This window comes from Sediminibacterium ginsengisoli (assembly GCF_900167075.1).
GTDB lineage: Bacteria > Bacteroidota > Bacteroidia > Chitinophagales > Chitinophagaceae > Sediminibacterium > Sediminibacterium ginsengisoli.
The window spans coordinates 461,374-519,044 of sequence record NZ_FUWH01000001.1; the positions used below are offsets into that span (position 1 = coordinate 461,374).

Below are 57,671 nucleotides of genomic sequence, written 5' to 3' on the forward strand. Positions count from 1 at the left end.
GGTCCGCGTCGTGATGGTCACTGGTTTATTCCCGACCTGTATGAAAGAGGCGTGCGGGCTTTCGTTGTAGAGAGAGGCTGGAGCGCTCCCGGTACTGAAGATGCAGTTTTCCTGGAAGTTCCGGATGTATTGCGGGCACTGCAGCAACTGGCTGCTTTTCACCGCCGCCATTTCAATATTCCCGTGATCGGTATTACCGGCAGTAATGGTAAGACGATGGTGAAAGAATGGCTGTACCGTTTGCTGTACCAGGACCAGGTGATCTGTCGCAGTCCGCGCAGCTATAATTCCCAGATCGGGGTGCCGTTAAGCGTATGGCAGCTCAAAGAAGAAGACACGCTGGGGATTTTTGAAGCGGGGATATCCACCCGCAATGAAATGGAGCATATTGCAGGCATTATACAACCTACATTAGGCATATTTACCAATATCGCGGAAGCACACCGGGAAGGCTTTGATAACGACAGGCAGAAAGCGGTGGAAAAAGCGAAACTGTTCAGCAATGTGAAACAGCTGGTCTTCTGCCGCGAAGCACTTGCACCAGCCCTATATCCGGATGGAACCGACGCTGGTTATTTCCCGCCTGATACACGTTTTTTCTCCTGGAGCAGGATAACCGAAGCCACGTTGTTTATTGTGCAGGAGCAGCACGTAGGGCAGACTACATTGCTGAAAGCTTTGTACGAAGGTCAGACACTCCTGCTGAAACTGCCTTTTACAGCCCGCATTGCCATCGATAATGCCATCACCTGCTGGTGCGTGATGCTGCTCGATGGTTATCCGATGGATACCATACAGCAACGCATGCTGGAACTGGAACCGGTGGACATGCGTATGCAGCTGAAGAAAGGACGGAATAATTGTTATATCCTCAACGACAGTTACAGTAACGATACCGCATCATTGCTGCTGGCACTGGATTACCTGAAACAGCAATCCGGGAATAATCCTGCTACAGTTATTTTATCCGATATTCTCGAATCAGGGCAGCCGCCCGGACAATTGTATCATACCGTGCTGATGGAATTACTGCACCGTGGTATATCAAAGATCATCGGCATCGGACCAGCCATTTCACATTATCTCGCGGCGGCAGGTAAAGATGTATTACCCGGAAAAGAGATCCTGTATTTTCCTTCAACCGAAGTATTCCTGGAACAGGCTGCTGCCTTACAGTTCAGGGACGAATATATTTTGCTGAAAGGAGCAAGGGTTTTTGCATTTGAACGGATCGGCAACTGGCTGGAGCAGCAGGTGCACCAGACGGTGATGGAGATCGATCTGACCGCCATGGCGCATAACCTGAAAATATACCAGTCTGTTCTTCACCCGGACACAAAACTCATGGCCATGGTAAAAGCATTCAGCTATGGCAGCGGAAGCGCGGAAGTGGCAAGGGTATTGCAGTTTCAGAAAGTAGATTACCTGGCAGTTGCGTATGCAGATGAAGGTGTGGAATTGCGTAAGGCAGGTATCAGTCTGCCTGTGATGGTGATGAATGCCGATGAAGCAACCTTCGAATCGCTGGTTACGTATCACTTGGAACCGGAGATCTATTCATTCGGTATACTGGAGGCGTTTCATGCTTATCTCGGCCAGCAGGGCATAACACAATTTCCCGTACACATCAAATTCAATACCGGTATGAACAGGCTGGGATTTGAACCGGAAGAAGCAAAAATGCTGGCAAACCTGCTGCAGCAGCAGAACGCTATGGTGGTGCGTTCGGCTTTCAGTCACCTGGTCAGCAGCGAACTCAGTGACCACGACGGGTTTACAGCACACCAGGCAACGATCTTCAATGAAGCCTGCGATCAGCTGGAAAAAATCCTTAATTATCCTTTCCTCAGGCATATTGCCAATACAGCTGCCATTTTCAGGCATCCGCGTTACCAGCTCGATATGGTAAGGCTGGGTATTGGTCTTTACGGTGTGGACAGCACAACGGGTGACCAACTGCCCTTGCAGGTAGTAGCTACATTACAAACAACCATCGCACAGCTGAGGAAGGTAAAAGCCGGGAAATCTGTTGGTTATAACCGGAAAGGCATACTTCAGCGCGATAGTCTGATTGCTACGGTAAGGATCGGTTATGCAGACGGCTACCGGCGGACGCTGGGAAACGGAGTTGGTAAAATGTATCTCCGCGGCTGCCTGGCGCCGGTGGTCGGCAATGTCTGTATGGACATGACCATGCTGGATGTAACGGACATCCCGGGTGTAGCGGAAGGCGACCTGGTGGAAGTCTTCGGCAGCAACCTCCCGGTACAGGATGTAGCCGCCTGGAGCGGTACAATAGCTTATGAAGTGATGACCGGTATCGGGCATCGTGTTAAAAGAATCTATATTCAGGCCTAGAGGTATCTTTTTAGACAGTGCCAAAGCCTATCTTTGTTCATCTGACAACATAAATATCATTTAACAGATCATCAGTGAAAGCAAGACAAGTCATTTTTATTATCCTTGGGGTCATTTTTATCGATCAGGCATTTAAGTTCTACATCAAGCTGAACTATTATGCCGGTGAGGAACACCGGGTGCTGGGCAGTTGGTTCAGGCTGCATTTTGTAGAAAATGAAGGAATGGCCTGGGGCTGGAAATTCGGTGGCGGGTTCGGTAAGATCGCTCTTACACTGTTCAGGCTGGTAGCTGTGATCTGGGGTACGTTCCTGCTGCGCGACTTTATCCGCAAACAATACCATAAAGGATTTATAGCCTGTGCCGCCCTGATCTATGCAGGCGCGCTGGGTAACCTGATAGATAGTATTTTCTATGGAGTGATATTCGAGAACAGCAGCCCGTTCTCCCAGAATGTAGCAAAGCTGTTCCCGGCTGCAGGCGGTTACGCAGGTCTTTTTCACGGTAAAGTGGTGGATATGCTTTACTTCCCGATCGTTACCAATGCCCATTTCCCATCCTGGGTACCATTCTGGGGCGGGGAAGAATTTGAATTCTTCAGGCCGGTATTCAATATTGCAGATGCAGCTATCTCAGCAGGTGTGATCGCTATCCTTGTTTTTCAGAACCGCTTCTTTAAAAAAGAAACCACTGCCAAGCATCCCACAGTAGAAACAGGAACGGTGGTTGACGATAATACACAGGTTTCCTGATGAGTGCGGGCTAATATAAAAGATAAAAGAAACCCTGCGATGATTAATCGCAGGGTTTCTTTTATCTGAGAACTTACTTGCTGTATTTTCTATTTAATGGTCCAGCTTTGCGCCTGAACATGCTGCGGGGTTGAGGTATTCCCGATTTCCTGGTCTACGAGGCCGATGCCTTTAGCATAGTAATTGTAACCTTCGAGTATTTTAGTATAAGCGCTGGCGCCTGTGGCCTGGAAGAACATTTCTCTTTTCACCTTGATCACATCTGTGAGTGCTTGTCCGCCTACTGTATAGGAGAGGTTTTTCTTATCGATGGTGAATGTGATCTTTGTTTTTCCCTTCTGACCATTATAGGTAACATCGGGGAACTCAGGGCTGTCCCAGGTAGTGGTTTCCGGTACATTATCTTTCAGGAAGATATAGGAAACGCCTGTTTGGGGAGCATCCGTGAACACAGAGATATAATCGAAATCGCTGGTCGTACTCATGGAATAATAATTACCGTTGGCATCTTTTGCATAATAGGCGAACCCGCCATAATCTGTTTCAAATTCAAAATAAGTGAGGTTATTGTCGATCTGGGTATTACCGTTAACGGTAGAAGTAAAGAACTCTTCACCACTAGGTAATTTTGGTACAAACCGGTAATTCCAGACAGAACCGCTTGTGGTAGGGAAATAATCGTTGCTGGTTCCCTGGCTGGCGCCATCGATGACTGCAATGGCGAACCCGCAGAAACTGCTGCCCATGGTTACCACAAAATCTGAAGTAATGGGCAGGATCGGCGTTCCGTAGCCTTTCATCTTCACAACTGCTGGCCCTATCGTTTGCACATAACCGGAATCGATGAACCACATACCGTTCACCGTATCGGTATAGATCTTGTACTTGCCTGGCTTGGTAATGACTACATTCATCAGCACATAGTTACTGTCGTTAAGGATGGTATCCTTAATATAATTGCCATTGATAGTAGGATCGAAGCAATTGCCGGCAGTATTGGTAAGCGTACCTTCAGCCGGACCGCTGAAGCCGGATTCGTAACTGAATTCTTTTTTACAGGCTGTAAACAGCAGGCTGCTGCAACAGAGAATAAGTAAAAGGTTCAGGATATTTTTCATAACATCTTTTTTTACCGTCGGATGAATAATACCAAGACTAAAATTATACCAATAATGCAGCCTGAGTATCCAATTTACCGTTTTTTATCAGCTGCTGTACATTATTTAAGGTTGTAATAGCGATCTGAGACAGTGCTTCTGCTGTGAAAAAGGCCTGGTGGGCTGTAATCAGCACGTTTGGAAAGCTCATGAGACGCTGTATATCATCATCTGTAATAATACTGCCCGACAGGTCGCGGAAAAACAATTTTTCCTCCTGTTCGTATACGTCGATACCCAGGTAAGACAGTTGCCCGGTTTTCAGGGCGCCGATTACGGCACGGGTATCGATAAGTCCGCCGCGGCTGGTATTGATCAGCATGGTGCCCTTCTTCATCATATCCAGTGTGTAAGCATTGATCAGGTGATGTGTTTGCTCATTCAGCGGGCAGTGGAGGGAAATGATATCGGCTTTCAGCACTTCTATCAGCGGCAGGTATTCAACGCCCAGGGCTTCCATTTCTTTATTCGCAACAAGATCGAACGCAACCACGCGGCAGCCGAATCCAAGCATAATGCGGCAGAATGCCTTCCCGATATTGCCGGTACCTACAACGCCAATGGTCTTGCCATGGAGGTTGAAACCCATCAGCCCGTTTAATGAGAAATTCTGCTCCCTGACGCGGCTGTATGCCTTATGGGTTTTACGGTTCAGCGTGAGGATCATGGCTACCGCATGTTCTGCCACTGCTTCCGGGGAGTAGGAGGGAACCCGGCAGACCTGGATGCCTGCATTTTTCGCGGCTTCAATATTTACATTGTTGAAACCCGCACATCGTAAGGCAATGATCTTTACACCTTTTTCTGCAAGTACCGCGATCACTTTATCCGAGATCTTATCGTTCACGAAAACGCAAACGGCATCCGTACCAGGCCGGATCAGCTGTGCGGTCTGCTCATCCAGCGGCATATCGTTATACACCAGCTCAAAACCGTAAGCGGCATTCGTATGATCGAATGAGGTTTTGTCGTAAAGCTGTGTAGAAAAGAAGGCGATTTTCATATGGGAAAGATACTTTGTTTTTATGGCATCTCATCCTGTTACAGACCGCTTCCTTATACCACTGATCACAATATTTCTTCCAGGCTTGCTTTGGCTGCAGCTACTGTGGCATCCAGGTCGGCGGTTGTTAATGCGTTATTGAGGAACCAGCTTTCAAATGCGGAAGGCGGCAGGTAAATACCACGTTTCAGCATGGCGTGGAAGAATTTGTTGAACAGACCGTTATCGGCTGCTGCAGCAGTTGCGAAATCTGTTACCGGTGTTTCACTGAAATGCACGCTGATCATAGAACCCAGCCTGTTGATCACGTAAGGTGTTCCAGAGGCGCTGAACACTTTATCCAGTTCCTGGTGCAGGTAAGCGGTTTTCTGTTCCAGTTCGGTAAAAATGGCCGGCTGTGTGCTGAGTGTATGCAGCATCGTGTAACCGGCGATCATGGCAATCGGGTTGCCGCTTAAAGTGCCTGCCTGGTATACATTGCCCAGCGGCGCTACTTTTTCCATGATCTCTCTTTTGCCGCCGAATGCTCCTACCGGCATACCGCCGCCGATCACTTTGCCGTAAGTGACCAGGTCTGCATTTACTTTCAGCAGCTCCTGTGCGCCACCCGGTGCAAGACGGAAACCCGTCATTACCTCATCAAAAATCAACACAATACCCTCACGGTCACAAACACTACGAAGTCCTTCAAGGAAACCAGGTTCCGGAAGGATACAACCCATATTACCCGCAACAGGTTCTACAATGATGGCGGCTATCTCCCCTTTGTATTGCGCAGCCAGTGCTTCTACTGCCGCGAGGTCATTATAGGAACAGGTAAGCGTATCATTGGATGCGCCGGCTGTTACACCCGGAACAGTCTGGATATTGAATGTTGCAAGTCCGCTGCCGGCTTTTACGAGAAAGGGATCTGCATGCCCGTGATAACAGCCTTCGAACTTGATGAATTTATTTTTGCCTGTATACCCTCTTGCCAGCCGCAACGCACTCATGCAGGCTTCCGTACCACTGCTTACCATACGTACCATGTCCACATTCGGCGCCATGCTCCTGATCAGTTCTGCCATCCGGATTTCAAGCTCGGTCGGCGCTCCATAAGAAGTTGACCATTCGGCTTTTTCCTGAATGGCCTTTACCACCGGTCCGTATGCATGCCCGAGGATCATCGGTCCCCAGGACGCGATATAATCGATATATCGGTTGCCGTCAGCATCGTACAGGTAAGCGCCTTCCGCTTTCTCAATAAAAACAGGCGTTCCGCCCACGCTCCTGAATGCCCTTACCGGTGAATTCACTCCGCCGGGAATACTTTCCTGTGCGCGTTGAAAAAGTTGCTGGCTCCTGGTATACATCTGCTTATGATTTATCGTTGTTGAAAATGAAATTAAATTATGAGATCAGCTTCACAGCTTCTTTTGCAAAGTAAGTGGCTATCAGGTCTGCACCGGCTCTTTTAATTGATCCGAGACTTTCCAGTATTGCTTTTTCTTCGTTCAGCCAGCCCATGCTCGCTGCTGCCTTGATCATGGCATATTCACCACTTACGTGATAGGCGCTTACCGGTACGTCTACCTGGTTGCGGATATCCCTGATGATATCGAGATATGCCATTGCGGGTTTTACCATTACGATATCGGCGCCCTCTTCAATGTCCATCAGCGTTTCCCTTATGGCTTCCGTACGATTGGCCGGATCCATCTGGTAAGTTTTTTTATCGCCGAAGCCCGGTGCACTGTCGAGCGCATCGCGGAACGGGCCATAAAAACAGGATGCATATTTGGCACTGTAACTCATGATACCGGTGCGGGTATAGCCATTCTCTTCGAGGCCCGTTCTGATGGCTCCGATCCTTCCATCCATCATATCGCTGGGCGCTACCATATCGGCTCCCGCTGCTGCATGACTGATGCTCATTTTCACCAGGGCTTCCACTGTTTCATCGTTCACGATCTCGCCGTCTTTCACAATGCCGTCATGCCCGTAAGAAGAATAGGGATCCAGCGCCACATCTGTCATCACCACCATATCCGGCACCGCATTTTTGATGGCTTTGATGCTGCGTTGCATCAGGCCGTCAGGATTCCATGCTTCCAGGCCGGTATTGTCTTTCAATGCATCGCTGCATTTGATAAAGAGCAGCACGGCCCTGATTCCCATATTGTATAGTTCCTTCACTTCTGCCACCGTAAGATCTAACGAACGCCTGTAATAACCCGGCATCGACGCGATCGGCGTTGCAGTCTGCTCACCTTCATCAATAAAGAGCGGAGCTATAAAATCTGCAGGCGAGAGCCTGGTTTCTGCTACGAGCTGGCGCATGGCAGAACTCTGTCTCAATATGCGGTTTCTTCTCTGTAAAAACATAAGTCAAATGTTTTAATGCGATGATGTATTCATTGTTCCTTAAGCCCACTGAACAGGATGCAGGCAGGCTTGTAATAATTTATCTTCAGGACTTCCGGTCTCAGGCTGATGATCGTAGATCCACTGCGCACGCGGCGGGAGGCTCATCAGGATGCTTTCTGTCCGTCCATTTGTTTTCAGCCCGAAAAGTGTGCCGCGGTCGTGCACGAGATTGAACTCTGCATAACGGCCGCGCCTGATCTCCTGCCATTGTATTTCGCGTTCGCCGTAAGGCATATCCTTTCGTTTTTCTACAATCGGCAGATAAGATGAAAGAAAGTTGTTGCCGTTGGCGCGCTGAAAATCAAACAGTCTTTCCGCATCGGTATCATCCGCCGGTCGCAGGTGATCATAAAATACACCACCGATACCCCGCATTTCATTATTACGATGCGTATTAGTGAAATAAACATCGCAACGTTTTTTATAATCGGGGTACAGGTCTGTTCCAAAATGATCCTGTGCATTTTTTATGGTCTGATGAAAATGTTTTGCATCTTCTTCAAACAGGTAATAAGGTGTGAGATCGCTGCCGCCACCGAACCAGCGGTCTTTCACATTGTCGTTTTCGTCGTATAATTCAAAATAACGCCAGTTGGCATGTGTGGTGGGTACATAAGGATTCAGCGGATGCAGTACGAGCGATAATCCGCAGGCGAACCATTTGCTGCCGTCGATCTGCAGCTGACTGCGCATTTTGTCGGTCACTTTGCCGTATACAACCGAAGTATTTACGCCGGCTTTTTCAAAAACATTTCCCTTTTCCATTACACGTGTTCTGCCACCGCCGCCACGACCTTCTGCCCTTTCCCATTCGTCCTGTCTGAAGCGTGCTTTCCCGTCTGTGTTTTCAAGCGCAGCGCAGATGGTGTCCTGCAGGTCGTGGATATAATCGATCCACCTGCCGCGGAATTCCCTGGTTTCTGTTTTGTATACTGACATGTTCCCTGGTTTTATTAACCCTTATAACGATATTCCTTCACGGTGTCTACAAATGCTTTTGCATGCGCTACCGGAACATTCGGTAAAATACCATGACCGAGATTCGCAATATGCCTGCCCGGGCCAAACGCATCCAGCATTGCGGTTACTTCTTTTTTGATCACCGGGATCGGGCCTAACAGTTTTGCAGGATCGAAATTGCCCTGTAATGTTACATTGCTGCCGGCAAACTGCCTCGCGCGCTGTGGCTGTATACACCAGTCGATGCCAAGTCCGTGTGCGCCGGTTGCTGCCATTTCCTCAAGGCTATGCCATGCGCCTTTTGCAAAGAGGATGGTGGGGGCTTTGTCTTTCACTGCAGTTACGATCTGCCGCATGTACTGCAATGAAAGTATTTCAAAATCTGCCGGTCCGAGCAGGCCTCCCCAGCTGTCGAAGAGCTGTACTGTATCGGCACCTGCTTCGATCTGCGCGCTGAGATAAGCAATGGTGGTATCTGTGATCATCTGCAGCAGCTGGTGTGCAAGTTCGGGTTGTGTATAACAAAAAGCTTTTGCCTCATCGAAGGTTTTCGAACCTTTGCCCTGTACCATGTAGCAAAGGATTGTCCATGGTGCTCCCGCAAACCCGATCAGCGGTACGCGGCCATTCAGTTCTTTTTTGATCAGCCTGATCGCATCCATCACGTAGCCCAGTGTTTCACTGATCTCCGGCACGCGGATGCGGTTCATGTCTGCTGCCGTTTTGACCGGATCGGGAAGGAGCGGACCTTTACTTTCTACCAGTTGTACCTCAAGCCCCATTGCCTGCGGAACCACCAGGATATCCGAGAACAGGATAGCTGCGTCCACACCCACAATATCTATCGGCTGCAGGGTGATCTCGCATGCCAGCTCAGGTGTCTGGCATCTTTCAAAAAAGCCGTATTTCTCCCTTAATACCATGTATTCGGGCAGGTATCTTCCGGCTTGCCGCATCATCCATACCGGTGGTCTTTCTGTTTGTTCTCCGCGAAGTGTTCTGAGTAAAAGATCGTTTTGTATCATGTGAATTCTGTTATTAAAAATAAGCGATGGCTTGTTCTATCAATTCTTTTTTCGATGGCGAAGCTGCTGTGATGATCGTATTGCTGCAGTATCTGCGTACGGCATTTGCAGTAGAACTTCCGATGGCAAAAACAATGGTTTGTGCCGGTAATGTATTCTGCCGGAAAAAGCTGTTCACTGCACTCGGACTAAAAAACAATATTGCATCGTAAATCTTGTCTACACGATGCTGCAATTCACGTGTCTGGTAAACGATGATTTCCTGAACGTCGATCCCTGCCCCGCGTAATGCCAGCGGAAGTTCGTCGCGGCGCTGGTTGCCGCAGAAGAAGATCACTTCATCGGTTGCTTCTTCTTCTATGATCAGTTCGGCCAGGCCGGCAGCATCGTCTGCAGTGCCGCTGATCGATTGCTCGCCGAAATAAGCTTCTACCTGTTGCCTGGTGGCATGACCGATGCAATAGATATTCCAGTCCGGTATCTGGCCGTTGAGCAGGTAGGTAACAGCATCCACGCCATTCATACTGGTAAAAGCGATGGTAGCGTATTGCAGCGCTGTTTGTTCAATCTCCTGCTGTACGTCGATGGTGTCGATCAGCTCCGTTTCAATAAAAGGGAGCGCATCGAGCTGCACGCCTTTGCTGTTTGCCAGTGCCTGCAATGAAGCCGTTACCGGTCTTGTAGATAATATGTGTTTATCAGCTGTTCTCATTCCTGATTGCCGCCACGATCCTGTCTGCTCCGCGGTCGATAAGTTCCTGTGCCGCTTTTTCGCCCAGGCCTTTGCTCTCACTTACAGGGATATGGTATTCGGCTTCTAATTTTTCTGTGCCATCCGGCGAAAGTATGTTACACCTGAAATGTAACATGTGATTGCTGATCTCTGCCAGCGCACTGATCGGTGTTGTACAGCCTCCGAACAGTTTGCGCAGAAATGCTTTTTCAATGGCGGTACAATGTGCGGTTTCTGCGTCGTTCAGTAAAGAGCAGGCCTGCTGTATCGCGGTATCTTCCTTGCGGCATACGATCATGATCGCACCCTGGGAAGGAGCTGGCAGCATCCAGTCTAGTTCAATGGCATTTTCCGGGCGCAGGTTAATACGCTCCAGTCCTGCCGCTGCAAAAATGGCGCCGTCCCAGTTGCTTTCAGCTACTTTCTTCAGACGCGTATTTACATTGCCGCGCAGGTTTTCAATGCGGTGATGCGGATATCTGTTCAGCCATTGCGCCCTCCGCCTCGTGCTGCTGGTTGCAATGAGGAGATCTCCTGAAGCAATTGCTTCAATATCCGTGATCTCGTTCCGCGGAACGAGAATGTCTTTATAGGAAGCCCGCGGCAATACTGCTGCGGCTATGATACCGGCGGCAGGTTGCGTGGGAACATCTTTCATGGAGTGAACCGCAATATCGATGCGGTTGTTTAACAGTGCGGCATCCAGTGTTTTGGTGAAAATACCCTGCACGCCGATTTCATAGAGTGGCGTTACGAGATCGATATCGCCTTCGCTCTTCATATACACCAGTTCGCTTTCAATGCCATGACTGCGTAACTGTTCCTGTACCAATGTGGCCTGCCAGACAGCCAGTTGACTGTCGCGGGTGCCGATCCTTATTACTGTGTTCATGTTTAATTGATGCCGATGGTCATGAAATCGTTAATCGCCTCAATATAGTGACATCCCGGCTGATTGCGGTCGCGCATTTTCAAAGCCACATTGTTCACCACTTTCTGGATGGCGGCTTTGTCGACGGTATCCATTGTATTCGATGACTGGTAAGAGGAAAGGTAAAGGCCGCAGGACTGCATGTCGTGCAGTTTCTGCTTAACGGCTTTCAGCACAGGCGCGTGTTTGCGGAGGCTATGCCATTCCAGGAATTCGCCCAGGTATGCTGCGATAACCACCAGCGCTTTGGGAACTTCCGCCTTGCGCATATTCAGGGTGTCGTCGTTGATCCGGGACAGATCGTCTACATTGGCCAGTGTGATATGAGGCAATGCTGCGGCTGCCGGATCAATATTATTGGGGATGGACAGGTCTACCAGTACTTTCGGACTGCTTAGCAGGAGCTGTTCGCACATGATAACGGGTGTGCTGGCATTGGTGGCAACGATGATGATATCGGCTGCCTGCACCTGGTCGTTCAGCTGGCTGTAAGGTGCGGTCTGAAGACCGAGTTCTTCTGCCAGTTCAGTTGCTTTTTCTTCTGTTCTGTTGATGAGGGTGATCTGTTTTGTATGCAGATAGTCCACCAGGTTGCGGCAGGTATTGCGGCCGATCTTGCCTGTGCCCAGAACGAGGATGTTTTTACCGGTCTGACCGGCAAGTTTTTCCCTGATGAACTGGATGGCGGCAAAAGCTACAGAGATGGTACCGCCGCTCAGGCCGGTTTCGTTCTTGATTACTTTGGAAGCCTGCAGCACGGTATTGAAAAGGCGTTCGGTAAAAGCGCCGATCATATCCTGCTCCTTGGCAGTTCTGACGGCAAGTTTCATCTGGCCAACGATCTCATAGTCGCCGAGGATCTGGGAATCGAGGCCTGCTGCCACGGAAAATATATGGTGGATCGCATTACGACCTTCCTTGATATAACAAAGACTGTTGAAAGTAGCCTGACTGCCGGCTGTTTCGCTGCAAAGCAGGTTGGTTAAATGGTCGGCAGAAGGTGCAATGCCGTAGATTTCGGTCCGGTTGCAGGTACTGAGTACAAATACTTCCTGCAGACCATACTGGCGGGCTTTTTGTAAAATGGAAAGATATTGTTCCGGCCCGATGGCAAATTGCCCTCTGACGGCTGCATCTGTTTTTTTATAGTTGATTCCTGCTACAAAAAATTGGTCAATTTCCATGCTGTTCTCTTTCGCTTCTAATGACAGTGCAAATGTACCTTTTAAGCCCCGGCGAAGACACATTTGTTCCGTCATTACATTGTCATTTCTGGGTAAAAATCTGCGTTGTCATTGCATTGTAAGGCATAATGGCCGGTCAGATATTTACTATGTTTAATATTTGGTGGCGAACCTTTTCAGTAGTAAAAATGTTATTCTACCTTTGAACGCTGAAATTGAATTATGCCAGAAACTGCCCGCAAAGCCCTAATACTGATGAATCTCGGCTCGCCAGATTCTACTGAGGTTAAAGATGTAAGAAGATACCTGAATGAATTCCTGATGGATGAACGCGTGATCGACATCGCCTGGCTGTTGCGGGTTTTGCTGGTTAGAGGACTGATTGTGCCTTCCCGTGCTCCGAAATCCGCAGAAGCTTATCGTACCATCTGGACCGGCGAAGGTTCCCCGCTGGTGGTGTTCACACGTCAGCTCCGGGATGCATTACAGCAGATCGTGAGTGAGCCTGTTGCTATTGCCATGCGTTACGGCAATCCAACGCCGGCTTTTGCCTATGATCAGCTGTTGAAAGATCATCCCGACCTGGAAGAAGTGATCGTTCTGCCTTTGTACCCGCATTATGCCATGAGCAGCTATGAAACCGCCGTGGTACATGCAAAAAAACAGTACGAAACGGGTAAATATCCGTTTAAACTCAGTTTTATCAAGCCTTTTTACAACGAAGCGGATTATATCGATGCATTGGCTGAAAATATCCGCCCCTGGCTCAACCGGCCGCACGACCATATCCTGTTCAGTTACCACGGGATACCCGGACGTCATCTTAAAAAATCAGATCCCACCGGCTGCCATTGCCTGCAAACTGCAGACTGCTGCAACGTAGCTTCTCCGGCTCACAATACCTGTTATCGTCACCAGGTGATCGTTACCACAAAGCTCGTAACGGAAAAACTCGGCATTCCTGCAGATAAATACAGCATATCATTTCAGTCGCGGCTCGGTAAGGGCTGGCTGGAACCGTTCACAGACGTCAGGCTGGAACAGATGCCTGCAGAAGGGATCCGTAACCTGCTGATCCTTTGCCCTGCATTTGTGAGCGATTGTCTTGAAACACTGGAAGAGATCGAAGAGCGTGGTAAGGAAAGTTTCATGCATGCAGGCGGCGAATCCTACACAATGATCCCCTGTCTGAATACGCATCCCAAATGGGTAGAGACCATTGCGGGCTGGCTGGAAGCGTACAAGCAGGGCAGTAATGAAATGATATTCAAGGGCACGGCCCATCACAGCACTTTATAAAGCGATCCCGGATCATGTACCTGTACCTGAAAGCGCTACATATCATTTTTGTCGTTACCTGGTTTGCGGGGATGTTCTATATGCCGCGCCTGTTCATTTATGCAACGGAAGCCGGCGAAAAAAGCGCGGATGAGCAGCGGATATTACGTACACAGTTCGCGATCATGATGAAACGTTTGTGGTTTGGCATTACCTGGCCATCGGCTATACTAACAGCTGTATTCGGACCTGTAGTTTTATTCACGGGTAAATGGGATCGCATCCTGCTCCAGGCGGAAGGCCGCTGGCTGCTGGTTAAACTGCTGTTTGTGGTATTGCTTTACATCTATCACTTTTCAATTCACCGTATTTACAAACAACAGGCCGCGGGTGTTTACAGGTATACCTCTCAACAGTTGAGGATATGGAATGAAGTGGCTACCATTTTTCTCATCGCTATCGTTATGCTGGCAGTGGTTAAACAAAGTGTAAGCTTTTTATGGGGACTAGCCGGTCTGGTATTGTTCATCATCCTGCTCATGTCTGCCATCCGCATATACAAACTGCTCCGTAACCGCTCCTGAGCATTTCCCTTTGCGTAAAACAGATTTCCGCGTTGTTAACCGGCTGCTGGTACGATGCCCACAGCTGTTTGGAAGAATTCAATAAATCTACCAGTCTTACCGGGACAACTTTGGGGGTTCAGGCGGAAGCAGTAAAATCGCTGGGATCAACTGACAACCTAAAGACCATACCAGTCTTTGCAGAGGCGCCTCTTTGGGTTCGGTACCCAGCGCAAGCGTAGGTAATCGAAATGATGCGAAGCTCATTTCGATAGGGGCCAAAGAAGCGCTGGCGCAAAGAAGAGGCCCAGCGGCCTGAGCGACAAATGCCGGTACCCGCCTGAAAGTTGGGATTGATAAGCATCTTTAAAAATAGCAAGTACGTGCTGCGCTGAGTCCCCTGCGGGAGACATCAGCGGAGACGAGGCCGCAGGCAATGAATTTGAAGAAGCATAGAGAATCGGACTGTTTTCCGAACAGCAGTGCGTGGTACGATGTACAGCTTTGTACCAAACAAAACAGACCACCATGTGCCGTTATTATACCTTTTTTCACAACGATAACCAGGGCGAACTGCTCCGTAACCGCTCCTGAGCATTTCCCTTTTGCGTAAAACAGATTTCCGCGTTGCGCTAACCGGCTGTTGGTACGATGCCCAACTTTGCCTGGAACAAAATCAGACCACCATGTGCCGTTACCATACCTGCTTTCACAATGATGCATATGGCGTTGTTGTTGTATGCCTGTGCTGCCAGACGGTGCAGGTAAGCTTCGGTATGTTGCTGCTGACTTTCAGCGAGCGTGATTTCCAGAACTTCAGGTCTTATGTGCAGATGAAAGCGGGACATTATCATCCTGCTGAAAATAAATGTGAGAAAAACATTATCATCAGCACACCCTGTGATGGACTGAACCTGCTGTTCTCCTATAATGAACTGCTGGATCTGAATTATATGCTCGACGAGTCCGATACCGAAATCAAAACTTTCCGGATGCTGCAACTTTTCAAAACAGATGGTGCAGGAAAGGAAAAAGAATAAAACACTGATATTTTTATTTGTTGTTCTGGCTGATACGTTAAACAGATATGTCACAGGCCGCTGTAGTCTTACAGCGGCATTTTTCTTAAAATGATATAACCTGTTCTGCCCGATAATTCCGTTTTGTGTAAATATGATTTCCCGATTCGGCATACACATCGATCCTGTCCTGCACAATTTTGCAACACTAAAAAACAGCTATGAAAAAAAAGATACTGATAGGAATGTTTGCCTTGCTTGCCATCCATGCAGGTGCACAGACAAAACAGGAGCAGAATGCCGTTAAAAGCCTCTGCGGCTGCTATGAAGTAGAGTTTATGTACGCAGAAACATTCGCTCCGACTCCCTTGTATAAAAATGCTAAACCTTACAATGCTCATGGTATAGAATGGGTTGTTGCAGAAGAAGCATTGGATAAAAAATTTGTATTGCAGCACCTGCTGGTGATCAGCGATACTATGGTGATCAAACACTGGCGTGAAGACTGGGAATATTCAAAGAAAGGACTGTGGAAGTTTGACCATGATGCTGCCTGGAAATACGATCCCGCTGCAAAAGCAGACGCCGGCAGCTGGACACAGACTGTCTGGGAAACAGACGATGCGCCTCGTTATCAGGGTACCAGCAAATGGATGATGAACAACGGAAAGCTGTTCTGGGAAAACACAACCGATGCGCCGCTGCCAAGAAGAGAATACAGCACACGTTCAGACTATAACGTACTTGAACGCGGCAACAAACTGATCATTACAGACACAGGCTGGGTACATGAACAGGACAACAGAAAAATCAAACGTACAGACGGCCAGGCAGATTTCTGGATTGCTTCTGAAAAAGGATTCAATATCTACACCAGGGTAGACGATAAGCAATGTGCTGTTGCCGCAAAATGGTGGAACGAGCATAAAAATTTCTGGAATACAGTGCGTACCTCATGGGATGAGCTGCTGAAAGGCAAAAGCAATATCCGCCTCATACAGAAAAGCGAAGGCCAGACCTTGTCGCAGCAGTTCGGTAAACTGGAAGCCGAGAAAAATGAAGGCGCTGCGCTGAAAGAAAAAGTAAAAATCATCTTAGGCAAGTTCACAGAAACGAAAGAAGCGGCAGCAACAGCAGCCAACTAAGATTTTCATAAAAAATACTGATACCGGCAGGCATAACAGCCTGTTCATGCATGAGTAATTGTGCAAACGCCAGTTGCATGCCTGTCGGTGCAGTGCCAAAATATGACCCATGAATTATCGCAGCAGCATTTTATTACCGGTAGCGCTGTTCCTGGCTGGTTCAGCTCTTGCACAGCAGCCCGCGCCGGATACCGCACAATTGTCCGGCAGTTCGGATGATGTGGTTGTAACCGGTCAATACCTGCCGCAGTCGCTGCGCAAATCCGTGTACCAGGTACGTACCATTACCAGCGAGCGCATCAAACTTCGCGGTGCTGTCAACATACAGCAGGTACTGAATAGTGAGCTGGGTTTCAGGTTCAGCAATGATCTTACGCTGAGCACTACAGATATACAGCTGATGGGCATGTCTGGCCGCAATGTTAAAATACTGCTCGACGGCGTTCCCATGGTAGACCGCGGAGATACCAGGGAGAGCCTGAACCAGATCGATATCAACCTGGTTGAACGCATTGAAATTGTAGAAGGGCCAATGTCTGTTTCCTACGGTTCAGATGCGCTGGCAGGTGTGGTCAATATCATCACCATTAAGAACCGCAAGGATTTGCTTGCAGTCACTGCAAGAATTCAGGAAGAAACGGCAGGCGGCGAATATGAACCATTTACAGGAAAAGGCGTTCACAACCAGCATGTGGGTGTAACACATAAAAGCCGGTTGTGGAATTTCGGTGGTTCCATTACACATAATGAATCCGGTGGCTGGGTCGGGAATAAACAGGGACGTGAACAGGAATGGAAACCAAAAGAGCAATGGCTGGCAAGCGGAGTGATCGGTTACCGGAAAGGCAGCCTGTCAGCCTGGTACCGCCTGGACGCACTTACGGAAGATATCGTTTCAAAAGGGGCGATGGGGGCTACGTATAAAGCAACGGACCAGGTCTATGCAACTACCCGTTTCACTCACCAGGCCCAGCTCGAATGGCAGGTGAACAACAGGCTGCAGCTTGCATCTGTACTGGCTTATACCGATTACAAACGTAAAACGGAAACCACTATTGTCGATTTTACAACAGGTGCACGAACACCGGGCACTGCGGCGGGCCAGCAGGATGAATCTATTTTCCGTTCAGGGGTATTCCGCACTACAGCACAATACCGGGTCTCAGGAAAACTTTCGCTGCAGCCCGGTATCGACATCAATCTCGACCATGCAAGCGGTGCACGTATTGAGGGCTCACCTTCGATCAGTGATTATGCATTCTTTGTTTCTTCTGAATGGAAACCGCTTGACGGGATCAATATCAGGCCTGGATTCAGGTTCATCAAAAATTCCATTTACGACGCACCACCGGTAATCCCTTCATTGAATACCCTGTTCAGGCTTGCCAGGAAACTGGATCTGCGCATGGCTTATGCACGCGGATTCCGTTCACCGGCGCTGCGTGAATTGTATTTCAACTTCTTTGATGCCAGCCATTCCATCAAAGGCAATCCGAACCTGAAAGCGGAAGAGTCTGACAGTTTCAACGGATCGCTCACATATCTCGTAAAACAACAGCAGGAGCTGCGCATCGAGTCATCACTCGGAGCTTTCTATAATGAGTTCAGGAACCTGATCAGTTACGGTGTTGATCCTTCGGACCCTTCTGTATCGATGACGATGAATATCGAAAAATTCAGAACAACAGGTCTCACTTTCGAAAACAGGATTACCTGGAAACAATTGCAGGCAATCACGGGATTCTCTTATATCGGCCGCTATAACAGGCTTTCAGAAGTGGCAGCTTATACAAAAGACAACCTGCCCGGTTTCGTATGGTCGCCCGAACTGAATGCAAATATCATCTGGACAGCAGGTAGATCGGGTATTAAGCTGGCAGCGTTCTATAAATACAGTGGCAAACGTCCTTCATACGAAGTAATACAGGTGAACGGGCAATCTGTTCCAAACCTGGTGAGCACTTCGGGATTTCATCTTGCAGATGTGACGGCATCCAAAAGTGTTGGCAGACTGCTGGTACTTTCGGCAGGTGTAAAGAATCTTTTCGATGTAACCAGACTGAACAACACTTCGGCGGATACAGGCGGGGCGCATAGTTCAGGCGGAGCCGTACCGATGGGATACGGAAGGTCTTATTTCCTGACGCTCAATTTCAATTATACCAGGTAGAAAACCTACGATTAACTATAAAACCAACAAACAATGAACAAACTCAAAATTGCAGTAGCCATAATGGCATTGGCCGGTGGACTGGCAGCCTGCAAGAAAAACAACGATACGATTATTGTGGTGCCACCATCGGATGGAACACAACTGCAGCTGAAAGGACTGATCGCCAATGAAGCGGGAAGCAGTGCAGGCAATTCAGTGTATGTGGACCTAAGCACGGCAACACAGGTAGTGGCAGCAAGGAGCAGCTGGGATCTTGGTTTTTATACCGGCAGTGATTTCCGGGTGATCCTCAATAATACCACTTCAGCAACAGCAAAAATGATCAATAAAAATGACCTCGCGCAGGTAGGTACAGCGGATACGGTGGGCCTGAACAAGCTTGCCATCGGTTATGATGCAGCTTCACTGGCATTGATCGACGATATCAGGGGTAATCTGAGCAAAACCGTGATCGCAGCGGTTTCGGAAACAGCAACCGATAATAAAGTGTATATCGTAAACTGCGGAACCGGTGGCAGCGTTGCGGCACGCAGCTTCTACAAGATCAGGGTACTGCGCAAAGGAACCGGTTATACACTTCAGTATGCAAAACTGGAAGAAACCACCTTTAAAACCATAGATGTTACCAAAGACAGTCAGTACGATTTCAGCTACGTCTCGTTTGATAATGGCCTGGTGAAAGTAGCACCCGAAAAAGGAAACTGGGATTTTGTATGGGGTTATACCATGTTTGAAACAGCCCTGGGGGCAACCATGATCCCTTATGCATCATCCGACTTTATTACCATCAACAGCCGAAACGGTGTGCAGGTATCGGAAGTGCTTACTTCAACCGTGAGTTATGCAGACTTTAAAGACAGCATGCTGACAAAGATCACGTTCAGTTCAGCGATCGATTCCCTGGGTACCAGATGGCGTACTGCGTCAGCAACCGCGGGACAGTCGGGCGTTAAAAAAGACCGCTTCTACGTGATCAAGGATGCGGCCGGCAATTACTATAAACTGAAGTTCATGAGCTTCCATGGCGACGACGGCGGAACCAGGGGTAAACCGGAGCTGGAATACAAATTGGTTAAAAAGGGCTGAACGAGCCCCCTAAAACATAAGCCCCACCTGTAAAGTGGGGTTTTTTCTTCCATATCCGTACCTTCGCAAACATTTTATCTATTGACATTAACTGATCGAACGGAAATCTGTATGAGTGCGAAATACCAGGAATTTTCAGGATTAAACCTCCCGTCTATTGAGCAGGAGATATTGGCAGCATGGAAAGCAGGCGAAGCATTTGAAAAAAGTGTATCCCTGCGCGAAGGCAAAACGCCATTTGTGTTTTATGAAGGGCCTCCGAGCGCCAACGGTATGCCGGGTATTCACCACGTGATCTCGCGTACACTGAAGGATATGGTATGCCGCTATAAAACCATGCAGGGTTTCCAGGTAAAACGGAAAGGTGGCTGGGATACGCACGGTTTGCCGGTAGAACTGGGTGTTGAGAAGGAACTGGGCATTACCAAGGAAGATATCGGTCATAAGATCTCTGTTGAAGAATACAACCAGAAATGCCGCGAAGCCGTACTTCGCTACAAGGATAAATGGGACGATCTGACCACCAAAATGGGGTATTGGGTAGATCTCGGCAACCCTTATGTCACATTCGAAAATAATTATATAGAATCGCTCTGGTGGATCCTGAGCGAGTTGTATAAGAAAGGATTTTTATATGAAAGCGTAAGCATACAGCCTTATTCGCCTGCAGCGGGAACGGGCCTCAGTTCGCATGAACTGAATCAACCCGGCACTTATAAAGATGTAAAAGACACATCGGCGGTAGCAATGTTCAAAGCGGTGAATGCAGATCTTATATCCAGACCGTTCTGGAGTAAAGTGAATGCCTCCGAAATGCTGAACGATGAAGTATTCTTCCTCGCATGGACAACCACGCCATGGACATTACCGTCCAACCTGGGTCTTACGGTAGGACCAAACATCGATTATGTACTCGTAAAAACCTTTAATCCATACACGCATCTGCCGGTACAGGTGATCATGGCGCAGGCATTGCTCGGGAAGTTCTTTAAACCGGAAAACGAGAACGGCGATTTTGAAAGCTATACCGCCGAGCAGAAAACACAGCCCTGGAAAATACTGGCAACATTCAAGGGCAAAGAAATAGAAGGCTGTACCTATGAGCAGCTGCTTCCTTATGAAGCCAATTCACGGCAAGAGATAGAAAGGCTCACACCCGGAGCACAGCCTTTCAGGGTAATCACAGGTGATTTTGTAACTACCGAAGATGGTACGGGTATCGTACACACTGCCCCGGCATTTGGTGCGGATGATTATAAGGTAGGGCAGAAATTCAACATCGGGATTCTTACCATGGTAGACAGGCAGGGTAAGTTTGTGGCTGGTCTGGGAGAATTCAGCAACAGGTATGTAAAAAATTACAAGGACGATCCGGATTATGCGGATGTAAACGTAGATATCTGCGTAAAGCTCAAAAAAGAGAACCGGGCCTTCAAGGTAGAGAAATATGAACACAGCTATCCGCATTGCTGGAGGACGGATAAACCAATACTTTATTACCCGCTCGATGCGTGGTTTATCAGAACTACTGCTGTGAAAGACAGGATGGTAGAGCTGAACAAAACCATCAACTGGAAGCCGCGTTCAACCGGCGAAGGAAGATTCGGTAACTGGCTGGAGAATATGGTAGACTGGAACCTGAGCCGCAGCCGTTACTGGGGAACACCATTACCTGTATGGCGCACGGAAGACGGAAACGAAGAGAAATGTATCGGCTCCGTAGCAGAATTGAACGAGGGCATCCGCAAGGCGAACGAGGTACTGGGCGGTAATGTGAACAGCAATTACCTGCACGAGGGTATTCTCGATCTTCATAAACCATATGTAGACGAGATTGTACTGGTGAGCGACAGCGGTAAACCGATGCATCGCGTACCGGATCTGATAGATGTATGGTTCGACAGCGGTGCGATGCCTTATGCGCAGTGGCATTATCCTTTTGAGAACCAGGATAACATCGATAAAGGCCAGGCATTCCCGGCAGATTTCATTGCGGAAGGTGTTGACCAGACACGCGGCTGGTTCTATACTTTGCATGCATTGGGTGTAATGCTGTTTGATAGTGTCGCATATAAGACAGTGGTAAGTAACGGTCTGGTACTGGATAAGAATGGTAATAAAATGAGCAAACGTCTCGGCAACGTGGTAAACCCGTTCGAGACGATCGAAAAATATGGTGCGGATGCAACACGCTGGTACCTGATCACGAATGCATCGCCATGGGATAACCTCAAGTTCGATCTGGCAGGTATACAGGAAGTACAGCGTAAGTTCTTCGGAACCCTGTACAACACATACCAGTTCTTTACACTATATGCGAACGTGGATGGATTTGCGTTCCGCGAAAATTATATACCACTGGCAGAAAGGCCGGAGATCGATCGCTGGATCCTTTCATCGCTCAATACACTTATTAAAAGGGTAACGGCAGCCATGGACGATTACGAACCAACCCTGGCCGGCCGTGCGGTAGAGGAATTCCTCGACGAGCACCTGAGTAACTGGTATGTACGTCTTTGCCGTCGTCGTTTCTGGAAAGGAGAATATGAGCAGGATAAGATCAGTGCATACCAGACCTTGTATGAGTGCCTGGAAACAATCGTTCGCCTGATCGCACCTATTTCACCCTTCTTCAGCGATGCGGTATTCCGCAAATTAAATGCGGTAACAGAACGTTTCCCGGCAGCTTCCGTGCATCATGCCGATTTCCCGGTTGCCAGTGAAGAGGCGATCGATGTATTGCTGGAGGAAAGGATGCAGCTGGCGCAGGATGTATGTTCACTTGTATTGTCACTCCGTAAAAAAGTGAATATTAAAGTAAGGCAGCCATTACAGAAAGTGCTGATCCCGGTGCTCAATCCTGCCATGAAAGAACAGCTCGAAAAGATCGGCGACCTGATCAAAGCGGAAGTGAATGTAAAGGAGATAGAATATATCACAGATACCGAAGGTGTGATCCGTAAGAAGATCAAAGCCAACTTTAAGGCGCTGGGAACCCGTATGGGTACGAAAATGAAGGCAGTGAGTGCCGCTATCGGTGCTATGACTCAGCATGATATAGCAGCTTTCGAAAAAGCAGGGGAATTTGATCTGGAACTGGATGGGGAAAAAATTACCCTTTCCTTGTCTGATGTAGATCTCGCAGCAGAAGACATCCCTGGCTGGAGCGTTGCCAACAAGGGCAACCTGACCGTAGCGCTGGATATTACCCTCACAGAAGACCTTTTACAGGAGGGAAATGCCCGTGAATTCGTGAACCGGATACAAAATATCAGAAAAGAAAGCGGATTTGAACTCACAGACCGTATATTCGTGAATGTGCTTGAGAACGAGACCCTCAGGCCGTCAATTATTAAATATAACGATTATATTTGCCGCGAAATTCTGGCAGATGTCATAGAATGGAACACCGAAATTGAGAATGGCATTGAAATTGAAGTCAATGACACGCTGCTGAAAGTGGTAGTAAACAAAAAAGGATAAAAGCGTATGGCTACTAAGAAACCTGCTCCAAAAAAAGCGGCTCCGGCTAAAAAAGCAGTCGCTAAGCCCGCTCCTGCAAAGGCAGCAACCAAGCCAGCCCCTAAAAAGGCGGCAGCACCAGCCAAACCGGCCCCCAAAAAGGCACCGGCTAAACCGGCTCCTAAAAAAGCAGTTCCGGCCAAAACCGCTTCCAAACCTGTTAAAGCCGCCCCTAAAAAAGCGCCGGCTAAACCGGCTGCCAAAAAGACGGTACCAGCCAAACCAGCACCCAAACCGGTAAAGAAAGCACCGGCTCCGGCACCAGCTAAACCAGCTCCTAAAAAAGCAGTTCCGGTTCCGGCAAAGAAGGCAGCACCAGTTAAAACACCACCGGCACCGGTAAAAGCAGCACCAGTTAAGCCTGTTGCAGCTCCTCCGCCACCGCCGCCCGTTAAAAAAACACCACCGCCTCCTCCGGCTAAACCGGTTAAAAAGCAACCGGAACCGATCAAAGAGGTAAAAGTGCCAAAAACAAGCGTTAAAACGAGTGTTCCTTACAGACCAGGCTACACACCATTAGAAAAAAGAGTGGAAACAACTAAAAGCAACGAACCATTAGTGAAATACAGTGACGCAGATCTGAATGAATTCAGGGAATTGATCAACAAAAAACTCGAAGCAGCCAAAAAAGAACTGGCTTACCTGCAGGGTTTGATCACGAGAAAAGATGAAATGGGCGGCGATAACGACGATGCCCGCTACATGACCATGGAAGATGGCAGTATGAGTATGGAAAGAGAGCAACTGAGCCAGATGGCCAGTCGCCAGATCACTTATATCGACCATCTTGAAAAGGCCATCATGCGGATCGAGAACAAAACCTACGGTATCTGCCGAGTTACCGGGAAGCTGATCGATAAAGCCCGTCTCCGCGCGGTACCACATGCAACTTTAAGCCTTGAAGCAAAACTCGGACTGGTAAAACCAAGTCCTGAACAATAAATTACAGTGCTTTAAATGCCCTGGAAAAGACCTCCTGTTAGTCAACAGGAGGTCTTTTCGTTTACAGCTGATGATGAATCAGTTATAAAAAAAGCCGCTTTACGGCCCTGTTAAGGAGATATCAGTAGAAATGTTATCGCAATTAATTAATAATCAGTCAATTATATTCGTATTTAAACTACTGCTATATATAGTCTTATAGTATTCTAATCCCGTTCTAACGCGCTCATCATAAAACGACTTCCTTTTTTTGGAGCGTAACCCGTTTTAGGGACATTGCAGCCACTAAAACTATATGCACATGAGAAAACTGCTAATGGTCTTGTCCATTTGCCTCTGTTTTGGCAACCTATGGGCACAGAACCGAACCGTCATCGGGAAAGTTACAGATGAAAAAGGAGCGCCTATCCCCGGCGCCAGTATCACTTTAAAAGGCACGACCTCAGGAACATCAGCAGGAGTTGATGGATCTTTCTCACTGCCTGTTCCTTCTACAGTGAAACAACTGATCATTTCTGCGATCAACTATAATACCCGTGAGGTATCAATAGAAGGCAAAAACAGAATTGATGTTGTACTCGAAAGCAAGGTTGAAAAACTGGATGACGTGGTAGTGACCGGTTACCAGGTGCAGCGTAAAAAAGATGTAACTGCTGCTATTACACGAGTGGCTGCAGCTGATATCGACAACCTGCCGATGCCGAACTTTGCACAGGCATTACAAGGTCGTGCACCGGGTGTTATCGTGGCTTCTGCCAACGGTGTTCCGGGTGGTTCACTGAGCGTGATCATCCGTGGTGTTGGTTCTATCAACGCTGGTACCGTTCCTTTATATGTAGTGGATGGTGTACAGATCAACACTTCTACCGGGTCTATCAATACCCAGAACAACCCGCTGAACTTCCTGAACACAGATGATATCGAATCGATCGAGATCCTGAAAGATGCGGCTGCGGCTTCTATCTATGGTGCAAGGGCCGGCAACGGTGTTGTACTTGTTACTACTAAAAAAGGAAGGGCCGGAAAAACCAGGTTCAACTTCAACACATTCCACGGCGTAAGTTCTGCACTGAAAGTACTGCCTGTTCTTACTACACAGGAGTGGTTCAATGTGCGTTATGAAGCACTGGCAAATGCAAACCCTACTTCAAGCGCAGCTTCTATCAGGTCTACAGTGCTGAGTAACCTCGGCCTGCCTTCTACAACAACCCAGGGCAAAATAGACAGTCTGCCTACTTACGACTGGCAGAAAGAATCTTTCAAAACCGGTAAGATCAGCCAGTATGAACTGTCTATGCAGGGTGGAAGCCAGAACCTTTCTTTCTATGTTTCGGGTTCTTACCAGAACATCGAACATTTTATAGCGCCTACCAATTTCAACAGGGCTGCATTGCTTTCAAGGATCTCTTACAAGATCAATGATAAATTCACTTTCGAGAATACGATCTCTATCAGTTCAAGCGGGCAGAATGCTCCGTACAGCCTCGGAAATACTGGTTTCGGTAACCCCGCTTATGCAAGCGGCCAGATCCTGCCGATCAATCCTATTTACAACCCCGACGGAACTTTCTATGGCCTGCCTTCCAACCCGTCTCAGATCATGGTTGGTACTTTCAACCATAACGTAATGGCGGTTGGTGCATATGCCAAATATAAAACCCGTACTAACCAGCTGGTAGGTAATGCGTCTCTGACCTTTAAACCTACATCTGAACTTACTTTCAAAACACTGGTAGGTCTTGATTACCGTTTAACGCAGGACAGGCGTTACCAGGATCCGAGGATCAACGATGGTTTCGCTGTAAGCGGCCGTCTTTCTTCACAGTCTGACTGGAATACCAACTTTATCACCACTACTACCGGTGCTTATAATACTACCATTAACCGTGATCACAGCATCAACGCGTTACTGGGTGTGGAGTACAGGAGAGATGTGAACGAATGGTTCCAGGCAGATGGCCAGGGCTTCCCTTCTTACATGCTTGAGTACCTCAGCGCAGCTGCAACACCGGTAGGTGTTTCGGGTCAATGGTCAGGAAGTGCAACTTTCTCGCAGTTTGCAAAACTGGGTTACTCTTACCAGGGTAAATACATCTTTAACTATACCGCACGTCGTGATGGTTCAAGCCGTTTCGGTGCGAACAAGAAGTACGGTATCTTCCAGTCTGCACAGGTGGCATGGAACGTGAAAGATGAACTGTTCATGCAGGAAGTGAAAGCCATTTCTGATCTGAAATTAAGGTTCTCATTCGGTCAGGCCGGTAACGACCAGATCGGTAACGTACTGTACAGCCAGCTGTATGGCGCATCACGTGTATACGGTAACTCATCAGCTATTAACCCTACACAGCTGGGTAACCCGGATCTGTCATGGGAAACAAGGGAAGAGAGCAACCTCGGGCTGGAACTGGGACTCTTTAAAAACAAAGTATCACTTGTTATCGATGCGTACCGCAGGGTGAACAAAGACCTGCTGCTGGATCGTTCTTTATATGCAACAACAGGTTTCACAACAATCCGTCAGAACCTGGGTTCAACCGAGAACAAAGGTCTGGAGATCGGTATCACTGTTAATCCGTTCACTGGTCCTTTCAAATGGACTTCTACCTTCAATATCGCTTTCCAGAGCAACAAGGTGCTGAGCCTATACGATGGTCTTCAGGCATTGCCTAACGATGCGTCTATCCGTGTAGGTTCTCCGCTGGGATCATTCTATACTACTGAATGGGCTGGCGTAAACCCTGCTACCGGAAGAGGTATGTGGTATGATAAAGATGGTAATATCACTTATAACCCTGCAGCTGCAGACAGAAAGATCATCGGTAATATCTATCCTACTCATTTCGGTGGCTGGACAAACGCATTCTCTTACAAAGGCATCACACTCGAAGCATTCTTCCAGTATGAGTATGGCCGTGTACGTTCAGATGGTCAGTACACACAGATGATGCGTATGGGTGGCGCTACGGTAAATACACTGAAAGACGGCTACGATGCACGCTGGCAGAAACCAGGTGATGTTACTTATGTGCCACGTCCATTCAATGGCCTGGCCGATTTCAACAGCGTTGGCTGGGGTAGCGGTACACGTTATATCAACAAGACTGATTATATCCGTTTGAAACAGATCACACTCTCTTACGACCTGCCTGCAGCCACTGCTAAAAAGCTGTCGATGGAAAGTGTACGTTTCTATGTACAGGGAATTAACCTGTGGACATACTCTAAATGGCTGAGCTATGATCCGGAGTTTACCGGAGACAATTTCGGTATCCTGCCAACAGCAAAGAATATAACGGTAGGTGTACAGGTTAAGCTTTAATCAGTAAATAAAAACATCATGAAAAAGTTATCTTTTAAAATATTCATAGTTATAGCCGCTGGCTTCGTAGCCCAGTCGTGCAAAAAACAGCTGGACATCCCATCCAGAAATTCACTTGATGCATCTCTGGCATTGGTAAACAAAAGCGGTATCGAAGCAGCGATCAACTCTGCCTATTCTGTATTGAAAAGCGAACGTCTGTACGGTCGTGATATGTTCTCTGTACCTGAAGCAATGGCTGATGTGGCATATGCCAACGGCCGCTCTTCAAGGCTTCTGAGTGAGAACAGGAACCAGTCGCTTGCCAATATGGCCAACTGGGCAACTTCCTATAACGTAATTAACGAAATCAACCTTACGCTGGCTGCAATACCTGCTGTGGCAGACGGATCAACTGCAGACAAGGCCCGCTGGGAAGGTGAGCTGAAATTCCTGCGTGCATTGTATTTCTTCGATCTGGTGAAGAACTATGCATACATTCCAACCTTCACCGTGCCATCACAGGATAAAGGCGGTATAGTAATCAATACCGTAGGTTTCAACTCAGGAACCGCAGCATCTGCTTACATGCCTGCAAGAGCAAGCATTGCAGACAGCTATGCGCAGATCATGAGTGATATCTATGCAAGTGTATCCCTGCTGTCGAATGCGAACAGGGGTATCAGCTACGCCAGCAAACATGCTGCATTGGCTTTAGGGTCAAGGGTCGCTTTATATGAAGGTAAATGGGCAAGGGCCGATTCATTTGCAACAGCAGCTATCGGTCTTACCGGTGGTATCGGCAGCATGACCAATACAGGTAACTATGTGGCAGGCTGGAGAGCCGCAACACACCCTGAAGGCATCTTCCAGGTATTGTTTGCAACACTCGGTGAAAACCTGGGCGTAAACACTTCACTGGCTGCAACACATACCACGCTTTCTGCACCAGGTGCATTTGCAGGTGTAAGGCAGGGACAGGGCGACCTGGTACCGAATGCTTTCCTGCTGAATGAACTGGGCATTTCCGGGTTCAATGCATCTACACTGGTATCTACCTCTACACCACCACCAGCACTGACCTACGGCAACGACATCAGGAACAGGCTTTTCGAGTGGGGAGTAAATGCAGGCGGACATTATGTTGAGTGTACAAAATGGATGGGTAAGAACGGTGGTCCGAACTGGGATAATACTGTTGTGATCCGCTGGCCGGAACTTTACCTGAACAGGGCGGAAGCAAGGTACAGGCAAGGCCTGGAGCCGGGCGCATGGACTGATCTGAACGTGATCAGAACTGCAAGAATAGTAGGATTTACCGTTCCGGTTACACCGTTAACAGGACAGGCTCTGCTCGATGAGATCCTCAGGCAGCGTATGCTGGAGTTCTCATTTGAAGGTTACAGGTTCTATGACCTGAAAAGGTATGGCCTTGCTATCAACAAAGCATTACCGCTGACCAACCTGCCTGCTACAGACTTCAGGTTACTGCCAAGGATCCCGGTATCTGAAGTGGATGGTAATCCTAATATGGTTCAGAACTTTAACTACTAATAACCCACCAAAAGCATAATTATGAAAATGAAGAATATAATTGCATGTGTGCTGCTGAGTATACCGGTGTTGTTTTCATCATGCATTAAAGAAATGAACAAGACCTTTGAAGGAAATACAGTTGTTGAATTTGACGCTACAGTGCTGAACTCGGCTACTACACCGTTTGCATACCATGTAACCACAAGGGTGCCAACTTACGGATATCCTACGCCTACAACAGCAGCGTTAATCACCCGTACAACCACAACACCTGTGAAACTCCGTGTAAACCTGGTAGGACCTCAGCGCAGTACAGATCAGACCATCACCTATAAAGTGATCACTGATGCTGCACCGGCATCACCAAACCTGCTGGCAGTTGCGGGTACGCACTATACCACCAACACCAGCTTCGTTATTCCGGCTAATACCAGCTTTGGCGAAGTGACCATCAATATTGTAAACCCGGGTACAAGCAGCACTTCACCAAGGGAAGTACATCTTGAACTGGTTGGAAATGCTGAAATCAAACCAAGCGAGAATTACAAACGCTTAGGTGTAAGAATCGCGCAGAACTAAGTGCCCCTGCAGATTGATAAATATAAAGCCACTTCTGATGAGGAAGTGGCTTTATTATTTTAAGCAGGATCGCGTTATTTAACCTCCTGCATGTCTACCAGTTTTTTATAGATCCCGTTCAGTGCAAGCAATTCATCATGACTGCCGCGTTCTGCTATTTCTCCTTTCTGTAATACCACGATCTCATCTGCGTGGCGGATCGTTGAAAGACGGTGCGCGATCACGATGGAAGTACGGTTCTGCATCATGTTATTGATGGCATCCTGCACCAGCCTTTCGCTTTCCGTATCCAGGGAAGATGTTGCTTCATCGAGTATAAGGATAGGCGGATTTTTCAAAACGGCGCGTGCAATGGTTACACGTTGCCTTTCACCCCCGCTGAGCTTGCTGCCCCTGTCGCCGATATTGGTTTCGAAACCTTCCTCTTTCTGCTGAATGAAATTCAGTGCATTGGCAACAGACGCCGCATGTTCTATCTGGGCTGTTGTTGCATCACTGATACCCAGTGCAATGTTTGCCGCGATACTGTCGTTGAACAGGATCGGTTCCTGGGTTACTATGCCCATCAGGTTCCTGACAGAATGCAGTGAATATTCCCTGATATTGATACCGTCGATCAGCAGCTCACCTTCAGATACATCGTGGAATCGTGGTACAAGGTCCGCAAGTGTGCTTTTACCTGCACCCGAAGAACCCACGAGTGCAATGGTCTTGCCTTTTTCGATCTTCAGGTTGATGTTTTTAAGTATGGTCACATCCTGGTAAGCAAAAGTTACATTTCTGAACTCGATGCTGCTGTTGAAAGACGTGATCTCCCTTGCATCCGGTTTATCTGTAATGGTAGCGGGCGCGCTCAGGATCTCTTCGATCCGTTGTATGGCTGCGCTGCCCCTTTGTGCATTGTAAAAGGCGGTAGACAGGGATTTGGCAGGATTGATGATCTGTGTAAAGAATACGATATAGGTGATGAAGCTTCCGGCTTCGAGCGCTGCCTGGTTCTGCAGTACAAGGCGCCCGCCGAACCACAGGATGCAGGACAATACCAGCACTCCGAGAAATTCAGACATCGGCGATGCCAGGTCACGGCGGAAGTTCATCCTGTTACGGATGTGATTCAGCTTGTTGTTGGTAGAGAAAAATTTGTTGCCGATGATCTTTTCGGCATTGAATGCTTTGATCACACGCAGGCCGGTCAGCGTTTCATCGAGGATGGACATGAGCGTACCCATTTCTGCCTGCGCAGCACCCGATTGTTTTTTCAGGCTGCGGCTTACCCGGCCGATGATAAAACCAGTAAGCGGCAGCAATACCAGCAGGAACAACGAAAGCGTAGGACTGATCAGTACCAGCGTGGTAAGAATAATAAGGATGGTCAGCGGCTCTCGGATCAGACCTTCCAGCGTACTCATTACACTCCATTCCACTTCATTCGCATCATTACTCATCCTGCTGATGATATCACCCTTGCGCTGTTCGGTAAAGAAACCGATCGGAAGCTCGAGGATCTTCGCATAAAGGTCAGACCGGAGCTTGGTCATTACGTAATTACGCATCGGGGCCAGTACACGGTAAGAAAGGTAAGAGAACAGGTTTTTGAAGAAAATGGAGAGTACGATCGTAATACAGATCGCGCCGAGGGCATAGAGATCGCCATATTCGCTGATGAGGCGGCTGAGATAATATTTTAAGGTATTCAGCATGCCATCGGCCGTAAAACTGAACACAGGCTGTACTTTGATCAGTTGCTCCCTGCCGAAGAGCATTTGCAGGAATGGTGCCAGCATAGCCAGTGATACCAGCGAGAATACAATGGACAGAATATTGAAAATGAAATAAAGAAGAATGTTCCGTTTCTGGGTCCGCAGGTAAAAAAGTATTCTCGAAAATCGCTTCATAAAGGATAAAATCGTTTAAAACACAGCAAAGTAACTACTTTTACATCCAATTAAATGTTAGAATATGGAGGAAGGAAAACGCCAGCGGCAGGTTGCCGGAGCCTTGCAGGAAGAACTGAACGATATTTTCAGGCGTCTCGGCCTTGGAATGATCGACGGCGGGATGGTGTCCATTTCGTCCGTAAAAGTGACACCCGATCTGCTCGAAGCCCGTATTTACCTGAGCATTTTCCAGGTGAAAGATGTACAGGCAGTAATGAAAACCATCGAATCCAAAGCCTGGGAAATCAAAAAAGAACTTGCCGCAAGGGTAAAACACCAGCTGCGCAGGATCCCCGTACTACATTTTTACCATGATGATACCCTGGACTATGTTTTCAAAATGGAAGAGGTTTTCAAAAAGCTGAACGACGAAAAAGAAAAAAAGGGCGAATAAATCTTGCCCCGGTAACCAGCTGTTCTTCATCATCCCCTAAATAACCGGCACTTGAACCTTCTTTTCGCATGGCGCTATTTCAGGTCGAAGAAGTCTACCAATGCTATTAATATCATTGCCTGGATCAGCATGGTTGCTATTGCCGTCGGAGCCGCTGCACTGATCATTGTACTGAGTGTATTCAATGGTTTCGAAGGACTCGTAAAAGGTCTCTATGCAGATTTCTACGCCGACATGCGCATTATGCCTGCCCAGGGCAAAACTCTCCTGCTCTCGCAGGAGCAGCTGAAAAGTATCCGTTCGGTTAAAGGTGTGGGTGTGGTCAGTTTTGTTGCGGAAGAAAAAGCGTTCCTGGTAAACGGCGAGCATCAGTCCATCGTGTATGTAAAAGGCGTAGACAGCGCTTTTACAAAGATCAACAAGATCACAGCGCATATTAAAAGAGGAAAGTTTGTATTGGGTACAGCCAGCGAACCGGCACTGGTGCTGGGCGTGGGTATTGAGAATGCCGTGATGGCCGATATCAGCAGTCAGCCCGTAATGCCGCTTACACTTTACATGCCCAACCGGCAGGCGAAATTCAGTTCCATGGATGGACTGAATGTTTACAATGCCGTTCCTGCGGGTACATTCATGGTGCAACAGGATTTCGACAACAAATATGTTTTCTCCAACCTGGCTTTCCTCAAATACATGCTGAATATGGGGCCGGATGAATACAGTTCCATAGAGCTGCAGGTCAACGGCGATCCTGCAGAAGTGAAACGTGAATTAAGCCGGATCTTAGGCAAAAAATACCTGGTTGAAACAAGGTATGAACAGAATAAAAGTCTTTACGCCGTCATGCAGGTGGAAAAATGGGTGATTTACGGTATTCTTTCCCTGATCCTCGTGGTAGCGGCTTTTAACATGATCGGCGCACTCACAATGCTGGTGCTCGAAAAACAGAAAGATATTGCGGTACTGAAAGCCATGGGTGCCAGTGAACAGAAGATACAACAGATCTTCCTCGCCGAAGGTTTGCTGCTGGCTTCCATCGGCGGCCTGGCAGGTATTGTGCTTGCTGCATTATTCTGCTGGCTCCAGGCGCATTTCAAGCTGATCAAATTGGGTGGCGATACGTTTGTGATCGATTATTACCCGGTGCAGATGGTGCCCGGAGATTTCCTGCTTGTAGCGGTGACGGTTCTCTTCATCGCAGTGATTGCGTCCTGGCTGCCTGCACGTAAGGCGAGCATGCAATTATATTCGTTGAAATCCTGATCTTTTGATAAACCTCAGTATACGTTTTTAGATAAATTATGGATAAAATAAGGATATATACATAAGAAAAGAACTTCTGCCTTTATAAGGCAGTATTAAAAAAGGGAACTATTCAGTTCCCTTTTTCTTTATCATTAATCTTCTAACGAAGAACAACTATTAATAATCACCCAGCGTTGCCGGTAACTGTGCCAGTGCTTTGGCCAGCTGCTCATCGTTTGGAGCGATGCCGTGCCATTCGTGACTGCCTTCCATAAAATCGACACCTTTACCCATTTCAGTTTTCATCAGGATGCAGATAGGTTTGCCCTGACCGGTTAAGGATTTGGCTTTGTCGAGTGTAGCTACCACATCGTCCATATCATTACCGTTCATTTCGATAACGGTCCAGTTGAATGCTTCAAATTTAGCCTGCAGGTTGTCAAGGGCCAGTACCTTACTGGTAGGACCGTCGATCTGCTGTCCGTTCCAGTCGATGGTTGCGATCAGGTTATCTACTTTATTGTGTGCTGCGAACATCATTGCTTCCCAGATCTGTCCTTCCTGCAGTTCGCCATCACCATGCAGAGAGAACACCAGGTGCGGGTCGTTATTCAGTTTTTTGGTCAGCGCCGCGCCAACTGCCACACTCAGGCCCTGGCCCAGGGAGCCGCTTGCAATACGCACACCGGGTAAATGTTCGTGGGTGGTAGGGTGGCCCTGTAAACGTGAATTGATCTTACGGAAAGTAGCCAGTTCCTTCACTTCAAAATAACCCGAACGCGCCAGAACTGAATAGAATACCGGGGAAATATGGCCGTTGGAAAGAAAAAACAGGTCTTCACCAACACCATCCATTGAAAATGAAGTGTTGTGCTTCATGCTATGGAAATACAGGGCAGTCAGAAAATCTGTACAACCGAGGGAACCGCCCGGGTGCCCGCTTTGTACCGCATGAACCATTCTTACAATATCGCGCCTGACCTGCGTGGCGGTGTCTTTCAATTCCTGTATGCTTGCCATAGTTTTTTTGTTAGGCTGCGAAGATATAAAAGCTAACATGTGTACGGACGATTTTTTTTACAGGATCGCAGCCGAAACGGGATCCCCGGACCTGCCGCCTTTGCTATTGCCCATTCCTGACTATTCCTTAGCTTTGCCCATCCAAAAACAATAATATGTCTGAAGAACTGGATTTAATACTGGCTGATGCCGAACAAACGATGAGAAAAGGCATTAACCACCTTGAATCGGAACTGACCAAGATCAGGGCCGGTAAAGCCAGTCCCGCAATGATCGATGGTATCACTGTTGAATATTACGGTGCTCCTACGCCTATCGGCCAGGTTGCCAACGTAACTGTACTGGATGCGCGTACCATCAGCATACAACCCTGGGAAAAGAACATGGTACAGCCTATCGAAAGGTCTATCATGGCGGCTAATATCGGGATCACACCGCAGAACGATGGTGTGCAGATCAGGCTTTTCCTGCCTCCGCTCACAGAAGAACGCCGTAAGGAGCTGTTCAAGAAAGCAAGCGGTGAAGGCGAACAAAGCAAAGTGGCCATCAGGAACATACGCCGTGATGCCATTGAGCAGGTGAAAAAACTGCAGAAAGACGGCCTGAGCGAAGATGCAGCTAAAGATGCCGAAAAAAATATCCAGGAACTGACCGACCGTTACATTGTACTGGTCGACAAGCACCTGGCTGCCAAGGAAAAAGAAATGATGTCCGTATAAACTATATGGCGGCTGTCCGCAAACTGCAGGCTGCTGCTGAATGCAGGGCCTGCAGTTTTTTTTTTGAAGCGGATCGGGGGGGAATTTTTTTACAAAAAGTAACGCCGTGAAAGATAAACTGATCAACTGGAGCTTTTTTGCCGCGCTTTCGGTAATATGGGGCAGCTCATTCATACTGATGAAAGCAGGGCTGGAAGTGTTAAGTCCTTACCAGGTAGCATCCATCCGGATCATGAGCGCGGGGGTCGTACTGCTGCCGTTTGCGGCCAGGGCCTTTGCCGCCGTACCCCGGAATAAACTGCTGCTGGTGATCACGTCCGGCTTGCTGGGCAGCTTTTTTCCGGCCTACCTGTTCTGTATCGCAGAACTGAAGATCAGCAGCTCTCTTACGGGCATTCTGAATGCGCTCACGCCACTGTTCACCATTATTGTAGGTATCAGTTTTTTCAAACTAAAGGCAAATATCTGGAAGCTGGCCGGCGTGCTGATCGGTTTTGTGGGCTTATGCCTGCTGATGATGGCTTCCGGCGAAGTGAATATGGGTGAGTTTTCTTACACCGCACTGATCCTGATCGCAACCTTATTTTATGGTATCAATGTAAACCTTGTAGGACGTCACCTGCAGGGGATCGGTTCCCTCAATATTGCAGCCCTGGCTTTTGTGTTCCTGCTGATCCCCTGCCTGATCATGCTATATGTAACCGGGTATTTTTCCCATGCATTCGGCGAAAGGCAGGTATGGTTATCCACACTGGCTTCATTTGTGCTGGGTACAATGGGCACAGCAGTGGCTTCGGTCCTTTTTTATATGCTGGTTAAAAGAGCCGGACCTTTATTCGCCTCGCTGGTAACTTATGGCATTCCTTTCGTTGCCATTATCTGGGGCCTGATCTATGGCGAGAACATCAACATGCTGCAGGTGGGCAGTCTTGTCGTTATACTTGGCGGTGTATACCTGGTGAATAAAAAGTAACAGCTATTTCTTATTGTCGATCATGTCAAACGCTTTTTGTAGCAGAAGGTCTTCCCTTTTGCGCATACTTTGAATGGTTGGGCGAACGATGATATCCGGTTTGATGCCGATACGCTGTGTTTCGCTTCCGTCGGGATAATAAATACCCAGGCCTGAAAAATAAATTTCATTGCCATCGGTGAGTTTAATGGTGGTTTTGTTACCATCGGCACCGGCTGTCTGGCTTCCGATAAAAAGGGCACCGGCTCTTTTTTTGAAGACCATGGCCCACATTTCTGCCGCACTCTGCGTGTATTCATTCATCAGTACAATCACCTGCCCCTTATAAGCATCAGGATTTTCTTTACCCGTGTATTTGTAAGACTCAAGAATGATATGATCCTTGAAGCAGAATTTACCCGGCTGGTTAAAGTCCGCGCAGGTTTTGATGCCGAAGAACTCCGGTTTTGAGAAGAGGTAATCGAATATTTTCAGCAATGCACCGTCATTATTATAACCACGCAGGTCGAATACAATGCCTTTGGTATCCCGGTAAGCCTGCATTAAACTGTCGATATCTTTTGCCCTTAAAGATGCAAAATCGATATAAGCTTTATCGTTTAAGCGGAATCCGGGATGAGGACGGCTTTCTTTGGGGTTCCAGACAAGATAATCGTATGCTTTTCCCTTATATAAAAGCTGGTAAGCAGGAATGCCGTCTGCATCCCATTCTTTAAGGAACACACGTTTTATTTTTCCGAGCTTCGTTTTAATTGTTTTCCCGTTTTCCTTAACACCTTCTATGGTGCATATAGAATCGTTGCTGCTGAACAGATACTGATACGCTTCCCTGCGCATCACAGCCGGGTTCGATACCGCTATATATTTTGATCTGGCAGCGATGATCTCTTTAACAGGTTTGCCATTGATTTTCGTAATGAAATCGCCAACATCAATACCGGCCTTCTTTACTTTTTCCTCATCTTTTACGCCTGTGATAAGGACGCCATTGTCAACCACCTGGAAAATAAACGGTGCGGTAAACTTTCCAAGTACATCGTATTGATAGGAATGTTCAAAACTGACATGCGTATCCTGTATTTCAGCAGCAAACAGCATGATCGCAGTTTTATAATCCTGTTCTGTACTGATGTTTCGGAACAGGGTAATATATTTTTTCAGTACATCATCCCATTTCTTGTCGCCGAGATATTTGTATGGATAAAAATATTCGATCACATTCCAGGCCCGGAACAATTCAAGCATTTTGATATCAGGTGAAAAATGATCGTATACTTTTTCATTCTTACTGCTGAAATTGATAGTGCCGGGATTGGGATTACTGTAATAACTGCCGATATTTTTCGGATGCCTGACCAGTTCCAGTAACCTGGCTTTGGCTCCGGCCGCGATCTCTTTCGATTGCTCCAGCCATCTGATATCAAAATTCCGCAACGTGATGCTGTCGCATTTGCTCTGAACCGGCGCCAGTTGATCAGCCGTTGTTTTGCCGAGGATCTCAAACCAGTGTGTAACAGCCTGGTCCTTGTTTTGCCCGGAAGCCAGTGTGGCTAATAGAATACTGTCCCAGTTCAGTTTCCCCTGCGAAACGGCAGGATGATAATATTTGAGCAGTCCCCACACTTTGCCTAAGGTGTACAGATCGTTTGCAGGTATCTTTTTTGATTGTGCTGATAAACAGGTAGTGATAAAAAATAAGAATAAAGCCAGGTATGTTACAACTCTTTGCATGCGGGATTTCTTTTGTTGCAGACGAAGATAAGGCAGTGCAACTGGCCATACTGAAAAAATGAACGGCAGGCCGAACCAGATTTATTTAATGACTAACTTTAAAAAAAGGAATCTATGGCTCGTATTAAACTGGACAAGATCAGCACCAGGGCTCCTGAGCATCTTGATAAAGACAAAACCAAGGCAGACACTGCAAACCTGTTATCGGAACTCGATGAGCTCCAGAACCGCATGTATGCCGAATCGAAACATTCGGTACTTGTTATTCTGCAGGGCATGGATGCCAGCGGTAAAGACGGTACCATCCGTAAGGTATTCGGAACCATGAACCCGCAGGGAGTGGCAGTGAGCTCCTTCAAAACACCAACACCGGAAGAGCTGGCCCACGATTTCCTCTGGCGCATCCACAAACAGGTGCCGCAGAAAGGAATGATCAAAATATTCAACCGTTCGCATTACGAAGATATACTGGTAACAAGAGTGCATAAATGGTGCAATGATGCACAGGCAAAGGAGCGGATGCGGGCGATCAATGATTTTGAAAACCTGCTCACCACGCATAATCATACGCATATCCTCAAATTCTACCTTCATATTTCAAAAGAAGAACAGAAGAAAAGGCTGGAAGAAAGGATCAGCAACAGGGAAAAACAATGGAAGTATAACGACCAGGATCTCACCGAATCAAAACTCTGGGCTATTTACAGGAAAATGTATGAAGACTGCTTCACGCATTGCAACGAAGTGCCGTGGATCATTACACCTGCAGACCAGAACTGGTACAAGGAACATGTGGTGGCGAAAGCACTGCACAGCCTGCTGAAAGGATTGAACATGCAGTATCCCGGCATAAAAAAATGACTATTGCAGGAAATGATAAAATGTATTAATTTGTAAGATAGAAAAACAGCACTATGGGTTTTGTAAAAGAATTTAAAGAGTTTGCCACCAAAGGAAACGTAGTAGACCTTGCGGTGGGTGTTATCATCGGCGGTGCCTTCGGAAAGATCGTAGATTCGGTTGTGAATGATCTGATCATGCCGGTTGTAGGTATCCTGTTCAAGGCCGATTTCAGCAACCTGTACATACCGCTTTCAGATAAAATTCCTGCCGATGCTTCTTTACCATTGGCAGAAGCACGTAAACTGGGTCCGGTTTTCGCCTGGGGTAACTTCGTAACAGTGGTACTCAATTTTGTCATCCTCGCATTTGTGATCTTTATGCTGATCAAAGGCATCAACCGCCTGAAACGCAAGCACGAGGAGGCACCTGTAGCACCTCCGGCCCCTACTACAACAGAACAATTACTTACCGAGATCAGGGATTCATTGAAAAAATGATCCATTCTGAACTGATTGTCAATTATTTATAAAGGCAGAGCCGGCGTGGATAACTTATCGCCGGCTTTGTTTTTGTTTCTTTTTCTTTGTGCACTTAAAGCTTGAAGTGTGAACACGTCTACTTACCAGATTAAATTAGACCAGTTTGAGGGGCCTTTCGACCTGCTGCTTTTCTTTATTGAAAGAGATGAACTGGATATCTATAATATTCCGATCACCAGGATCATACAGGATTTTCTCGATTTCATTCACCAGGGCGAGAAACTGAATATTGAACTCAGCAGTGAATTCATTCTTTTCGTATCTACTCTCATGCGGATCAAGGCACGCCTGTTGCTGCCCCGCAAGGAACTGGATGCACAGGGCAATGAGATCGATCCGCGCCAGGAACTGATCGACAAGATCCTCGAATACAAACGATTCAAGGAGGCCGCAGTTCAGATGGCCGAGATGGAAGCCATGCGTATGCTCATGGTAAAACGTGGTAACCTGCAGAAAGAATTATCCGAGATCGGCGAAGATGCTTCCGAAGGAACGGAGATCCAGAACATTACCATGTTCAAACTCATGAAAGCGTTTGAACGTGTGATGCAAAGGGTGCACGACAGGCAGAACAAGCCGGTTCACACCGTGGTACGTTACAACCATACCATGGAAGGAAGCCGTGATTACATGCTGGGTTTTGTGCGTAAAGAAAAGACAGTGGCATTCGAAAAAGTATTCGAAGTGTGTGAAGACAGGATCCACGCTATCTTCCTTTTCCTTTCCATCCTCGAACTTTCACAGCAGCGTTATATGAAACTGATGGTAGGTGAGGGCAAGAACAACTTTATCGTTGAATGGAACGAGAACCGCGAAGAAGAGGAATTACCCGAACAAACGGAAGAACAACAGGAAGAGAACGCAGATGCATCTGAGGCTGAACCCGAAACAGGAGGTGAAGAATAACGATATACCGATACAGGGCAATAAAAAAAGTCATACTATTTATTCAGTATGACTTTTTTATTTATTTCAACCGGGACAATTACCCCAGCATTGTAATTGAACCTGCGCTTACCGTGATGCGGTCTTTTACCATGGAACGTACAGCTTCTGCAATTCCCTGTGCATCATAACCACATTCGCGGTGCAGTTCTTTCAGCGTGCCGTGTTCTACCAGCCTGTCAGGAATACCGAGGCGTTTCACTTCTGCATGATAGCCATGTTCGCTCATGAACTCGAGCACTGCGCTGCCTGCACCACCAACGGTGGCACCATCTTCCACAGTGATCACTTTATTGTAAGTGCTGAATACTTCATGCAATAAAGCTTCGTCGATCGGCTTTACAAAACGCATATCGTAATGAGCCGGATCGATTCCTTCCGTACGCAGTTCACGGATCGCGGCCTGAGCAAAATTGCCCGGATGACCAAAGCTGAGAATGGCCACCTCTTTTCCGTCTTTTAATTTCCGGCCTTTACCGATCTCGATTGCTTCAAATGTTGTTTTCCATTCCGGCATAACACCTTCGCCGCGCGGATAACGGATTACAAATGGAGACGTGTTGCTGTCGAGCTGCGCAGTATACATGAGATTTCTCAGTTCCTGCTCGTTCATCGGCGCACTGATCACCATATGCGGAATGCAGCGGAAATAAGGGATATCGTAACAGCCATGGTGTGTTGGCCCGTCTTCACCAACAAGTCCTGCACGGTCGAGGCAGAAAATAACCGGCAGCTTTTGTATTGCAACATCATGCACGGCCTGGTCGAAGGCTCGTTGCATGAAAGACGAATAGATATTACAAAACACACGCATGCCCTGTGTTGCAAGACCCGCGCTCACAGTAACAGCATGCTGCTCGCAGATGCCCACATCAAATGCACGATCCGGCATTTTTTCCATCATGAACTTCAGCGAAGAGCCACTAGGCATGGCGGGTGTAACCCCCATGATAAGATTATTCTTTTCCGCCAGTTCGATAATGGTATGTCCGAAAACATCCTGGTATTTAGGCGGCTGAGGGCTGTCTATTTTTTTGCGGAAGATCTCACCGGTCACTTTATCGAAAAGTCCGGGTGCATGCCATTTGGTCTGGTCTTTTTCTGCCAGGGCATAACCTTTTCCTTTTACCGTTACAATATGCAGCAGCTTGGGGCCGGGTATATCTTTGAGGTCTTTCAGCGTGTCTACCAGCTTGGTAATATTATGACCATCGATCGGGCCGAAATAACGGAGCTTGAGTGCTTCAAAAAGATTGCTGCTCTTGCTAACCATTCCTTTCATGCCTGCTTCGAGCTTGCTGGCCATATCCCGGCTGAACTTTTTGCCGATAGGAAGCTTGCCTAATATATTCCATACTTCATCACGCACTTTGTTATAGGTAGGGGATGTGCTGATATCGGTCAGGTATTCTTTCAGTGCGCCCACGTTGGGGTCGATGCTCATGCAGTTATCGTTCAGGATAATGAGGACATCGCTGTCGGCAACACCCGCATGGTTCATCGCTTCAAATGCCATACCTGCGGTCATGGAACCATCACCGATAACGGCCACCGATTTGCGGTCTTCGCCCTTATATTTTGCAGCCATCGCCATACCGAGAGCTGCTGAAATGGAAGTAGAAGAGTGCCCTACACCGAATGTATCATAATTGCTCTCACTTCTCTTCGGGAAACCGCTCAGGCCGTTGTATTTACGGTTACTGGGGAAATTATCTCTCCGGCCGGTCAGGATCTTGTGGCCGTACGCCTGGTGGCCTACATCCCATACCAACTGATCGTAAGGTGTATTATACACATAATGAAGGGCAACGCTGAGTTCCACAACGCCAAGGCTGGCCGCGAAATGTCCGCCGTGCACACTTACTACATCTATAATATATTGCCTTAATTCATCACAAACCTGGTGTAATTGCTCGCGGGAAAGCTTTTTGAGATCGTCAGGGTTATTGATGGATTGTAACAGAATACCAGGTGAAATCTCCATGTGAGAATGGGTTTATCTTGTAAAAATAAGTGATAAACTTAAAATATTACGCCAAGATTTGTAGGAAAGTGCCGGGCAGAAATACCCTGTTCATCGGTAGAAACGGGGATTTATGCCAGACAGATGCAGATTTTACCATTAATCAAATTTCATTGTTTGCCGGGAAATCTTTACTGGTATATTTGTTTCAACATGAGAAGTAAATCTTCATTATACTGGTGGTGCCAGCTGGGCGGTTGGTTGTTCTATGGGTTAACCATGGTATTCTTTGCCTTTATCTTCGAGAATAAGTCAAATAATATCTTCTATCCGCGGGTGACCATTACCATTCTGTCAGGTCTTGTGTTCACGCACCTTCTCCGTGAACTGATTATCAGGCTGGAACTTCGTCCTCCTATACAGTTGCAGCGCTGGTGGCTGATGACCATTGCGGTACTCAGTATCATTGTTCTCTACAGTCTTACCAACAGCGCCATCGTAGAATGGATGCATTTATACGATCCGCAGAAAAAAGTATCTGTCGAAAAACGCTTCCTTTCCAATCTTATCTTTGATTCTCCATTATTAATGGTTTGGGTATCAATTTATTATGTATGGCATTACATTGAACTTGGTACGAAGAGCGAAATTCAGAAAGTGAAACTTGAAAGTCTTGTAAAAGAGCTTGAACTCAAGACGATCAAATCGCATATCAACCCGCACTTTATTTTCAATGCGCTGAACAGTATCAGGGCACTGGTAGACGAAAATCCGGGCAGGGCCAGAACGGCAATTACAGAACTGAGCAATATCCTGCGCAGCAGCATGCAGGCCGAAAAGCAGGAAACCGTTCCGCTGGAAAAAGAACTGAGCATTGTAAAGGATTACCTGGCGCTTGAGCATATCCGCTTTGAAGACCGCCTTCAGGTAGAATATGAGATCGATGAAGATACCCTGGATCAGCCGGTACCGCCAATGATGCTGCAGACCCTGGTGGAAAATGCCATCAAACACGGTATCGGTAAGCAGAAAAGCGGTGGTATTATTAAAGTTGTTTCCGATTTCAGGGACGATTACCATGAACTGATAGTGCAGAATACCGGCCAGCTGAACGGAAATGTGAACGAGAGCGACGGTTTCGGTATCAACAGCACACATAACAGGTTAAAACTCCTGTTTGGAGGTAAAGCCACTTTTGCCATCCGGGATACCGAAGACAATATGGTGGAAGCAGTAGTAAAAATGCCTGTTCAACATTTGTAAATTTAATTTGTATATAACATAACTTCGTGCTATGGCTATTAAAGCAATTATAATTGACGACGAAAGGCTGGCCCGCAACGAACTGAAAAAGCTCCTGCAGGATCATTCGGATATTGAAGTCATTGAAGAGGCGGCCAATGTGGACGACGGAATTGAAAAAATAGAATCCCTTAACCCGGATCTTGTTTTTCTCGATATCCAGATGCCCGGAAAGACCGGCTTCGACCTGTTAAGCGAAGTAGAAAAAGCACCCAAAGTGATTTTTACTACCGCTTACGACGAATATGCTATCAAAGCTTTCGAGGTAAATGCACTGGATTATCTGCTGAAGCCCATCGAGCCCAAAAGGCTGGCCGACGCAATCCAGAAACTGCAGGCAGAGATATTCAAAGAGAATGCCGGCATCAATGGGTTTAACCGCGGTCCGCTGACCGAACTCGACCAGGTATTTGTAAAAGATGGCGAGCGTTGCTGGTTTGTGAAGCTGGGTGAGATCCGCCTGTTTGAAAGCGTGGGTAACTATGCCAAAGTGTTCTTCGGCACCAACAAGCCGCTGATCCTGAAATCGCTGAATGCGCTGGAAGAAAGGCTGGATGAGCGCATGTTCTTCCGTGCCAACCGTAAACATATCATCAATCTCCGCTGGATTGAAAAGATCGAACCTTATTTCAACGGCGGATTGCTGGTAGACCTGAAAGGTGGCGAGAAAATTGAAGTGAGCCGCCGCCAGACGGTTAAATTCAAAGAAATGATGAGCCTTTAAGGCCAGAAACAATAATGGTGAGCCCCTGTTGATGAAACAGGGGCTTTTTTTATATCGCCCTTTCATCCTCTCACATAAACGCCGCAGGCTGTGATGAAAATATTGTTATCTTTCATCCGGTTCAATTCAAAACACAAAAAACAAACGGATGAAAAAGAACAGCTTATTGTTGCTGACGCTTATGGCAACAACCGCTTCATTTGCACAGAATATTGATAATATCATCAATGTGAAGGAAGTGGAAAGAATAGAAAGAGTGCTTGCTGCAGATGATATGCAGGGCCGCCGCGCTTTCACGCCGGGTATCGATAAGGCCGCTGCCTTTATTGCGGATGAATTCAAAAAAACAGGCCTGCAAACGCTGAACAACAGCGGAACTTATCTGCAGTCCTTTGCTATGATACGTCCTAAAATGATCAGCACCACTGCAACAATTGATGGTGCAGCAGCAGATGCAAAAGATGTGGTGGTATTCACCTGTCAGCCCGAGCTGAAAGTAACGGAAACTTCCGGTTACGAAAAAGCGACCATGGCTGCGGGCGCCAACCTGCGCACCGAGGTAAATAAATATGTGAACAGCAACAAGAACTACATCGTTTTTGTGGATACCAGCTTTTCAAAACAGTTCGCTAATCTGAACAGGCTGAAATCGCAGTTGTACAAATCAGACAAGAATGTGATCTTCATTGCAACGGCAACTGCGCCTAAAACCTTTACGGTAGAGGCAAAACATGAGATCACTGAAATGAAGCTGGCGAATGTGGTAGGAATCCTGCCCGGTAAAAGCAAAAAGAATGAATATGTGATCTTCTCCGGTCACTATGATCACCTGGGGATCAATACCCGTAACATGGTAAATAACGATTCCATCTACAACGGCGCCAATGATGATGCTGCGGGAACCACTGCGGTAATGATGCTGGCCAAATATTTCAAAGCACTGAACAACAATGAACGTACCCTGATCTTCGCGGCATTTACTGCCGAGGAAGTAGGTGGCTACGGCGCTACTTATTTCTCACGTCAGTACAATCCTGAAGAAGTGAAAGCGATGTTCAATATTGAAATGATCGGTACCGAAAGTAAATGGGGTAAAAACTCTGCCTACATTACCGGTTATGAGAAGACCAGTATGGGCGAGATCCTGCAGGGCAACCTGAAAGGAACAGGTTTCGAATTCCATCCAGATCCGTATACCGATCAGAACCTGTTCTACCGTTCGGATAACGCAACGCTGGCAAGGCTGGGCGTTCCTGCACATACCATTTCCACTTCAAAAATGGACAGCGAACCCAATTACCACAAAGCCAGTGACGAAGTAGGCACGCTGGATCTGGACAACATGACCATGATCATCAAAGCGATCGCATTGAGCTCAAAAGGCATTGTGAGCGGGAAAGAAACGCCAACACGCGTAGATACCTCTACCTTACGCTAATCAATCGTAAGGATCAGCATAAAAGGAAAGCCGCAACGATATCGTTGCGGCTTTCCTTTTATAGCTATTTGTTAAACAGGATAATTATACTTCTACTGCAACGCTGTGCACTGCCGCGCTCATTTCACGGATCAGGGACGGATCTTTTTCAATAGCATTACCTACCACGATCACATCGGCACCGGCTTTGCAGTTGCGGTAAGCTTTTTCAGGTTCGGTAATGCCGCCGCCAATGATCAGCGGTACTTCAATATGCCTGGCAACCCTTTCGATCATGCTTTCCGTAATGGGCCTTTTGGCACCGCTTCCGGCATCCATATACACCAGCTTCATGCCCAGCATTTCGCCGGCCATGGCTGTACACATGGCAATATCATTTTTATCTGAGGGGATAGGAGTGGCGTTGGAAATATATGATACGGTGGTGGGTGCGCCGCCATCGATCACCATATAACCTGTTGGCATGATCTCAAGGCCGCTCTTTTTTACAAAAGGAGCACTGATCACATGCTGACCGATCAGGAGTTCCGGATTACGCCCCGAGATCAGCGAAAGGTAAAGCAGCGCATCGGCATATTTGCTTACCTGCGATGGTGAGCCCGGGAAAAGTACTACCGGGATATGGCAGAGTTGTTTGATGCGGCGGATACACTCATCCAGGTGACTGGAAATTACAAGGCTGCCGCCAACAAAGAAATAATCCACCTTAGCGTCAACAGCAAGTGTAACCAACTTATCGATATGCTGCTCTTCAATCTTATCCGGATCGATCAGTACGGTAAATGATTTTTTACCGGATCTTTTCTTTTCAACGAATTGATTATATAACAATTGCTTCATTCAGTTATAGATGGATACTATTGCAAAAATGCAGAAAAGTTTTTGTTTGACAGTGTCTTGTTTGTATTCATGTGAAGATAGCTTATTCAGACCACTTCGGCTGCAGTGATTTACGGGCAATAATTGTGCCTGCTCGATTGTATCCATTTACGAAAAATTGCCGGATTTGCAGCATGTTTTTGTGTTTTTTTCTGAAGAAAAATTTACTTCAGTAAAATAAAGCCTTAAGCTGCTTTATGCACAGCTTGTTGATATTTCCGGCCTTGAAAAATGATGATAGCTGGATACTTTCGTCAACCGCCCGATACCGTAGCTGATTCCGGAACCCGGGCGGGATCTATCTTCCTAACCCGCAAAAAACCACTCGCTCATGGCTACTAAAACCTCTGCCGTCAAAGGCCTGCAATTTCGTCGCCGCTTTACACGCTATGATGTCAGTCCGTATGATCAGTTCGAATACGATTACCGCGACAGCGTTATTAAAAACCCGAATGGGGAGAAAGTATTTGAAATGAACAATGTAGAGGTTCCGAAGCAGTGGAGCCAGATCGCTACAGATATCCTCGCCCAGAAATATTTCCGTAAGGCCGGCGTTCCCCAGCCTGATGGTTCTACAGGCAGGGAAACAAGCGTAAAACAGGTTGCGCACCGTATGGCCAACTGCTGGCGCGCCTGGGGAGAACGTTATGGCTATTTTGCCACTGAAAAGGATGCACAGGTGTTTTACGAAGAACTGGTGTACAGCATCCTTAACCAGTCTTGCGTACCCAATTCTCCGCAATGGTTCAATACCGGTCTTCATGAAAGCTATGGGATCACAGGTAAACCGCAGGGCCACTACTTTGTAGATCCGGCAGATGGCCAGCTGAAGAAATCCTCCAATGCTTATGAAAGGCCGCAACCACATGCCTGCTTTATTCTCAGTGTGAACGACGACCTGGTTAACGAAGGCGGGATCATGGACCTCTGGACCCGCGAGGCCCGTATCTTCAAATACGGATCAGGGGTAGGAACAAACTTCTCACAGATCAGGGGCTCGAATGAAAAGCTCAGCGGCGGCGGTACTTCCAGTGGCCTGATGAGTTTTCTCAAGATCGGCGACCGCGCCGCCGGCGCTATCAAAAGCGGCGGTACCACAAGACGGGCTGCAAAGATGGTCTGCCTCGACCTGGATCACCCGGAGATCATGGAATTCATCAACTGGAAAGTAAAAGAAGAAGATAAAGTGGCAGCGCTTGTTGCCGCAGGTTATGATAACAGCTATGAAGGGGAAGCTTATGCAACAGTATCCGGCCAGAACTCGAATAATTCCGTCCGGATCCCGAACAGCTTTTTCCGCGCGCTGGAAGAAGACGGCGAATGGGAATTGAAAGCACGCACAGATGGCCGCGTGATGAAGCGTATCAAAGCCAGTGAAGTATGGGATAATATCGCCAATGCCGCATGGCGCTGTGCAGACCCCGGAACGCAATACGATACAACCATCAATGAATGGCATACCTGTCCGCAGGGTGGCCGCATCAACGCGTCCAATCCATGTTCGGAATATATGTTCCTGGATAACACCGCATGTAACCTGGCTTCCGTAAACCTGCGTAAATTCCATAATGATGCAACAAATGTTTTTGACGTGGAAGGTTTTGAATACACCACGCGTTTATGGACAACCGTGCTTGAAGTGTCTGTGCTGATGGCGCAGTTCCCTTCAAAAGAAGTGGCACGTCTTTCTTATGATTACCGCACACTGGGATTAGGATTCGCCAATCTCGGCTCAATGCTGATGGTCAGCGGCATTGCTTATGACAGCGATGAAGCGCGCGGTATTGCAGGTGCTATTTCCGCTATTATGACCGGCGTAGCTTATAAAACCTCTGCTGAAATGGCGGCTTTCCTCGGACCTTTCGAAAAATACCAGGAGAACCGGAACGATATGCTGCGTGTAATGCGCAATCACCGCGCGGCGGCTTATGATGCAGAAGAAGCATATACCGGCCTTGAGATCAAACCACAGGGTATCAACGCAAAATATTGTCCTGATTACCTGCTCACCGCAGCTACGAAAGCCTGGGATGAAGCCGTTCAGCTGGGCGAAAAATATGGTTACCGCAACGCACAGACCACCGTGATCGCGCCAACCGGAACCATCGGTCTTGTAATGGATTGCGATACCACAGGTGTGGAACCGGATTTTGCACTGGTTAAATTTAAAAAATTATCCGGTGGCGGTTACTTCAAGATCATCAACCAGTCAGTGCCGCAGGCGCTTAAGAACCTGGGCTACAGCGAGGCGGAAGCAAAGGCGATAGAGCAATATGCAGTAGGTGCAGCAAGCTTTAAAAATGCACCTTTCATTAATCCGGAAAGTCTTGCAGCAAAAGGACTGACGGCAGAAGAGATCGGCAAACTGGAAAATGCGGCACGTTCTGCATTCGAGATCGGTTTTATCTTCAATCGCTTTACACTTGGCGATGAATGCCTGGAAAGACTTGGTTTCAGCGAAGCACAATATGCAGACTGGAGCTTTAACCTCCTTGAGGCACTTGGCTTTACAGAAGAAGAAATTGAAGCAGCGAATAATTATGTATGCGGAACGATGACCGTAGAAGGTGCACCATACCTGAAAGAAGCACACCTCCCTGTATTTGACTGTGCCAATAAGTGTGGCAAGATCGGCGAACGTTATATACATGCATACGGACATATCCGTATGATGGCAGCCTGTCAGCCATTCCTCAGCGGCGCTATTTCCAAAACCATCAACCTGCCGCATGAGGCAACCGTGGAAGAAATAGCGGACTGTTATATGCTGAGCTGGAAGCTCGGACTGAAAGCGAATGCATTGTACCGCGACGGATCGAAGCTGAGCCAGCCACTGAGTAATAAGGCAGAAAAGAAAAAGAAAACAGAAGATGCAGCAGAAACGGAGGAAGCAGCTGTTTCATTACAGGAAAGCAATATTGTAGACCTGGGCAAACTGACAGTGGAAGAACTGCTGGAAGAAGTGCAGAAAAGAATGCATGCATCTACTGATACACAGCTGAAGCGTGCATTATCTAAAATTGTAGAGAGAAAATCATTGCCGGCCAAACGTCGCGGGTTTACACAGAAAGCCCGGATCGGTGGCCAGGTATTATTCCTGCGTACGGGTGAATACGGAGACGGAACGCTCGGAGAGATCTTCATCGATCTTGCGAAGGAAGGTTCCACGCTGCGCAGTCTCATGAACTGCTTTGCGATCGCTATTTCGGTAGGTCTGCAATATGGCGTGCCGCTGGAAGAGTTTGTAGAGAAGTTCGTGTTTACCAAATTTGAACCAGCCGGCATGGTAGATCATCCGAATATCAAGACCACCACATCACTTGTAGATTTTGTGTTCAGGGCACTGGCTTACGAGTACCTCGACAGGACAGACCTGGTTCACGTGATCGACAGGCCGGTGATCGGAAATACGGGAGAAGACGCACATGCGCCCGAATTGAGCAATATGCGCGTGATCGCTTCGGCAAATGCAAGTGCTGCGGCACAATCGCAGAAACTGCACCGTGCTGCGGGTGGTCAAAAAACAGATACTGGCCTCGATGCCGTAAACATGGCCGCCAAGAATATGCAGAGTGATGCACCTGCATGTAACACCTGCGGGCATATCACCATCCGGAGCGGTACCTGCTACAAGTGCCTCAACTGCGGCAACAGCATGGGATGCAGTTAACAACACAGGCCCTTAGATTCAATTGATAAGACGCCACCTGGTTTACCGGGTGGCGTCGCCCATTAAAGACATGCAGTGCAGAAATTTATGGCAAAAAAAATATGTGTGTTACCCGAAAAATCATACATTCATTTCTTCAACGATCTAACTAACAAACCTGCCTTATGGGAGACCTGCAAATAAAAAAAGAATCCAAGAAATACGATGCCGTGATCGTGGGTTCGGGAGCTGGTGGCGGAATGGCTGCTTATGTACTGGCCAATGCCGGACTGAAAGTGTGTCTGATTGAAGCCGGCCCTGATTATGATCCTGCCAAACACTCTTCACAGTTCAAAAATCCATGGGATTCACCACGCCGCGGTGCAAGTACCAAGTTCCGTCCTTTCGGAGATTTCGATGGTTGTTACTGGGGCTGGGAGATTGATGGCGAACCTTATACCATGGCGCCGGGAAGTGATAAGTGGGATTGGTGGCGTGCGCGTATGATCGGAGGCCGTACCAATCACTGGGGCAGGATCTCACTGCGTTTTGGTCCGAAAGATTTCAAAAGAAGAAGTATAGATGGTTTGGGCGATGACTGGCCGATCGGCTACGAAGACGTGAAGCCTTATTACGATAAGATCGACAGGCTGCTCGGTGTGTTCGGTTCTAACGAAGGCTTGGAAAATGACCCGGACGGCATCTTCCTGCCGCCACCCAAGCCGCGCCTGCACGAACTGATGATCAGGAAAGCTGCAACCGGGATAGGAGTGCCGGTTATTCCATCCAGGCTTTCGATCCTCACCAAACAGATCAACAAAGAACGCGGCGCCTGTGTGTATTGTGCACAGTGTGGACGCAGTTGTAAACTGGCAGCGGATTTTTCATCATCATCCGCGCTGGTAAAACCGGCAGTGGCTACGGGGAATGTAGATGTGGTAACCAATGCCATGGCAAGAGAAGTGATCACTGACAAAGAAGGAAAGGCAACCGGTATTTCATTTGTGAATAAGACAGACATGATGGAATACCAGGTAAACGGCCGTGTGGTGATACTTGCAGCCAGCGCCTGTGAAACAGCAAGACTGCTGCTCAATTCAAAATCACAACGCCATCCGAACGGACTTGCCAATGAAAGCAACGTAGTAGGAAAGTACCTGCACGATTCCACCGGCGCAGCGTTAGGCGGTGTGCTGCCGCAGCTCTTCGGCCGTAAACGATATAATGAAGATGGTGTGGGTGGTATGCACGTATATACACCGTGGTGGCTGGATAATAAAAAACTCGATTTCCCCCGCGGGTATCATATTGAATACTGGGGCGGCATGTCGCAGCCAGCTTATGGCTTCGGATTTGGTATGGAAGGGCTGAACGGTAAGTATGCAGTTCATGGCAAAACCAAAGAAGCCGGTGGCTATGGTGCTTCGCTGAAAGAAGATGCGCGTTTCTTCTATGGCGCCGGTGTAGGCATGGCTGGCCGTGGAGAAGCGGTTCCCAATATCAATAATTATTGCGAGATCGATCCGAGCGTGGTAGATAAATACGGTATTCCGGTACTGCGTTTCCATACCAAACATTCGGATTACGAGATCAAGCAGGCCAAGCACATGAAAGAAACTTTCAAGGAGATCATGCATAATATGGGTGCTATTATTACCTGGGGCGGAGATGATAACGAGAAGAATAATTATGGCCTGAATAATCCGGGTAACATCATTCACGAAGCCGGTACTGTGCGCATGGGTGCAGACCGTAAAACATCGGCCCTGAATAAATGGAGCCAGGCACACGATTGCAAAACATTGTTTTGTGTGGATGGCAGCCAGTTTACATCGCAGGCTGATAAAAATATAACCTGGACCATTCTTGCACTTTCCATGCGTGCTTCAGAGTATATCATCGATGAAATGAAAAAACAAAATCTTTAAATTCTTCATTCCCTGCGGGGATAAAACAGATCCTTATGGACAGAAGAAAATCGATCAAGGCGCTTGTTATCGGAACCGTTTCTGCGGGAGTGGTACTGGATGCCTGTAAAACAGAAGACAAAAAAGCCACTGCTGCAGCTACAGGGGCAGCGAACGATGACGACCGCATGCAGGAAGAAAAAGATGCCCTGAAAAAACTCAAAGCCCAGGAAAACTTTTTCACGCCGCACGAAATGGCAACGCTGACCGTGCTGGTAGATATTATTGTTCCGAAAGACAGTGTCAGTGGCAGTGCAACCGATGCAAAAGTACCGGAGTTCCTGGAGTTCATTGTAAAAGATATGCCTTACCACCAGACACCGATGCGCGGAGGTCTGCGCTGGCTGGATATGCAGTGTCTGAAACAATTTGAAAAATCATTTGTTGATTGCTCAGAGACACAACGGATTGCTATGGTGGACCAGATCGCTTATCCCGCCAAGGCAAAACCTGAAATGAAACAGGGCGTTGCATTTTTCAATCTTGCACGCAATCTCACCATGACCGGCTTCTACACTTCAGAGATCGGGGTGAAGGACCTGGGTTACATGGGTAATGTGCCTAACCAGTGGAACGGTGTTCCGGAAGATGTGTTGAAGCAATATAATTATGCTTATACTGATCAGGACCTGAAAGTGTGTATCAGTTATTGATCCGGTTCAAATGTTATCAAAGAAGAAGCCCACTCGATCATGAATGGGCTTCTTCTTTTATGTAAGGAGCGTCTTAGCTTACACCGCTTCCCGCATTGATAGCGGTTTCCGGATTGATGAAATGAAGTTTGCCATTTGCATCTTCAGCCATCAGGATCATGCCGTTGCTTTCGATGCCTCTCATTTTCCTTGGCGCGAGATTTACTACAACAGTAACCTGTTTGCCGGTGATCTCTTCCGGTGAAAAATGCATTGCTATGCCGGAAACAATCGTTCTGGTTTCAAAACCGAGATCCACCTGCAGCTTTAACAGCTTGTCGGCCTTCTCTACTTTTTCCGCACTCACGATCGTTCCCACGCGCAGGTCGATTTTCGCAAAATCATCGAATACGATTTCCTGTTTAACAGGCTTTATTGCTGTTTCTTCTGTTGTAGCTGCATTTGTATCCATAGTAACTGTTTCCCTGCTGATGGCAGCATTTTTTAATTTTTCTACCTGGTAAGTGATCTCCGCATCTTCTATTTTTCTGAACAGCAATTCCGGTGCTCTTAATGAATAGCCTGTTTTCAGCAATTGCATACTGCCCGCATTTTCCCACTCCAGCATCTTGTCTACCACTTTCATCATATGGCAAAGTTTCTTTGCTGTGAAAGGCAGGAATGGATGAATGAGGATAGCGAGGTTGGCTGTAAGCTGAAGACAGATATGCAGGCAGTTGTCGATCAGCTGCTGGGCTTCTGCAACAGGTTTGCCATCTTCGCCGGTTTGTTTGGCAACGATCCATGGTTCTTTCTTCTGCATGTACTGGTTGCCGGTACGTGCCAGGTTGATCACTTCAAATAAAGCATCCCGGAATTTGTATTCTTCCAGCAACACAGTGATCTTTTGCTTAGACTGGGCTACGGCATCGATCACAGCTGTATCCAGCTCGTCCATGCTGCCTGCATGCAATGGCGGAACTTTACCGCCGCAGAGTTTATGCATCAGCACGAAAGTGCGGTTCACAAAATTTCCGAAAATGCTCACCAGTTCGCTGTTGTTGGCATCCTGGAAACCTTTCCACATGAACTCGCTGTCTTTTGTTTCCGGTGCGATCTGTGTAAGGTAATAACGAAGCACATCAGCCATCTGGCTTCCGCCGTTTTCTTTGTTGATAAAGTCGTCTATATAATCCTGCATTTCCAGTTTCCAGTTCCGGCTGGTACTCATCTTGTCGCCTTCCAGGTTCATGAACTCATTGGCAGGAACATTGTCGGGCAGAATATCGCCGTGCAGCTTCAGCATCACCGGGAAGATGATGCAATGGAAAACGATATTGTCTTTGCCGATGAAATGCACCAGCTTGGTATCTTTTTCCTGCCAGTAAGGCTTCCAGTCTTTGTCATTGTCCAGCGCCCATTGTTTGGTAGCGCTGATATAACCGATCGGCGCGTCGAACCATACATAGAGCACTTTTCCTTCAGCATCTGGCAGCGGTACTTTTACACCCCAGTCGAGGTCGCGGGTAACGGCACGGGGTTGCAGGCCGCCATCGATCCAGCTTTTGCACTGGCCCACAACATTGGCACGCCAGTTATCGCCGTTCTCTTTCAGAATCCATTCGCGTAAAAACGCTTCGTGACGATCCAGTGGCAGGTACCAGTGCTTTGTTGATTTTTTAACGGGCACTTTACCGCTCAGCGTACTTACGGGGTTGATGAGTTCATCCGGGCTCAGGCTCTTTCCGCATTTTTCGCACTGATCGCCATAAGCACTTTCATAGCCGCAATTGGGGCAGGTGCCTTTGATGTAGCGGTCGGCAAGGAAGGTCGCCGCTTCTTCATCATAATATTGTTCGGATTCTTTGATTTCAAGATCACCGTTGCTGTTCAGCATGGTAAAGAATTCCTGCGCTGTTTCATGGTGTATGGGGGCGCTGGTGCGGTGGTAGATATCGAATGCAATCCCCAGGTCTTTGAAGTTCTGTTCAATGATCGGGTGGTATTTGTCGATGATCGCTTTTGCGGTAGTACCTTCTTTTGTAGCCTGGATGGGTATGGCCGTTCCGTGCTCATCGCTGCCGCAAACGAAAACAACGTCTTTTTTGGCGGCTTTGAGGTAACGCACATAAATGTCGGCAGGCAGGTAAGCGCCAGCCAGGTGACCGATATGCTTCAGCCCGTTTGCATACGGCAATGCTGCCGTAACCAGATATCTCTTTGGATCCTTCATAATTTCTCTTTAAGCCTTCCGGCGCTGCAAAAGTAAGTCAAGTATGCCATTTGACTCGTTTTGGCCGTTTCCCGGGCATTCCGGCGGAATATTATTATTTGGAATCAGGGAGCGATTAATTATATTTGATATCAAAACAATATCAAAACAATTGCATATGGAAAAGATCAAAAAAGCGATTTCGGGGTTTGCAGCCCTTCTCGCAGCGGTTATTCTTTTTATAGGAGGTATCCTTCTCTGCGTTCAGGCCGGTTCAAAAACGGAGCCAGATGGATTATTGATAATGCTGATTATATTATGTTTTGCAGGAGCCATAGTGCTTTGCAAAGGGTTGCTGGTGGTACAGCCTAATTACAGCGTTGTACTTACTTTCTTCGGAAAATATGTGGGCACGGTGAAGGAGAACGGTCTGCTGTTCGTAAACCCGCTTTTCACCAAGCAGAAGATTTCACTGCGTTCTCAGAGCCTGGAAAGTGCCAAGCTGAAAGTGAACGATAAAATGGGTAATCCTATCGAGATTGCCGCGGTTATTCTCTGGCAGATCCAGGATACTTATAAGGTCGCTTTCGATGGGGTGAACTTCGCTTCCTACATGACAAACCAGAGCGAAGCAGCCATCAGGCACCTGGCTTCTACCTGTCCTTACGACAGCATCGAAGATGAGCATGCTGCCATTACCCTGCGCGACGGCGGCGATGAAGTGATTGCCATGCTCGAAGCCGAGCTGAACGAAAGGATGGCAAAAGCCGGTATCGTGATCACAGAAGCGCGGATCAGCCATCTCGCTTATTCGCCTGAAATTGCAGGTGCGATGCTGCAGCGTCAGCAGGCTACAGCTATTGTGGCAGCCCGGAGCAAGATCGTGGAAGGTGCAGTGGGAATGGTTGAAATGGCGCTGGAACTCCTATCCAAAAAGCAGATTGTAGAGCTGGATGAAGAAAAGAAAGCAGCCATGGTCAGCAACCTGATGGTAGTGCTTTGCGGAGAAAGAGGCGCTACACCGGTTCTGAATACCGGCACATTGCATCAATAATGCATAACCGTTAATTCTGCAAGTTGAGCAAGAAATCATTTGTATTAAGATTGAACGAAGACGCGTATGCCGCTCTTGAAAAATGGGCGGCAGACGAGTTTCGGAGTGTGAACGGCCAGCTGGAAATGCTGATCGATAAGGCATTGAAGGATGCCGGACGGAAAAAAGAAGTACAAGCGGGAGCGGCTAAAACAAAAAGCCGGAAACCCTGAAAATGGATTCCACCCGGTCATAAAAAAAACAATACCTCTGCTGTGTTTGTTTTATTTTCGGCGGATGAACAGGAAACATTTTCTGGGCACGATCGCTTCTGCCGGCGCTTTTCTTTTGCCCTCAGCCGGTATGGCAGCCAATACCGTCACCCGGCGCAAAGAGCGCATCGTTGTTCCGCCTTATCTGGTACCCGGCGATCTGATCGGGATCAGTTGTCCTTCCGGTTATATTCCAGAAGCTGATGTGTTGCCCGCAGCAGCGCTGCTCGAAAGCTGGGGTTTCCGCGTGCTGAAAGGAACGACCGTTGGAAAAAGAGATTTTACTTTCGGTGGTACCGATGATGAACGTACTGCAGATTTCCAGCAGATGCTCGATAACCAGGAAGTAAAAGCCATTCTTTGCGGCCGCGGTGGTTATGGTGTGGTGCGTATGATCGACCGGTTGAACTTCGGAACTTTTATGCGTGCTCCAAAATGGATCATCGGGTTCAGCGACATCACCGTTTTTCATAATCACCTCAATCATGCACTGCACGTAGCTTCTGTGCATTCCAAAATGTGCAACAGCTTTCCTTCCGACTGGTCAAAAGCGGATGCAGTACAAGTGGAAACCATCCTGTCTATCAAAAAAGCACTCACCGGCGAAACCATGGAATACAAAGCTTTACCAGATCTGCGTAACAGGCCCGGGCATGGCGAAGGCGAACTTGTGGGCGGAAACCTGTCTATTCTTGAAACCCTTGCGGGAAGCGTTTCAGACCTTGATACCAAAAACAAGATCCTGTTTGTGGAAGATGTTGGCGAGCCTTTATACAAGATCGACAGGATGTTCTGTAACCTGCTTCGCACCGGTAAGCTGGAACATTTGAAAGGCCTGCTCGTAGGCGGATTTACCAGTATGAAAGCAGAAACACCCGGCGATGAATTCGGAAGATCCGTGCAGGATATTGTCTGGGAAAAAGTAAAAGCATTCGATTTTCCTGTTGCTTTCGGGTTTCCTGTAGGACACCAGAAAAATAACTTCGCGCTCAAATGCGGCATCCGCCACCGCCTGGAAGTAAACGGCGAGATAACGACCCTGAAAGAAATCAAATAAGTGTAGAACGATGATCAAGATCCCTCCGTACCTGAAGAAAGGTGATACCATTGGAATTGTTTGCCCGTCCGGACAAATGCCTTTTGAAAAAGCGGCCACCTGCATAGAAGTGCTGAAGCAATGGGGTTACCATGTAGTGGTTGGCAAAACCCTTGGAAGCCAGTTCCATTATTTCTCCGGTACGGATGAAGAGCGCCTGGCCGATTTACAGCAGATGCTCGATGATGATAGTATTAATGCCATTCTCTGTGGCCGCGGTGGTTATGGGATGAGCAGGATCGTAGATCAGCTGGATTTCTCCCGTTTCAGAAAAAAGCCGAAATGGGTGATCGGGTTCAGTGATATCACCGTTTTGCACGCACATATTTACAACAGGCACAAAACAGCCTGCCTGCATGCCCCGATGGCCGGCGCCTTCAATGAAGGTGAATACGAAAATGAGTTCATTCAATCTTTACGCAAAGCCATTGCAGGGAAGAAGAGCAGCTATAGCTGTGCAGCACACCCGTTCAACCGCAAGGGGAAAGCTGAAGGAATATTGATA

At 47.6% G+C, this 57,671-nt stretch carries 45 protein-coding genes (2 of these 45 only partly in view); 30 read left to right on the forward strand and 15 right to left on the reverse strand.

Annotated elements, in window-relative coordinates; all coding sequences use genetic code 11:
- Positions 1–2,358: the 3' portion of a bifunctional UDP-N-acetylmuramoyl-tripeptide:D-alanyl-D-alanine ligase/alanine racemase gene (locus tag B5D42_RS02185; RefSeq protein WP_078829778.1), read on the forward strand. It extends 138 nt beyond the left edge of the window; the window shows 2,358 of its 2,496 coding nt (coding positions 139–2,496); its start codon lies off the left edge, out of view; the stop codon is at positions 2,356–2,358.
- Between the two features lie 74 nt (positions 2,359–2,432).
- On the forward strand, positions 2,433–3,110 hold the full coding sequence (locus B5D42_RS02190; RefSeq protein ID WP_078829779.1) for a lipoprotein signal peptidase: 678 nt from the start codon (positions 2,433–2,435) through the stop codon (positions 3,108–3,110).
- An 89-nt stretch (positions 3,111–3,199) separates the two neighbouring features.
- Here B5D42_RS02190 and B5D42_RS02195 read toward each other — a convergent pair whose 3' ends face one another.
- The 9 genes from B5D42_RS02195 to hemA form a co-directional block, all read right to left on the reverse strand.
- Complete coding sequence (locus B5D42_RS02195) at positions 3,200–4,228, reverse strand: hypothetical protein (RefSeq protein WP_078829780.1); 1,029 nt, start codon at positions 4,226–4,228, stop codon at positions 3,200–3,202.
- 43 nt (positions 4,229–4,271) lie between these two features.
- On the reverse strand, positions 4,272–5,270 hold the full coding sequence (locus B5D42_RS02200; protein ID WP_078829781.1) for a 2-hydroxyacid dehydrogenase: 999 nt from the start codon (positions 5,268–5,270) through the stop codon (positions 4,272–4,274).
- A gap of 65 nt (positions 5,271–5,335) precedes the next feature.
- Positions 5,336–6,622: a glutamate-1-semialdehyde 2,1-aminomutase gene (gene hemL / locus B5D42_RS02205; RefSeq protein ID WP_078829782.1), complete on the reverse strand. Its 1,287-nt coding sequence runs from the start codon at positions 6,620–6,622 to the stop codon at positions 5,336–5,338.
- A 37-nt stretch (positions 6,623–6,659) separates the two neighbouring features.
- On the reverse strand, positions 6,660–7,634 hold the full coding sequence (gene hemB / locus B5D42_RS02210) for a porphobilinogen synthase (RefSeq protein ID WP_078829783.1): 975 nt from the start codon (positions 7,632–7,634) through the stop codon (positions 6,660–6,662).
- Between the two features lie 39 nt (positions 7,635–7,673).
- Positions 7,674–8,615 carry an oxygen-dependent coproporphyrinogen oxidase gene (gene hemF, locus B5D42_RS02215; RefSeq protein ID WP_078829784.1) on the reverse strand — a complete coding sequence of 314 codons (942 nt, stop codon included), beginning with the start codon at positions 8,613–8,615 and terminating at the stop codon, positions 7,674–7,676.
- A gap of 14 nt (positions 8,616–8,629) precedes the next feature.
- On the reverse strand, positions 8,630–9,661 hold the full coding sequence (gene hemE / locus B5D42_RS02220) for a uroporphyrinogen decarboxylase (RefSeq protein ID WP_078829785.1): 1,032 nt from the start codon (positions 9,659–9,661) through the stop codon (positions 8,630–8,632).
- A gap of 13 nt (positions 9,662–9,674) precedes the next feature.
- A complete protein-coding gene (locus B5D42_RS02225; RefSeq protein ID WP_078829786.1) occupies positions 9,675–10,373 on the reverse strand; it encodes a uroporphyrinogen-III synthase in 699 nt (232 codons plus the stop codon).
- Positions 10,360–11,286 carry a hydroxymethylbilane synthase gene (gene hemC, locus B5D42_RS02230; RefSeq protein ID WP_078829787.1) on the reverse strand — a complete coding sequence of 309 codons (927 nt, stop codon included), beginning with the start codon at positions 11,284–11,286 and terminating at the stop codon, positions 10,360–10,362. The genes B5D42_RS02225 and hemC overlap by 14 nt, the downstream gene beginning before the upstream one ends.
- A gap of 2 nt (positions 11,287–11,288) precedes the next feature.
- Positions 11,289–12,509 carry a glutamyl-tRNA reductase gene (gene hemA / locus B5D42_RS02235; protein WP_139366945.1) on the reverse strand — a complete coding sequence of 407 codons (1,221 nt, stop codon included), beginning with the start codon at positions 12,507–12,509 and terminating at the stop codon, positions 11,289–11,291.
- Between the two features lie 222 nt (positions 12,510–12,731).
- Between hemA and hemH the strand changes: the two genes are divergently transcribed.
- The 11 genes from hemH (at position 12,732) to B5D42_RS02290 (ending at position 29,653) form a co-directional block, all read left to right on the forward strand.
- Positions 12,732–13,808: a ferrochelatase gene (gene hemH / locus B5D42_RS02240; protein ID WP_078829789.1), complete on the forward strand. Its 1,077-nt coding sequence runs from the start codon at positions 12,732–12,734 to the stop codon at positions 13,806–13,808.
- Positions 13,809–13,822: 14 nt separating this feature from the next.
- A complete protein-coding gene (locus tag B5D42_RS02245) occupies positions 13,823–14,371 on the forward strand; it encodes a CopD family protein (RefSeq protein ID WP_078829790.1) in 549 nt (182 codons plus the stop codon).
- Positions 14,372–15,036: 665 nt separating this feature from the next.
- The gene (locus tag B5D42_RS02250; protein WP_139366946.1) at positions 15,037–15,390 is read left to right on the forward strand and encodes a DUF6686 family protein; all 354 of its coding nucleotides are present in this window, start codon (positions 15,037–15,039) and stop codon (positions 15,388–15,390) included.
- Positions 15,391–15,590: 200 nt separating this feature from the next.
- Positions 15,591–16,514, forward strand: coding sequence for a DUF6607 family protein (locus B5D42_RS02255; protein ID WP_078829793.1), 924 nt, complete (start codon positions 15,591–15,593; stop codon positions 16,512–16,514).
- Between the two features lie 109 nt (positions 16,515–16,623).
- Positions 16,624–18,684, forward strand: coding sequence for a TonB-dependent receptor plug domain-containing protein (locus tag B5D42_RS02260; protein ID WP_078829794.1), 2,061 nt, complete (start codon positions 16,624–16,626; stop codon positions 18,682–18,684).
- A 33-nt stretch (positions 18,685–18,717) separates the two neighbouring features.
- Positions 18,718–19,773: an HmuY family protein gene (locus B5D42_RS02265; RefSeq protein WP_078829795.1), complete on the forward strand. Its 1,056-nt coding sequence runs from the start codon at positions 18,718–18,720 to the stop codon at positions 19,771–19,773.
- A gap of 111 nt (positions 19,774–19,884) precedes the next feature.
- On the forward strand, positions 19,885–23,256 hold the full coding sequence (gene ileS / locus B5D42_RS02270; RefSeq protein WP_078829796.1) for an isoleucine--tRNA ligase: 3,372 nt from the start codon (positions 19,885–19,887) through the stop codon (positions 23,254–23,256).
- Positions 23,257–23,262: 6 nt separating this feature from the next.
- A complete protein-coding gene (locus B5D42_RS02275; RefSeq protein WP_078829797.1) occupies positions 23,263–24,237 on the forward strand; it encodes a TraR/DksA family transcriptional regulator in 975 nt (324 codons plus the stop codon).
- Between the two features lie 301 nt (positions 24,238–24,538).
- On the forward strand, positions 24,539–27,559 hold the full coding sequence (locus B5D42_RS02280) for a SusC/RagA family TonB-linked outer membrane protein (RefSeq protein ID WP_176112875.1): 3,021 nt from the start codon (positions 24,539–24,541) through the stop codon (positions 27,557–27,559).
- An 18-nt stretch (positions 27,560–27,577) separates the two neighbouring features.
- Positions 27,578–29,092 carry a RagB/SusD family nutrient uptake outer membrane protein gene (locus B5D42_RS02285; RefSeq protein ID WP_078829799.1) on the forward strand — a complete coding sequence of 505 codons (1,515 nt, stop codon included), beginning with the start codon at positions 27,578–27,580 and terminating at the stop codon, positions 29,090–29,092.
- A gap of 27 nt (positions 29,093–29,119) precedes the next feature.
- The gene (locus tag B5D42_RS02290) at positions 29,120–29,653 is read left to right on the forward strand and encodes a hypothetical protein (RefSeq protein ID WP_217698763.1); all 534 of its coding nucleotides are present in this window, start codon (positions 29,120–29,122) and stop codon (positions 29,651–29,653) included.
- 74 nt (positions 29,654–29,727) lie between these two features.
- On the opposite strand, the gene B5D42_RS02295 is transcribed toward B5D42_RS02290, so the two are convergent.
- Complete coding sequence (locus B5D42_RS02295) at positions 29,728–31,548, reverse strand: ABC transporter ATP-binding protein (protein WP_078829801.1); 1,821 nt, start codon at positions 31,546–31,548, stop codon at positions 29,728–29,730.
- A gap of 64 nt (positions 31,549–31,612) precedes the next feature.
- Here B5D42_RS02295 and rbfA point away from each other — a divergent pair, with 64 nt between their 5' ends.
- Both rbfA and B5D42_RS02305 read left to right on the forward strand, forming a co-directional pair.
- Positions 31,613–31,984, forward strand: coding sequence for a 30S ribosome-binding factor RbfA (gene rbfA / locus B5D42_RS02300; RefSeq protein WP_078829802.1), 372 nt, complete (start codon positions 31,613–31,615; stop codon positions 31,982–31,984).
- Between the two features lie 51 nt (positions 31,985–32,035).
- On the forward strand, positions 32,036–33,247 hold the full coding sequence (locus B5D42_RS02305; protein WP_078829803.1) for an FtsX-like permease family protein: 1,212 nt from the start codon (positions 32,036–32,038) through the stop codon (positions 33,245–33,247).
- 159 nt (positions 33,248–33,406) lie between these two features.
- Here B5D42_RS02305 and B5D42_RS02310 read toward each other — a convergent pair whose 3' ends face one another.
- Positions 33,407–34,249, reverse strand: a complete 843-nt coding sequence (locus B5D42_RS02310) for a transketolase (protein ID WP_078829982.1) — start codon at positions 34,247–34,249, stop codon at positions 33,407–33,409.
- Positions 34,250–34,404: 155 nt separating this feature from the next.
- Here B5D42_RS02310 and frr point away from each other — a divergent pair, with 155 nt between their 5' ends.
- Positions 34,405–34,968 carry a ribosome recycling factor gene (frr, locus tag B5D42_RS02315; RefSeq protein ID WP_078829804.1) on the forward strand — a complete coding sequence of 188 codons (564 nt, stop codon included), beginning with the start codon at positions 34,405–34,407 and terminating at the stop codon, positions 34,966–34,968.
- Between the two features lie 106 nt (positions 34,969–35,074).
- Positions 35,075–35,941 (forward strand): DMT family transporter, encoded by an 867-nt coding sequence (locus B5D42_RS02320; RefSeq protein WP_078829805.1) that lies wholly within the window; start codon positions 35,075–35,077, stop codon positions 35,939–35,941.
- A gap of 3 nt (positions 35,942–35,944) precedes the next feature.
- Here the strand turns inward: B5D42_RS02320 and B5D42_RS02325 are convergent, their stop codons facing one another.
- On the reverse strand, positions 35,945–37,672 hold the full coding sequence (locus B5D42_RS02325; protein WP_078829806.1) for a S41 family peptidase: 1,728 nt from the start codon (positions 37,670–37,672) through the stop codon (positions 35,945–35,947).
- 114 nt (positions 37,673–37,786) lie between these two features.
- Here B5D42_RS02325 and B5D42_RS02330 point away from each other — a divergent pair, with 114 nt between their 5' ends.
- The 3 genes from B5D42_RS02330 to B5D42_RS02340 all read left to right on the forward strand — a co-directional run bounded on the left by B5D42_RS02330 (position 37,787) and on the right by B5D42_RS02340 (position 39,960).
- The gene (locus B5D42_RS02330) at positions 37,787–38,533 is read left to right on the forward strand and encodes a PPK2 family polyphosphate kinase (protein ID WP_078829807.1); all 747 of its coding nucleotides are present in this window, start codon (positions 37,787–37,789) and stop codon (positions 38,531–38,533) included.
- Between the two features lie 53 nt (positions 38,534–38,586).
- Positions 38,587–39,012 carry a large conductance mechanosensitive channel protein MscL gene (mscL, locus tag B5D42_RS02335; protein WP_078829808.1) on the forward strand — a complete coding sequence of 142 codons (426 nt, stop codon included), beginning with the start codon at positions 38,587–38,589 and terminating at the stop codon, positions 39,010–39,012.
- A gap of 108 nt (positions 39,013–39,120) precedes the next feature.
- Positions 39,121–39,960: a segregation and condensation protein A gene (locus tag B5D42_RS02340; protein WP_078829809.1), complete on the forward strand. Its 840-nt coding sequence runs from the start codon at positions 39,121–39,123 to the stop codon at positions 39,958–39,960.
- A 79-nt stretch (positions 39,961–40,039) separates the two neighbouring features.
- On the opposite strand, the gene dxs is transcribed toward B5D42_RS02340, so the two are convergent.
- Positions 40,040–41,983 (reverse strand): 1-deoxy-D-xylulose-5-phosphate synthase, encoded by a 1,944-nt coding sequence (gene dxs / locus B5D42_RS02345; protein ID WP_078829810.1) that lies wholly within the window; start codon positions 41,981–41,983, stop codon positions 40,040–40,042.
- Positions 41,984–42,175: 192 nt separating this feature from the next.
- Between dxs and B5D42_RS02350 the strand changes: the two genes are divergently transcribed.
- From B5D42_RS02350 to B5D42_RS02360, 3 genes are all read left to right on the forward strand, one after another.
- Positions 42,176–43,225, forward strand: coding sequence for a sensor histidine kinase (locus tag B5D42_RS02350; RefSeq protein ID WP_078829811.1), 1,050 nt, complete (start codon positions 42,176–42,178; stop codon positions 43,223–43,225).
- Between the two features lie 31 nt (positions 43,226–43,256).
- On the forward strand, positions 43,257–43,988 hold the full coding sequence (locus tag B5D42_RS02355; RefSeq protein ID WP_078829812.1) for a LytR/AlgR family response regulator transcription factor: 732 nt from the start codon (positions 43,257–43,259) through the stop codon (positions 43,986–43,988).
- A 148-nt stretch (positions 43,989–44,136) separates the two neighbouring features.
- The gene (locus tag B5D42_RS02360; RefSeq protein ID WP_078829813.1) at positions 44,137–45,426 is read left to right on the forward strand and encodes a M28 family metallopeptidase; all 1,290 of its coding nucleotides are present in this window, start codon (positions 44,137–44,139) and stop codon (positions 45,424–45,426) included.
- An 84-nt stretch (positions 45,427–45,510) separates the two neighbouring features.
- On the opposite strand, the gene B5D42_RS02365 is transcribed toward B5D42_RS02360, so the two are convergent.
- Positions 45,511–46,266, reverse strand: a complete 756-nt coding sequence (locus B5D42_RS02365) for a phosphoglycerol geranylgeranyltransferase (RefSeq protein ID WP_078829814.1) — start codon at positions 46,264–46,266, stop codon at positions 45,511–45,513.
- A gap of 370 nt (positions 46,267–46,636) precedes the next feature.
- On the opposite strand from B5D42_RS02365, the gene B5D42_RS02370 reads away from it, so the two are divergent.
- The 3 genes from B5D42_RS02370 (at position 46,637) to B5D42_RS02380 (ending at position 52,574) form a co-directional block, all read left to right on the forward strand.
- Positions 46,637–49,975, forward strand: coding sequence for a vitamin B12-dependent ribonucleotide reductase (locus B5D42_RS02370; protein ID WP_078829815.1), 3,339 nt, complete (start codon positions 46,637–46,639; stop codon positions 49,973–49,975).
- 164 nt (positions 49,976–50,139) lie between these two features.
- Positions 50,140–51,882 carry a GMC oxidoreductase gene (locus tag B5D42_RS02375; protein ID WP_078829816.1) on the forward strand — a complete coding sequence of 581 codons (1,743 nt, stop codon included), beginning with the start codon at positions 50,140–50,142 and terminating at the stop codon, positions 51,880–51,882.
- Between the two features lie 35 nt (positions 51,883–51,917).
- Positions 51,918–52,574, forward strand: coding sequence for a gluconate 2-dehydrogenase subunit 3 family protein (locus B5D42_RS02380; protein ID WP_078829817.1), 657 nt, complete (start codon positions 51,918–51,920; stop codon positions 52,572–52,574).
- A gap of 73 nt (positions 52,575–52,647) precedes the next feature.
- Here B5D42_RS02380 and metG read toward each other — a convergent pair whose 3' ends face one another.
- Positions 52,648–54,786, reverse strand: a complete 2,139-nt coding sequence (gene metG, locus B5D42_RS02385) for a methionine--tRNA ligase (RefSeq protein WP_078829818.1) — start codon at positions 54,784–54,786, stop codon at positions 52,648–52,650.
- A gap of 157 nt (positions 54,787–54,943) precedes the next feature.
- Between metG and B5D42_RS02390 the strand changes: the two genes are divergently transcribed.
- The 4 genes from B5D42_RS02390 to B5D42_RS02405 form a co-directional block, all read left to right on the forward strand.
- Positions 54,944–55,819: an SPFH domain-containing protein gene (locus tag B5D42_RS02390; RefSeq protein ID WP_078829983.1), complete on the forward strand. Its 876-nt coding sequence runs from the start codon at positions 54,944–54,946 to the stop codon at positions 55,817–55,819.
- A gap of 23 nt (positions 55,820–55,842) precedes the next feature.
- Positions 55,843–56,031, forward strand: a complete 189-nt coding sequence (locus B5D42_RS02395; protein ID WP_078829819.1) for a type II toxin-antitoxin system antitoxin — start codon at positions 55,843–55,845, stop codon at positions 56,029–56,031.
- 64 nt (positions 56,032–56,095) lie between these two features.
- Positions 56,096–57,127: a S66 peptidase family protein gene (locus B5D42_RS02400; protein WP_078829820.1), complete on the forward strand. Its 1,032-nt coding sequence runs from the start codon at positions 56,096–56,098 to the stop codon at positions 57,125–57,127.
- 10 nt (positions 57,128–57,137) lie between these two features.
- A protein-coding gene (locus B5D42_RS02405; RefSeq protein ID WP_078829821.1) for a S66 peptidase family protein crosses the window boundary here: on the forward strand, positions 57,138–57,671 show its 5' portion. It continues 375 nt past the right edge of the window; the window shows 534 of its 909 coding nt (coding positions 1–534); it begins with the start codon at positions 57,138–57,140; the stop codon falls past the right edge of the window.

Bases quoted from the DNA above. Each gene is read 5' to 3' on its own strand.
- B5D42_RS02195 (WP_078829780.1), bottom strand. From the start codon at position 4,228: ATGAAAAATATCCTGAACCTTTTACTTATTCTCTGTTGCAGCAGCCTG.
- B5D42_RS02200 (WP_078829781.1), bottom strand. From the start codon at position 5,270: ATGAAAATCGCCTTCTTTTCTACACAGCTTTACGACAAAACCTCATTC.
- hemL (WP_078829782.1), bottom strand. From the start codon at position 6,622: ATGTATACCAGGAGCCAGCAACTTTTTCAACGCGCACAGGAAAGTATT.
- hemB (WP_078829783.1), bottom strand. From the start codon at position 7,634: ATGTTTTTACAGAGAAGAAACCGCATATTGAGACAGAGTTCTGCCATG.
- hemF (WP_078829784.1), bottom strand. From the start codon at position 8,615: ATGTCAGTATACAAAACAGAAACCAGGGAATTCCGCGGCAGGTGGATC.
- hemE (WP_078829785.1), bottom strand. From the start codon at position 9,661: ATGATACAAAACGATCTTTTACTCAGAACACTTCGCGGAGAACAAACA.
- B5D42_RS02225 (WP_078829786.1), bottom strand. From the start codon at position 10,373: ATGAGAACAGCTGATAAACACATATTATCTACAAGACCGGTAACGGCT.
- hemC (WP_078829787.1), bottom strand. From the start codon at position 11,286: ATGAACACAGTAATAAGGATCGGCACCCGCGACAGTCAACTGGCTGTC.
- hemA (WP_139366945.1), bottom strand. From the start codon at position 12,509: ATGGAAATTGACCAATTTTTTGTAGCAGGAATCAACTATAAAAAAACA.
- hemH (WP_078829789.1), top strand. From the start codon at position 12,732: ATGCCAGAAACTGCCCGCAAAGCCCTAATACTGATGAATCTCGGCTCG.
- B5D42_RS02245 (WP_078829790.1), top strand. From the start codon at position 13,823: ATGTACCTGTACCTGAAAGCGCTACATATCATTTTTGTCGTTACCTGG.
- B5D42_RS02250 (WP_139366946.1), top strand. From the start codon at position 15,037: ATGTGCCGTTACCATACCTGCTTTCACAATGATGCATATGGCGTTGTT.
- B5D42_RS02255 (WP_078829793.1), top strand. From the start codon at position 15,591: ATGAAAAAAAAGATACTGATAGGAATGTTTGCCTTGCTTGCCATCCAT.
- B5D42_RS02260 (WP_078829794.1), top strand. From the start codon at position 16,624: ATGAATTATCGCAGCAGCATTTTATTACCGGTAGCGCTGTTCCTGGCT.
- B5D42_RS02265 (WP_078829795.1), top strand. From the start codon at position 18,718: ATGAACAAACTCAAAATTGCAGTAGCCATAATGGCATTGGCCGGTGGA.
- ileS (WP_078829796.1), top strand. From the start codon at position 19,885: ATGAGTGCGAAATACCAGGAATTTTCAGGATTAAACCTCCCGTCTATT.
- B5D42_RS02275 (WP_078829797.1), top strand. From the start codon at position 23,263: ATGGCTACTAAGAAACCTGCTCCAAAAAAAGCGGCTCCGGCTAAAAAA.
- B5D42_RS02280 (WP_176112875.1), top strand. From the start codon at position 24,539: ATGAGAAAACTGCTAATGGTCTTGTCCATTTGCCTCTGTTTTGGCAAC.
- B5D42_RS02285 (WP_078829799.1), top strand. From the start codon at position 27,578: ATGAAAAAGTTATCTTTTAAAATATTCATAGTTATAGCCGCTGGCTTC.
- B5D42_RS02290 (WP_217698763.1), top strand. From the start codon at position 29,120: ATGAAGAATATAATTGCATGTGTGCTGCTGAGTATACCGGTGTTGTTT.
- B5D42_RS02295 (WP_078829801.1), bottom strand. From the start codon at position 31,548: ATGAAGCGATTTTCGAGAATACTTTTTTACCTGCGGACCCAGAAACGG.
- rbfA (WP_078829802.1), top strand. From the start codon at position 31,613: ATGGAGGAAGGAAAACGCCAGCGGCAGGTTGCCGGAGCCTTGCAGGAA.
- B5D42_RS02310 (WP_078829982.1), bottom strand. From the start codon at position 34,249: ATGGCAAGCATACAGGAATTGAAAGACACCGCCACGCAGGTCAGGCGC.
- frr (WP_078829804.1), top strand. From the start codon at position 34,405: ATGTCTGAAGAACTGGATTTAATACTGGCTGATGCCGAACAAACGATG.
- B5D42_RS02325 (WP_078829806.1), bottom strand. From the start codon at position 37,672: ATGCAAAGAGTTGTAACATACCTGGCTTTATTCTTATTTTTTATCACT.
- B5D42_RS02330 (WP_078829807.1), top strand. From the start codon at position 37,787: ATGGCTCGTATTAAACTGGACAAGATCAGCACCAGGGCTCCTGAGCAT.
- mscL (WP_078829808.1), top strand. From the start codon at position 38,587: ATGGGTTTTGTAAAAGAATTTAAAGAGTTTGCCACCAAAGGAAACGTA.
- dxs (WP_078829810.1), bottom strand. From the start codon at position 41,983: ATGGAGATTTCACCTGGTATTCTGTTACAATCCATCAATAACCCTGAC.
- B5D42_RS02350 (WP_078829811.1), top strand. From the start codon at position 42,176: ATGAGAAGTAAATCTTCATTATACTGGTGGTGCCAGCTGGGCGGTTGG.
- B5D42_RS02355 (WP_078829812.1), top strand. From the start codon at position 43,257: ATGGCTATTAAAGCAATTATAATTGACGACGAAAGGCTGGCCCGCAAC.
- B5D42_RS02360 (WP_078829813.1), top strand. From the start codon at position 44,137: ATGAAAAAGAACAGCTTATTGTTGCTGACGCTTATGGCAACAACCGCT.
- B5D42_RS02365 (WP_078829814.1), bottom strand. From the start codon at position 46,266: ATGAAGCAATTGTTATATAATCAATTCGTTGAAAAGAAAAGATCCGGT.
- B5D42_RS02370 (WP_078829815.1), top strand. From the start codon at position 46,637: ATGGCTACTAAAACCTCTGCCGTCAAAGGCCTGCAATTTCGTCGCCGC.
- B5D42_RS02375 (WP_078829816.1), top strand. From the start codon at position 50,140: ATGGGAGACCTGCAAATAAAAAAAGAATCCAAGAAATACGATGCCGTG.
- B5D42_RS02380 (WP_078829817.1), top strand. From the start codon at position 51,918: ATGGACAGAAGAAAATCGATCAAGGCGCTTGTTATCGGAACCGTTTCT.
- metG (WP_078829818.1), bottom strand. From the start codon at position 54,786: ATGAAGGATCCAAAGAGATATCTGGTTACGGCAGCATTGCCGTATGCA.
- B5D42_RS02390 (WP_078829983.1), top strand. From the start codon at position 54,944: ATGGAAAAGATCAAAAAAGCGATTTCGGGGTTTGCAGCCCTTCTCGCA.
- B5D42_RS02400 (WP_078829820.1), top strand. From the start codon at position 56,096: ATGAACAGGAAACATTTTCTGGGCACGATCGCTTCTGCCGGCGCTTTT.